At 35.2% G+C, this 57,671-nt stretch carries 49 protein-coding genes (2 of these 49 running past the window's edge); 19 read left to right on the plus strand and 30 right to left on the minus strand.

The window, feature by feature from the left end; translation table 11 throughout:
• The 3 genes from AOY20_RS13320 to AOY20_RS13330 form a co-directional block, all read left to right on the plus strand.
• Positions 1-730: the 3' portion of a bifunctional diguanylate cyclase/phosphodiesterase gene (locus AOY20_RS13320; protein WP_054582320.1), read on the plus strand. The gene continues 2,126 nt to the left of window position 1, outside the view; the window shows 730 of its 2,856 coding nt (coding positions 2,127-2,856); its start codon lies off the left edge, out of view; its stop codon occupies positions 728-730.
• A gap of 159 nt (positions 731-889) precedes the next feature.
• The gene (locus AOY20_RS13325; RefSeq protein ID WP_054582321.1) at positions 890-3,169 is read left to right on the plus strand and encodes an NADP-dependent malic enzyme; all 2,280 of its coding nucleotides are present in this window, start codon (positions 890-892) and stop codon (positions 3,167-3,169) included.
• An 80-nt stretch (positions 3,170-3,249) separates the two neighbouring features.
• A complete protein-coding gene (locus AOY20_RS13330; RefSeq protein ID WP_054582322.1) occupies positions 3,250-4,482 on the plus strand; it encodes a multifunctional CCA addition/repair protein in 1,233 nt (410 codons plus the stop codon).
• 96 nt (positions 4,483-4,578) lie between these two features.
• Here AOY20_RS13330 and AOY20_RS15095 read toward each other — a convergent pair whose 3' ends face one another.
• Positions 4,579-4,701, minus strand: a complete 123-nt coding sequence (locus AOY20_RS15095) for a hypothetical protein (RefSeq protein ID WP_257720060.1) — start codon at positions 4,699-4,701, stop codon at positions 4,579-4,581.
• A 198-nt stretch (positions 4,702-4,899) separates the two neighbouring features.
• A complete protein-coding gene (locus tag AOY20_RS13335; protein ID WP_054582323.1) occupies positions 4,900-7,626 on the minus strand; it encodes a heavy metal translocating P-type ATPase in 2,727 nt (908 codons plus the stop codon).
• A gap of 81 nt (positions 7,627-7,707) precedes the next feature.
• On the opposite strand from AOY20_RS13335, the gene AOY20_RS13340 reads away from it, so the two are divergent.
• Positions 7,708-8,085 carry a MerR family transcriptional regulator gene (locus AOY20_RS13340; RefSeq protein WP_054582324.1) on the plus strand — a complete coding sequence of 126 codons (378 nt, stop codon included), beginning with the start codon at positions 7,708-7,710 and terminating at the stop codon, positions 8,083-8,085.
• Between the two features lie 108 nt (positions 8,086-8,193).
• Here the strand turns inward: AOY20_RS13340 and AOY20_RS13345 are convergent, their stop codons facing one another.
• From AOY20_RS13345 to uvrB, 4 genes are all read right to left on the minus strand, one after another.
• Positions 8,194-9,651: a glyceraldehyde-3-phosphate dehydrogenase gene (locus AOY20_RS13345; RefSeq protein ID WP_054582325.1), complete on the minus strand. Its 1,458-nt coding sequence runs from the start codon at positions 9,649-9,651 to the stop codon at positions 8,194-8,196.
• A 430-nt stretch (positions 9,652-10,081) separates the two neighbouring features.
• The gene (gene rarD / locus AOY20_RS13350; RefSeq protein ID WP_054582326.1) at positions 10,082-11,017 is read right to left on the minus strand and encodes an EamA family transporter RarD; all 936 of its coding nucleotides are present in this window, start codon (positions 11,015-11,017) and stop codon (positions 10,082-10,084) included.
• 118 nt (positions 11,018-11,135) lie between these two features.
• Positions 11,136-11,723, minus strand: a complete 588-nt coding sequence (locus tag AOY20_RS13355) for a lipocalin family protein (protein WP_054582327.1) — start codon at positions 11,721-11,723, stop codon at positions 11,136-11,138.
• Between the two features lie 119 nt (positions 11,724-11,842).
• A complete protein-coding gene (gene uvrB, locus AOY20_RS13360) occupies positions 11,843-13,864 on the minus strand; it encodes an excinuclease ABC subunit UvrB (protein ID WP_054582328.1) in 2,022 nt (673 codons plus the stop codon).
• Between the two features lie 171 nt (positions 13,865-14,035).
• Between uvrB and AOY20_RS13365 the strand changes: the two genes are divergently transcribed.
• Entirely contained in the window at positions 14,036-14,818 is a 783-nt protein-coding gene (locus tag AOY20_RS13365) for an A1S_2505 family phage non-structural protein (RefSeq protein ID WP_054582620.1), read from the plus strand.
• A gap of 23 nt (positions 14,819-14,841) precedes the next feature.
• On the opposite strand, the gene AOY20_RS13370 is transcribed toward AOY20_RS13365, so the two are convergent.
• The gene (locus AOY20_RS13370) at positions 14,842-15,024 is read right to left on the minus strand and encodes a hypothetical protein (RefSeq protein ID WP_054582329.1); all 183 of its coding nucleotides are present in this window, start codon (positions 15,022-15,024) and stop codon (positions 14,842-14,844) included.
• A gap of 211 nt (positions 15,025-15,235) precedes the next feature.
• On the opposite strand from AOY20_RS13370, the gene AOY20_RS13375 reads away from it, so the two are divergent.
• The gene (locus AOY20_RS13375; RefSeq protein WP_054582330.1) at positions 15,236-16,462 is read left to right on the plus strand and encodes a pyridoxal phosphate-dependent aminotransferase; all 1,227 of its coding nucleotides are present in this window, start codon (positions 15,236-15,238) and stop codon (positions 16,460-16,462) included.
• 51 nt (positions 16,463-16,513) lie between these two features.
• Here the strand turns inward: AOY20_RS13375 and AOY20_RS13380 are convergent, their stop codons facing one another.
• Positions 16,514-16,924 (minus strand): GFA family protein, encoded by a 411-nt coding sequence (locus AOY20_RS13380; RefSeq protein ID WP_054582331.1) that lies wholly within the window; start codon positions 16,922-16,924, stop codon positions 16,514-16,516.
• 332 nt (positions 16,925-17,256) lie between these two features.
• Between AOY20_RS13380 and AOY20_RS13385 the strand changes: the two genes are divergently transcribed.
• Complete coding sequence (locus AOY20_RS13385; RefSeq protein ID WP_054582332.1) at positions 17,257-17,832, plus strand: hypothetical protein; 576 nt, start codon at positions 17,257-17,259, stop codon at positions 17,830-17,832.
• A gap of 38 nt (positions 17,833-17,870) precedes the next feature.
• Here the strand turns inward: AOY20_RS13385 and AOY20_RS13390 are convergent, their stop codons facing one another.
• The 4 genes from AOY20_RS13390 to AOY20_RS13405 all read right to left on the minus strand — a co-directional run bounded on the left by AOY20_RS13390 (position 17,871) and on the right by AOY20_RS13405 (position 21,331).
• Positions 17,871-18,407, minus strand: coding sequence for a serine O-acetyltransferase (locus AOY20_RS13390; RefSeq protein WP_054582333.1), 537 nt, complete (start codon positions 18,405-18,407; stop codon positions 17,871-17,873).
• 410 nt (positions 18,408-18,817) lie between these two features.
• Positions 18,818-19,057 (minus strand): hypothetical protein, encoded by a 240-nt coding sequence (locus tag AOY20_RS13395; protein WP_054582334.1) that lies wholly within the window; start codon positions 19,055-19,057, stop codon positions 18,818-18,820.
• A 191-nt stretch (positions 19,058-19,248) separates the two neighbouring features.
• Complete coding sequence (locus AOY20_RS13400; RefSeq protein WP_054582335.1) at positions 19,249-19,839, minus strand: DUF1269 domain-containing protein; 591 nt, start codon at positions 19,837-19,839, stop codon at positions 19,249-19,251.
• A gap of 199 nt (positions 19,840-20,038) precedes the next feature.
• Positions 20,039-21,331: an MFS transporter gene (locus tag AOY20_RS13405; RefSeq protein ID WP_054582336.1), complete on the minus strand. Its 1,293-nt coding sequence runs from the start codon at positions 21,329-21,331 to the stop codon at positions 20,039-20,041.
• A 670-nt stretch (positions 21,332-22,001) separates the two neighbouring features.
• On the opposite strand from AOY20_RS13405, the gene AOY20_RS13410 reads away from it, so the two are divergent.
• A complete protein-coding gene (locus AOY20_RS13410; protein ID WP_054582337.1) occupies positions 22,002-22,436 on the plus strand; it encodes a PaaI family thioesterase in 435 nt (144 codons plus the stop codon).
• A 42-nt stretch (positions 22,437-22,478) separates the two neighbouring features.
• Here the strand turns inward: AOY20_RS13410 and AOY20_RS13415 are convergent, their stop codons facing one another.
• On the minus strand, positions 22,479-23,789 hold the full coding sequence (locus AOY20_RS13415) for an MFS transporter (protein WP_054582338.1): 1,311 nt from the start codon (positions 23,787-23,789) through the stop codon (positions 22,479-22,481).
• Positions 23,790-24,090: 301 nt separating this feature from the next.
• On the minus strand, positions 24,091-25,023 hold the full coding sequence (locus AOY20_RS13420; protein WP_054582339.1) for a LysR family transcriptional regulator: 933 nt from the start codon (positions 25,021-25,023) through the stop codon (positions 24,091-24,093).
• Between the two features lie 113 nt (positions 25,024-25,136).
• On the opposite strand from AOY20_RS13420, the gene AOY20_RS13425 reads away from it, so the two are divergent.
• From AOY20_RS13425 to AOY20_RS13440, 4 genes are read left to right on the plus strand one after another with little or no spacing between them, the layout of a single operon-like run.
• Positions 25,137-26,297 carry an acyl-CoA dehydrogenase family protein gene (locus AOY20_RS13425; protein WP_054582340.1) on the plus strand — a complete coding sequence of 387 codons (1,161 nt, stop codon included), beginning with the start codon at positions 25,137-25,139 and terminating at the stop codon, positions 26,295-26,297.
• Between the two features lie 15 nt (positions 26,298-26,312).
• Positions 26,313-27,122, plus strand: coding sequence for an HpcH/HpaI aldolase/citrate lyase family protein (locus tag AOY20_RS13430; protein ID WP_054582341.1), 810 nt, complete (start codon positions 26,313-26,315; stop codon positions 27,120-27,122).
• Positions 27,123-27,176: 54 nt separating this feature from the next.
• The gene (locus AOY20_RS13435; RefSeq protein ID WP_054582342.1) at positions 27,177-28,022 is read left to right on the plus strand and encodes an HTD2 family dehydratase; all 846 of its coding nucleotides are present in this window, start codon (positions 27,177-27,179) and stop codon (positions 28,020-28,022) included.
• A 2-nt stretch (positions 28,023-28,024) separates the two neighbouring features.
• On the plus strand, positions 28,025-29,215 hold the full coding sequence (locus AOY20_RS13440) for a CaiB/BaiF CoA transferase family protein (RefSeq protein WP_054582343.1): 1,191 nt from the start codon (positions 28,025-28,027) through the stop codon (positions 29,213-29,215).
• A gap of 173 nt (positions 29,216-29,388) precedes the next feature.
• Here AOY20_RS13440 and AOY20_RS13445 read toward each other — a convergent pair whose 3' ends face one another.
• The 5 genes from AOY20_RS13445 to AOY20_RS13465 form a co-directional block, all read right to left on the minus strand.
• The gene (locus tag AOY20_RS13445; protein WP_144424786.1) at positions 29,389-30,228 is read right to left on the minus strand and encodes an IclR family transcriptional regulator; all 840 of its coding nucleotides are present in this window, start codon (positions 30,226-30,228) and stop codon (positions 29,389-29,391) included.
• A 131-nt stretch (positions 30,229-30,359) separates the two neighbouring features.
• Complete coding sequence (locus AOY20_RS13450) at positions 30,360-31,577, minus strand: CaiB/BaiF CoA transferase family protein (protein WP_054582345.1); 1,218 nt, start codon at positions 31,575-31,577, stop codon at positions 30,360-30,362.
• A gap of 24 nt (positions 31,578-31,601) precedes the next feature.
• On the minus strand, positions 31,602-32,804 hold the full coding sequence (locus tag AOY20_RS13455) for a 3-oxoadipyl-CoA thiolase (protein ID WP_054582346.1): 1,203 nt from the start codon (positions 32,802-32,804) through the stop codon (positions 31,602-31,604).
• A gap of 12 nt (positions 32,805-32,816) precedes the next feature.
• Positions 32,817-34,334: a 3-hydroxyacyl-CoA dehydrogenase gene (locus AOY20_RS13460; RefSeq protein WP_054582347.1), complete on the minus strand. Its 1,518-nt coding sequence runs from the start codon at positions 34,332-34,334 to the stop codon at positions 32,817-32,819.
• Between the two features lie 3 nt (positions 34,335-34,337).
• Positions 34,338-35,117 (minus strand): enoyl-CoA hydratase, encoded by a 780-nt coding sequence (locus AOY20_RS13465; protein ID WP_054582348.1) that lies wholly within the window; start codon positions 35,115-35,117, stop codon positions 34,338-34,340.
• A gap of 310 nt (positions 35,118-35,427) precedes the next feature.
• Between AOY20_RS13465 and AOY20_RS13470 the strand changes: the two genes are divergently transcribed.
• The 4 genes from AOY20_RS13470 to AOY20_RS13485 all read left to right on the plus strand — a co-directional run bounded on the left by AOY20_RS13470 (position 35,428) and on the right by AOY20_RS13485 (position 40,315).
• On the plus strand, positions 35,428-36,582 hold the full coding sequence (locus AOY20_RS13470) for an acyl-CoA dehydrogenase family protein (protein WP_054582349.1): 1,155 nt from the start codon (positions 35,428-35,430) through the stop codon (positions 36,580-36,582).
• Between the two features lie 68 nt (positions 36,583-36,650).
• Positions 36,651-37,889: an MFS transporter gene (locus AOY20_RS13475; RefSeq protein ID WP_054582350.1), complete on the plus strand. Its 1,239-nt coding sequence runs from the start codon at positions 36,651-36,653 to the stop codon at positions 37,887-37,889.
• Positions 37,890-38,003: 114 nt separating this feature from the next.
• Entirely contained in the window at positions 38,004-39,716 is a 1,713-nt protein-coding gene (locus tag AOY20_RS13480; RefSeq protein ID WP_054582351.1) for an electron transfer flavoprotein-ubiquinone oxidoreductase, read from the plus strand.
• 206 nt (positions 39,717-39,922) lie between these two features.
• Positions 39,923-40,315, plus strand: coding sequence for a GFA family protein (locus tag AOY20_RS13485; protein ID WP_054582352.1), 393 nt, complete (start codon positions 39,923-39,925; stop codon positions 40,313-40,315).
• A 57-nt stretch (positions 40,316-40,372) separates the two neighbouring features.
• Here AOY20_RS13485 and tusA read toward each other — a convergent pair whose 3' ends face one another.
• A complete protein-coding gene (gene tusA, locus AOY20_RS13490) occupies positions 40,373-40,630 on the minus strand; it encodes a sulfurtransferase TusA (RefSeq protein WP_054582353.1) in 258 nt (85 codons plus the stop codon).
• 197 nt (positions 40,631-40,827) lie between these two features.
• Here tusA and AOY20_RS13495 point away from each other — a divergent pair, with 197 nt between their 5' ends.
• On the plus strand, positions 40,828-41,667 hold the full coding sequence (locus AOY20_RS13495; RefSeq protein WP_054582354.1) for an HlyC/CorC family transporter: 840 nt from the start codon (positions 40,828-40,830) through the stop codon (positions 41,665-41,667).
• Entirely contained in the window at positions 41,664-43,223 is a 1,560-nt protein-coding gene (gene lnt / locus AOY20_RS13500; protein ID WP_054582355.1) for an apolipoprotein N-acyltransferase, read from the plus strand. The genes AOY20_RS13495 and lnt overlap by 4 nt, the downstream gene beginning before the upstream one ends.
• Before the next feature lie 98 nt (positions 43,224-43,321).
• Here the strand turns inward: lnt and AOY20_RS13505 are convergent, their stop codons facing one another.
• The 10 genes from AOY20_RS13505 to AOY20_RS13550 all read right to left on the minus strand — a co-directional run bounded on the left by AOY20_RS13505 (position 43,322) and on the right by AOY20_RS13550 (position 55,316).
• Positions 43,322-43,657 carry a hypothetical protein gene (locus tag AOY20_RS13505; protein WP_054582356.1) on the minus strand — a complete coding sequence of 112 codons (336 nt, stop codon included), beginning with the start codon at positions 43,655-43,657 and terminating at the stop codon, positions 43,322-43,324.
• A 408-nt stretch (positions 43,658-44,065) separates the two neighbouring features.
• Complete coding sequence (locus tag AOY20_RS13510) at positions 44,066-44,581, minus strand: hypothetical protein (protein ID WP_054582357.1); 516 nt, start codon at positions 44,579-44,581, stop codon at positions 44,066-44,068.
• 258 nt (positions 44,582-44,839) lie between these two features.
• The gene (locus AOY20_RS13515; RefSeq protein ID WP_054582358.1) at positions 44,840-47,071 is read right to left on the minus strand and encodes an NADP-dependent isocitrate dehydrogenase; all 2,232 of its coding nucleotides are present in this window, start codon (positions 47,069-47,071) and stop codon (positions 44,840-44,842) included.
• A gap of 730 nt (positions 47,072-47,801) precedes the next feature.
• Positions 47,802-48,584, minus strand: a complete 783-nt coding sequence (locus AOY20_RS13520; protein ID WP_054582359.1) for a M48 family metallopeptidase — start codon at positions 48,582-48,584, stop codon at positions 47,802-47,804.
• A 117-nt stretch (positions 48,585-48,701) separates the two neighbouring features.
• Positions 48,702-49,007 carry a hypothetical protein gene (locus AOY20_RS13525; RefSeq protein WP_054582621.1) on the minus strand — a complete coding sequence of 102 codons (306 nt, stop codon included), beginning with the start codon at positions 49,005-49,007 and terminating at the stop codon, positions 48,702-48,704.
• Between the two features lie 142 nt (positions 49,008-49,149).
• The gene (locus AOY20_RS13530; protein WP_054582360.1) at positions 49,150-49,941 is read right to left on the minus strand and encodes a M48 family metallopeptidase; all 792 of its coding nucleotides are present in this window, start codon (positions 49,939-49,941) and stop codon (positions 49,150-49,152) included.
• 184 nt (positions 49,942-50,125) lie between these two features.
• Complete coding sequence (locus AOY20_RS13535) at positions 50,126-51,445, minus strand: adenylosuccinate synthase (protein ID WP_054582361.1); 1,320 nt, start codon at positions 51,443-51,445, stop codon at positions 50,126-50,128.
• A gap of 71 nt (positions 51,446-51,516) precedes the next feature.
• On the minus strand, positions 51,517-52,683 hold the full coding sequence (locus AOY20_RS13540) for an ATP phosphoribosyltransferase regulatory subunit (RefSeq protein WP_054582362.1): 1,167 nt from the start codon (positions 52,681-52,683) through the stop codon (positions 51,517-51,519).
• Between the two features lie 303 nt (positions 52,684-52,986).
• On the minus strand, positions 52,987-54,024 hold the full coding sequence (locus tag AOY20_RS13545; protein WP_054582363.1) for a type I glyceraldehyde-3-phosphate dehydrogenase: 1,038 nt from the start codon (positions 54,022-54,024) through the stop codon (positions 52,987-52,989).
• A 167-nt stretch (positions 54,025-54,191) separates the two neighbouring features.
• A complete protein-coding gene (locus tag AOY20_RS13550) occupies positions 54,192-55,316 on the minus strand; it encodes an RICIN domain-containing protein (protein WP_054582364.1) in 1,125 nt (374 codons plus the stop codon).
• 326 nt (positions 55,317-55,642) lie between these two features.
• Here AOY20_RS13550 and alaS point away from each other — a divergent pair, with 326 nt between their 5' ends.
• A protein-coding gene (gene alaS / locus AOY20_RS13555) for an alanine--tRNA ligase (protein WP_171250419.1) crosses the window boundary here: on the plus strand, positions 55,643-57,671 show its 5' portion. It continues 668 nt past the right edge of the window; 2,029 of the gene's 2,697 nt are visible here — the first part of the coding sequence; it begins with the start codon at positions 55,643-55,645; its stop codon lies beyond the right edge, outside the window.

The raw sequence follows: 57,671 nt of genomic DNA on the forward strand, positions 1-57,671 counted from the left end.
TCATGAATTAGTTGTCCATTATCAACCTAAAGTTTATTTTGATAATTCTCAAATCCAAGGTTTTGAAGCTCTTATTCGTTGGAATCACCCAACTAAAGGTCTCATTCCTCCAAATATGTTTTTGCCTATTGCCGAACAAACAAGCCTAATTTCGGAGATTGGAACTTTTGTTATTTTAGAAACAGCGAAGCAAATCCAAAAATGGAAACTCATGGGATATGAAAACATCATTGTTTCTTTAAATGTTGTCGCACAACAATTGCATCGAGGTAATCTTCTTGAAACTATTGATCATGCATTACAAAAGTACAATATTTCAGGTGAAAACTTAGAGCTAGAAATTACTGAATCTTCACTTGTTGATCAAACTGATTTGGTTAAAAAAATACTAGAACAAATCAAAATGCGTCGTATTCATATTGCACTTGATGATTTTGGTACAGGTTACTCATCACTTTCTTATTTGACCCACTTCCCGATTGATACTTTAAAAATTGATCGTAGCTTTGTATTAAAAATTGGGCACCCTAAACAAGAACCTCTTGTAAGTGCAATTATTGCCATGGGTAAAGCAATGGGAATGACACTTGTTGCAGAAGGTGTTGAAACGGAAGAACAAAAGCAATATCTATCAAATCTGCAATGTGATATTGCACAAGGATTCTTATTTTCAAAACCTTTAACAGAAAATGATGCAACGACTTATTTAGTTCAACATTATCAAAAATAATTTATAGTAAAAACATATTACTTAAGAGTATTCAGTGCTCATTAGTGTTAAAAAATGCACAACTTGGGCTGTGCTAATTTTGTAACTAATGATATATTCAAATTCATTTCGCTAATCCATTCACGGTTTAGCATTACTTGTAAGACGAAAGAGATTCAGATGGACGAGCAATCATTAAAACAGCAAGCACTGTATTATCATGAGTTCCCAACACCAGGAAAAATCAGTGTTACACCAAGTAAACAACTGAGCAACCAACGTGACTTAGCTCTTGCATATTCTCCTGGTGTTGCTGCACCATGTTTAGAAATTGAAAAAGATCCATCAAAAGCTGCTCTTTATACAGCACGTGGCAATCTTGTAGCGGTTGTAAGTAACGGTACAGCAGTTTTAGGTCTGGGTAATATTGGACCATTAGCATCCAAACCTGTAATGGAAGGTAAAGGTGTTTTATTTAAAAAATTTGCTGGCGTAGATGTTTTTGACATTGAAATTGCTGAAAATGATCCAGATAAAATTGTCGATATTGTTGCTGCGTTAGAACCAACATTTGGCGGTATTAACTTAGAAGATATTAAAGCTCCTGAATGTTTCTATATTGAAAAGAAACTTCGTGAGCGCATGAATATTCCTGTATTCCACGATGATCAACACGGTACATCTATCATTGTAGGTTCTGCATTATTAAATGCATTACAACTCAATGGTAAAAAAATTGAAGATATTAAAATCATCGCTTCAGGTGCTGGCGCAGCTGCACTTTCTTGCTTAGATTTATTATGTGCACTAGGCGCTAAAAAAGAAAATATCACTGTTGCTGACTCACGTGGTTTAATCACAACTAAACGTGAAGGCTTAGATGATTCTAAAAAACGCTACATGCAAGATATTGATGCAACACAATTAACTGATGTAATTGCTGGCGCTGATATGTTCTTAGGTCTATCTGCACCTGGTATTTTAACCAAAGACATGGTTAAACAAATGGCGAAAGATCCAATTGTTTTCGCACTTGCAAACCCAGATCCAGAAATTTTGCCAGAACATGCACATGAAGTTCGTGATGATGTCATCATGGCAACAGGTCGTTCAGATTATCCAAACCAAGTAAACAACGCACTTTGCTTCCCATACATCTTCCGTGGTGCACTTGATGTCGGTGCAACAACCATTAATGAAGAAATGAAAATTGCATGCGTACATGCAATTGCACGTATGGCACACATCGAAGCTGATGCGGCATCTTATGGTGAAAAATCTGCTTCATTTGGTCGCGATTACCTAATCCCACGTCCATTAGATCAACGCTTAATTCTTGAAATTGCACCTGCAATTGCTCAAGCTGCAATGGATTCTGGTGTAGCAACACGTCCAATCGAAGATTTTTCTGCGTATCGTCAACGTTTATCAGAGTTCGTTTATAACTCTGCTTTCATGATGAAACCAATTTTTGCTCAAGCAAAAACAGATCCTAAACGTATTGCATATGCTGAAGGTGAAGATTTACGTGTTCTACGTGCAGTTCAAATTGCAGTAGATGAAGGTTTAGCTAAACCAATTCTTGTTGGTCGTACAGCAGTTATCGAAGCAAATATCAAAAAATTAGGTTTACGTCTTGTTGATGGTGAAAATATCACAATCGTAGATCAAGAAAATAATCCTAATTACCAAAAATTTGCGGATGATTACTACAACATCATGCAACGTAAAGGCGTAACACCTGAGTACGCTCAACGTGAAGCACGTCGTCGTTCTACGCTCATTGCATCTATGTTGGTAAAACACGGTTTAGCTGATGGCATGCTGTGTGGAACATATTCAAGCTACGATATTCACTTAGACTTCGTAAGTAAAATTATTGGTAAGCAAGAAGGTCATAATACATTCTTTACTTTGAATGCATTAATGCTTGAAGACCGTAATTTATTTATTGCTGATACTTACGTAAATACAAATCCGACTGCAGAGCAACTTGCTGAAATGACAATTTTAGCAGCTGAAGAAGTACGTCGTTTTGGTATTACGCCACGTATTGCCTTACTTTCACATTCTAGCTATGGTTCAGATCAAAATGATCCTAGCGCTCAAAAAATGCGTAAAGTATTTGAAATTTTAAGTGAAACAGCTCCTGAATTGGAAGTTGATGGTGAGATGCATGGTGATGCAGCACTTGACGAAAATATTCGTCACTTCGCTTTCCCTAACTCACGCTTCAAAGGTTCTGCAAACTTACTTATTATGCCAAACCTTGATGCCGCAAACATTTCATTCAATCTATTAAAATCAACCTCTGGTAACAATGTTACGATTGGACCAATTTTATTAGGTGCAGCAAAACCAGTACACATTTTGACACCAACGGCAACTACACGTCGTTTAGTCAATATGACAGCACTTACAGTTGCAGAAATTCAAGAATATGAGAGAAATGCTCTATAACTGAGCACTTTCTCAACGTTTTGATACTTGAGAAAACCTCTATTCTGTAGCATGATGCTTACAAGAATAGAGGTTTTTTCATGCAAGTTTATTTAGTAGGCGGTGCTGTTCGAGATCATTTACTCGGTTATCCCTATCACGAAAAAGATTATGTTGTTGTCGGCGCGACGCCAGATCAACTTTTATCCCTAGGTTATCAACCTGTAGGGAAAGATTTTCCTGTTTTTCTACATCCTGAAACAAAAGATGAATACGCTTTAGCACGCACAGAGCGTAAATCAGGTCAGGGATATCACGGCTTTGAATTTTATACAGATCCTAGTGTTTCTCTTGAAGATGATTTAATTCGACGAGATCTCACTATTAATGCTATTGCAATGGATGAAGAAGGCAATATTTATGACCCCTATTTGGGTCAACAAGATCTTGAAAATAAAATTCTTCGTCACGTATCAGATGCATTCGTAGAAGATCCTTTACGTGTATTACGGATTGCGCGTTTTGCTGCACGTTATAAATCTTTAGGATTTACGGTTGCACCAGAAACATTAGAACTCATGCAACAATTAACACAATCTGGTGAATTAGATGCATTAACACCTGAACGTGTCTGGAAAGAAACATCTCGTGCACTAATGGAAAATCATGCTGATGAATATTTTCAAGTTCTACGAAATTGTGGTGCTTTAAAAGTTCTATTTCCAGAAATTGATGCATTATTTGGCATTCCACAGCGTCCTGAATATCATCCTGAAATAGATTGTGGTATTCATACCATGATGTCCGTACAACAAGCGTGCTTAGCAAATTATAGTCTTGATGTACGTTTTGCTGTACTTGTACATGATCTAGGTAAAGCATTAACACCTAAAGATCAATTGCCACGTCATATCATGCATGAAGAGCGAGGCATTCAGTTAGTTAACAATATTTGTGATCGCTTAAAAGTACCAACATCACTTAAACAACTGTCTTTAGCCGTATGCAAAGAACATTTAAAGTGTCATCAAGCTCTTCAATTAAAAGCTGGAACAATTTGGAGATTATTACAACGCTTAGATGTTCTTAGACGTCCAGAACGTGTCCAAGCCTTCGTTCAAGCATGTGAATGTGATTCAAGAGGTCGGTTAGGATTAGAAAATCGAGAATATCCTCAAGCACAATTTATTTTAGAAGCGATGAATATTGTTCGAAATATTAAAGCCCAAGATTTGCCTTCAGATATAAAAGGACCTGAAATTGGGGAGATGCTGATTAAAAAGCGAATTGAGGCACTAATGGAATTTAAGCAAAAATATCAGACTCATTCGTAAAAACTTTCATAAACATGTTAAAAAATAAAAGGTAAACATTAATTTTGTTTACCTTTTATTTGTCTTTTGATATCCATATACAGCATCATAAATTAACTATCCCATTAATTTATTATGCTGTGCATTTTCAAATTGACGCTGTTTTTCATATTGCACAGGATTATATGAACAAGCACTAACTAAAGTTGCAAGTAAAACGATTACAATAAATTTACTCATCACACAATTTCCTCTTTATTCAAATCACTAAACAGATGCAATATGCTCTGCTTTGTTTGTGTGATAAATATACTAAAGTCTTATGGATTTAAGAAACCGTTAAATTTAATTTAATTAATCTGATTTTTAGATTGTAGAGTTTAAAATGCACTCTAAAATCTAAATTTTAGAAGTGCATTTTATTTAATGATTTATCTGTTATTTAGATTTTTGCAACCTCAGAGCATTTAAAACAACAGACAACGAACTTAAAGACATTGCAACAGCAGCAATCATTGGCGTAAGCAACCAACCTGTGAGCGGATAAAAAATACCTGCTGCTAATGGAACACCTAATCCATTATAAACAAAAGAAAAAGCTAAGTTTTGTTTCATATTTCTAACACCTAAACGTGCCATATGAATTGCCTGATCGACACCACGAATATCGCCTTTAACTAATGTTACTTGTGCTGTTTGTTTTGCAATATCTGTCCCCGTACCCATTGCAATACCCACATTTGCCTGAGCCAATGCAGGTGCATCATTAATTCCATCTCCCGCCATAACTACAATTTTTGATTGCGATTGATATTTTTTCACTAATTCTAATTTATCTTGTGGCGTACAATTTCCATAAAAATGAGATATTCCTAGCTGTGCAGCAACAAATTTTGCATTCTGCTCATGATCACCTGTTGCCATAACAACATCAATTCCTGCATGTATTAATTGCTGAATCGCTTGTTGAGCATCTGCTTTAATTGCATCATAAATGGAAATATAAGCCAATACTTCAGTGGATGTTGCTAAAAAGCTAATTACCTCCCCACGCTGGCGTAAAAGATCTAATTCATTATTCAAATTTTCATCAATCGCTATTCCTAATAATTCGATGAGTTTCTGACTACCCACAAAAATCTTAATATCATCAATATCACCACTTACACCAAAACCTGAGACATCTTCAAAATTTTCAACATGGACATAATTTTGACTTGATACTAACTGAGATAATGTTTGTGCAATTGGATGTGTTGAAAATTGTTCAATAGATGCAATCCATGTTTCCACTTGTTTTTGATCTAAGGCAGGCACGAGTAACCGAATCTCTTTTAAACTTGGTTTACCTTCTGTAAGCGTACCTGTTTTATCAATAATTAAAGTATCCACTTTACTGAGTGCTTCAATTGCTTCAGCATCTTTAAATAAGATTCCTTGTTGTGCCGCTCTTCCTGTAGTTGCCATTACAGACATTGGCGTTGCTAAACCTAAAGCACATGGACAAGCAATAATTAATACAGCAACTGCACACATTAATGCCAAATCAAATTGAGCTTGACCAAACATCATCCATATAACAAATGTAGCAATACTGATTAAAAGTACAATAACTACAAAATATTTAGCCACGACATCTGCTAATCTTTGTAATGGTGCTTTTGAACGTTGTGCTTCAGCAACTGTTTGAATCATTTTTGCAAGTGTTGTATTGGCACCGATAGCTGTCGCTTTTATACGTAAACTACCTTGTTGATTAATCGTTCCACCAATCACTTGATCTCCTATTTCCTTTTTCACAGGAATAGGTTCTCCTGTCATCATGGCTTCATCAATATAAGATTTACCATCAACAACAACACCATCTAAAGGAACTTGCTCACCCGATGCAATTTGTAAAATATCACCCTGCTTAACCATTGAGATATCAACTTCTAGTAGCTGATCATCTTGCACAAGTGTTGCTGTATTGGCTTGCAATCGGAGTAAAGACTTTAATGAATCTGCTGTTTTAGCTCGAGCTTTTAACTCCATAATTTGCCCAAGCAAACTCAAAGACACAATCATACATGCAGCTTCAAAATATACAGCTACACCGTGACCTGTTTTTGCCTCTATTGGGATTAAAGAAGGGAAAATTGTTGCAACTAAACTATAAAAAAATGCAGCAATGACCCCAACACCAATAAGACTCCACATATTTAAATTACGTGTTTTATATGAACTCAAACAGCGTTCTAGAATCGGCTTTCCTGCCCATAAGACAACAGGAAGCGATAATATTAACTCAATCCATGGTTGTATATGCTGCGGAATAAAAGCATGTAAATGCGAACCCATTGCCAATACAAAAACCAATAATGAAAATGGTAATGTTTTCCAAAATCTATGACTGAAATCGACCAATTCAGGGTTTGGACCATCATCTAATGTCGGTTGCATCGGCTCTAAGGCCATACCACAAATTGGGCATGTACCAGGTCCTTTCTGTACAATTTCAGGATCCATTGGACAGGTATAATCCATATCTGCTGCACCTTCAGGAACAGTCCGCTCATCAAATGGAATTAAATAGGTTTCAGGGTCTACTTTAAACTTATCTAAACAAGAAGGATTACAAAAATAATAAGTCTTTTCCTGATAATCTGTTTTCAAGTCAGTTGTAACCGCAACAGACATCCCACAAACAGGATCAATTTCTGTTGCGTCATTAGAATGTACATTTGATTTATGCCCACCACAGCATCCTGATTTTTTCTCAGAACTTTCTATTATTTTTTCTTCTTTATTTTGTGAACAACAACTCGATGTTTTGTTTTCTTTTTCAATATCCTGTTTGTTTGAATTTCCACAGCAAGATGATTGCTCAGTTACAATCTGAACATCAATATTCTGTTCGTCTTTCTTTTTTGAAGCACATCCACAACTACTTTTTACTGGCTTTGTAACAGTCTCTTCTCTTTTCTGATCTATCGTATATTGCTCAGGATTTTGAGCAAACTTTTCCTTACATCCTGTACAACAGAATAAAAAACGTTTGTCATTAAAATCAAAATAATGTTTTGACTCTTCAGAAACAGTCATACCACAAATAAGATCAATTCTAACGAATTCTAATGGAGCAGACTTACCTGAACAACACGAAGATTTTTTATCTGACATCATAAGATGCACTCTCATTTTTTTGCTTATACTAAGAGTAAAGTCTGTATCTAGGTACAGAGTCAAGTCTTTTAGGCGGACATTATGTTTACAATTGGAAAACTCGCAAAACTTACCAACTCAAATGTTGAAACTATTCGCTATTATCAAAGAATAGGATTAATCAAAATTCCTCAACCCACTGGCAGCTACCGTTATTACACACAAGAAGATATAGAAACTATTCACTTTATTCAAAAAGCAAAAGATGCGGGATTACAACTCAGTGAAATTCAAGAATTACTCGCTTTAGATATCAATGATCGTGAAAAAGTTAGACAAGTGATCGAGCATCGCTTAGAACAAATTAATCTTAGACTGAAAGAACTTAGCTCATTTAAGCAGCAACTCACATCTTGGTTAGATGAATGTAAAACATCTCCTCATAGCTGTTGCCCAATTCTTGAATCACTCAAAAAATGAAATATCATCTAAACTAAATATTACAGACAATAAAAAAGAGCTTCATATGAAGCTCTTTTTTCGAATAAAGAAATTATTTTAAATTTCCCATTCAACTTTTTAAATCAATTATGCATTTATTTCAGCAGGAACTTTTGCATAACGTACGCCACCCATTTGTTCAGCAATACGTAAAACTTGGCAGCTATAACCTACTTCGTTGTCATACCAAACATATGCAGTTAAACGGTTACCAGAAGTGATTGTTGCTTGCGCATCAAATACCCCTGCAGTGCGTGAACCGATGAAATCAGAAGATACAACTTCAGTAGAGTTTGTATAACCAATTTGACCTTGAAGATTTGAATTAATCGAAATCTGACGAATGTATTCATTTACTTCATCACGATCAACTTCTTTATCTAAAGTAAGGTTCAAAATTGCAAGAGAAACGTTTGGTGTAGGAACACGTACAGAGTTACCAGTCAACTTACCTTTAAGTGCAGGAAGTGCTTTAGCAACAGCTTTAGCAGCACCAGTTTCAGTAATAACCATGTTCAATGTTGCAGCACGGCCACGACGGTCAGCTTTATGATAGTTATCAATTAAGTTTTGGTCATTTGTAAATGAGTGAACAGTTTCAACGTGACCATTGATTACTTTGTACTTATCATCAATTACTTTAAGTGTTGGTGTAATTGCGTTTGTTGTACAGCTTGCTGCAGAAATAATAGTGTCTTCATCAAGAATGTCTGCTTGGTTCACACCAAATACAACGTTCTTCATGTCACCTTTACCTGGAGCAGTTAAGATTACACGCGCAGCACCTGGGCATTTAAGGTGTTGTGCAAGACCTTCTGCATCACGCCATTTACCAGTGTTATCAATTACAAGTGCATTGTTGATACCATAATCTGTGTAATCAACTTCAGATGGATTAGAAGCATAGATCACTTTAATGAATTGACCATTTGCAATAATTGCTTCGTTTTCTTCATCTACAGAAATTGTACCTGAGAATGAACCATGAATAGAGTCACGACGTAATAATGACGCACGTTTTTCTAAATCGCCATCAGCTGTTTTACGTACAACAATTGCTTTTAAGCTTAAGCCACGACCTAAACCAGATTGACCAATCATTAAACGAGCAAGGATACGACCAATACGACCAAAACCATAAAGAACAACATCTGTATTCTCTACTTCTTTAGCATTGCCTTTTAAAACTTCAACAGCATTTGCAACAAATGCGTCAACATCACCGCCTTTTTCTTTAAACTCAACAGCGAGTTTACCTAAATCAACTTCACCAGTACCGATGTTATCAATTTTTGCTAAAGCTTCTAAAATTGGGTATGTATTTACGACAGAAAGCTCAACATCCATCATACGTGTACGGCGGTGTGCTTTAAGAATTTGAATTACAGAGCGGTTAATTAAAGAACGACCGTAAACTGCAGTCACAATGTTTTTTTCACGGTATAGTTTACCAATCAAAGCGATCATTTTTTCCGCAATTTCTTCACGGTTTTCCCAACGACCTTGGTGTTCCGCGTGTAGGGCGATAATAGTCTCTTTGCTCACAGATACGTCCTCTAATTAATAAATATCTAGGCATAAATTTTAAACCTGACAATTGTAATGGAATTGTCAGAAATAATGAATCAAAAGCTCAATATCGATGCATCTATTTTGCTATATATTCACTATAAAATCAGAAAATAGTTGTAATTTTTTATTTTATCTTAACTTATCAAGTAATTATTTTAGAAAAATATCATAATTTATTTTTAAACTCATCAATAAATTTTAATATTTTTCAAATAAAATCATGTGAATAGAAAAAAAATATGAGATTTTCATTAATTTTTAAATTATTTCATTAGTTATTTGAAACAATTGGTCAAAGAACATCTTATTTATTTGATCTGTAAAAAGTTTAGGTGAATAAATTAAAACATTAAATGAAATATCGATAAAATAGTATAAAAAGTGAATACATCCTATAAAGCATTTATTTTCCTGTTAAGTCTTCATTTAATTTTTCTATATTTTTCTCCAAATATTTCTTCTTTCTCATTTCTTTTATAAGATGCAAAATACCTTCTACCACAAGCAATAAAACAGCACACCAAATTGGAATATAAGTTAACCACTCATCTACACTCACTCTTTCCCCCATTACAATAGAAGCAAATGCAAGTAAAACAGGCTCAAGATAACTTAATAGACCAAAAATAACGAATGGCAATAAACGGCTCGCAAGAATATAACTTCCTAAACCTAATGCACTTAAAAATCCCAAACCAATAATAGATAGAATTAAATAAGGAAAGGAAATAATCAGTTGAACACTATCGCTATATGTAAATGCTAAATAAAATGCAACTGGAAGTATTAAACACAAATCCCACCAAAAACCGCCTAAATGATCAGTTTTATAAACACGGCGTAAAAAGAAATAAATTGGATATGCAACAGCAACATATACTGTTTCCCAAGCAATACTTCCTATACGCCAAATTTCATGCCCTACCCCCACTACGGCAAGCATAACTGCAAAAAATTGCCAGACTGAAAGCTTTTCTTTATAAAGAATACACCCCACCAGCACCATAACTAGTGGAAGTAAAAAATATCCTAGAGAAACTGCCAAACCTCGCCCATTCACAGGTCCCCATAAAAACAACCATAATTGCGTTGTACATAAAAATGAACTTATAAATAACCAAATTAAAATACTAGGTTGCTTTTGAATTCTTTGAAAAATTTGTTGAATATGTTTTAGATCACCTGACCACCACATAAATAATGTAAGTAGTGGTAAAGTCGATAACATACGCCAAGCAAAAATTTCTTCACTATCTAAAGGCTTTAAAAATTGGGTAAAAAAATACAGAACGCCAAAAATGATAGATGCCAAAACAGACAATGCAACGCCCTTGTACATCCCTTACCTCGAAACCAGCAAAAAATAAAATTGTTTGATTTAAATCATCAAAAAATATAAAAATCAATCATTCAATCAAAATAAAAGCCATACAATTGTATGGCTTTTTGAGTATATCTTATTTTTCTGTTTGTTTCGTATGAATTATATCTCCTAAATCGTATCCTACAGATTTTGCATAATCTAAATATTCATTTACAACAGCTGGATCTGGTTTCGGGTTACGAGAAAGTATCCACATATATTTACGATCAGGCTCACCAACTAATACTGTTTGATAATTTTCATCAATTTTCAAAATCCAATAATCACCACGTCCAACAGGTAACCATCTTACAATTTCAGGTAAGAAACTAACTTTTAATTTAGTATTAAGAGGTGCATTTTGTACATATGCTTCGCCAACAGATTGATAAAGTTGCCCTTCTTTACCATAGCAGCGATTATCGACTTGAATATTGCCATTTTCATTCAACGTATATTGAGCAGAAACATCACGATCACATTTATTTTGAAAAGATAAGGGTTTACGTGCGACTTCGTACCAAACACCTAAATAACGATCTAATTCAATTTTTTCAACCGTTTGCAAAGGCTTAGTTTGCGCATATGCCATTGTAACAGCACCAAGACCTATCAAAATTGCACCACCCAATGCAATTTTAGCAAGAGTCATTCCTGCTTTTGGAATATTATTTGCTGCCATACTAGTACCTATATAAAAAACAAGTCAAAACTAATGATTACTATTGAATAAAAATACTTGAGTTTTATTCATAAAACCATTTGAATTCTGTAATGAATTATCAATAATTTATTCACATTTTAATGCAACATCTTTTCCTTTAAATGAAGAATTTCATCACGTAATCGAGCAGCCTGCTCAAACTGCAGTTCTTTAGATGCTTTTAACATTTCTTTTTCTAACTTAGTAATGTGTTTTACTAACAATTTCGGATCTGATAAGAGATATTGTTCATCGGCTGTAAGTGTACGTGTTTGATCTTTAATTTTTTGATCTATTTCATCGTCATTTAACGCTTCGCCAGTATCTAAATCCTTATTAATCTGTCGAATAGTACTTCTCGGCGTAATATTATGCTCAAGATTAAATTCAATTTGTTTATTACGACGACGATCTGTTTCATCAATTGCTTTTTGCATAGAATCTGTAATTCTATCCGCATATAAAATTGCTTTACCATTCACATTACGCGCTGCGCGACCAATCGTTTGAATCAACGATCTTTCAGAACGTAAGAACCCTTCTTTATCAGCATCTAAAATAGCAACTAAAGAGACCTCTGGCATATCTAAACCTTCGCGTAGCAAATTAATACCTACTAAAGCATCATAAATACCTGACCGAAGATCATGAATGATTTTTGTACGCTCCACCGTATCAATATCTGAATGTAAATACGCAACTTTTATTCCATATTCTTTTAAATATGAAGTTAAATCTTCCGCCATACGTTTCGTGAGTGTGGTAATTAACACTCTCTCATCTGAATCTTTACGAATATTGATTTCAGAAAGTACATCATCCACTTGCGTCAATACTGGACGTATTTCAATTTCAGGATCAATCAAACCGGTTGGACGAACAACTTGCTCGACTATTTGTTCCGATTTCTCTAATTCATATTTAGCAGGTGTTGCACTAACATAAATGGTCGATGGAACTATTCGCTCCCACTCATCAAACTTCATAGGACGGTTATCTAAGGCACTTGGTAACCGGAACCCATAATTTACGAGATTTTCTTTACGTGAACGGTCACCTTTATACATCGCTCCAATTTGTGGAACTGTCACATGTGATTCATCAATAATAAGTAAGGCATCATCAGGTAGATAATCAAATAATGTTGGTGGTGCTTCTCCACCTGGACGCCCTGATAAATGACGTGAATAGTTTTCAATACCGTTGGTATAACCCAACTGTTGCATCATTTCTAAATCGTAACGTGTTCGTTGCTCAATACGCTGTGCTTCTAATAATTTGTCATGCTCTCTAAAAAACTGTAAGCGCTCTTTTAATTCTTCTCGAATCGTACCAATCGCACGTTCTAAATTATCCTTTGGCGTCACATAATGACTTTTTGGATAAATCGTTACACGAGGTGTTTTACGTACTAATTTACCTGTTAGTGGATCAAACCAACGAATCGAGTCAACCTCCTCATCAAACAATTCAATACGAATGGCATATTGATCAGATTCTGCTGGAAAAATATCAATAATTTCACCACGAATTCGGTATGTACCACGTAAAAACTCAAGCTCATTACGCGTATATTGCATTTCAACTAAACGACGAATAATCTCATCACGATTAATTCGATCTCCCTGCACAATATGCAACAGCATACTCATATAAGCATTAGGATCACCCAAACCATAAATTGCTGACACGGATGCCACAATAATGGCATCACGTCTTTCTAATAATGCACGTGTAGCAGATAAACGCATTTGATCAATATGATCATTAATTGACGAGTCTTTTTCTATAAATGTATCTGAAGATGGAACATACGCTTCTGGCTGATAATAATCATAATAACTTACAAAATACTCAACAGCATTATTTGGGAAAAATGATTTAAATTCACCATAAAGCTGTGCAGCTAAGGTTTTATTATGCGCCATAATAATGGTCGGACGTTGTACATGAGCAATCACATTGGCCATGGTATAAGTCTTACCAGAACCTGTTACCCCAAGTAATAATTGATCGTGATATCCCTGTTCTAGCCCCTTTACTAATTTAGCAATTGCTTGAGGTTGGTCCCCAGCAGGTTCGTAATTTGTAACGAGTTCGAAAGGCTGATAATCACTCACGATAAATTTTCTCTTCGATTCAATAGAACATCATATCTTATCAGAATGTCATGCTTAACGTTGATGAAAACCAAAGGATGATCAAAAATTACCTACCACTAAAATATTTTTACTTGACCCTTTCAGCTTTCATCGGCAACATGCTTAAAACAATGATTTTTTGTGATTGCTATGACCTACCATTATCATGATGAAAGTATTATAAAATCTTTACCTGAAGATATGATTTTTGTCTTTGGTAGTAATTTAGCAGGTCAACATACCGAAGGTGCTGCTAAAACTGCTGTTGAACATTTTGGTGCATTACAAAAAATAGGTCGTGGATGGTCTGGCCAATCTTTTGCTATTCCAACAATGAATGAGCATTTACAACAAATGCCACTATCACAAATTCAACATTATATTAATGATTTTAAAATTTATACGAAAAACCATCCTAAACTTAAATATTTCATTACCTCTTTAGGTTGTGGTACAGCAGGTTATAAGGTTGAAGAAATTGCCCCAATGTTCAAAGGCATTAGCCATAATGTCGTTTTTCCCATTTCCTTTCGCCCATTTGTAGAAAAAGCCCTACCAAAACTCAATCAAAAGTTTTTACATACTATCTTTAATGATGCTGTCATTTTTAATACTTTAGATAATGAAGAAACGATTCAAAATTTAAATCTTACTGATACAGAGAAAAGTGTTGCTAAAATTATTTTAAATACACAAATGTATCCAACCGATAGCAATGGACGAGATCGTGTTTTTGAAATAGAAGATATTTTACATACCATGCAAGATAAAATTTTTAACTTTCAAAGTAACTCAGAAGGTCCAATGATTTTTGGTGGGGTTATTTTAGCCCTACTTGAACTTTATAATATTAATGAAAAAGATTTTGTTGATGTATGGCAAGGATCACGAGAACTTACTCCCCCAAAAGCTGCACACCGAGCAAAAAAATAGGTGCTTTCAAAGCACCCATTTTTTTAGCGTTTACCCATTGAACGACGTGTTCCACGAGGCGGCATCCATGTACGATCTGCGTACTGTTGCGGCTTTGGACGTAATTGCTCAATCTCTTCATCAGCATTTTTAGCATCATTTGCTTGCTTAATCGGAAAAGGTAAACTCACCACAGGCTTTTTCTTGGGTGTATTTTGCGTGCTCATCAAATTCACTCAACTATAACTTCGTATATTGTACGGAATTTTTAAATTCTGTGCACCCATAAAGCTTAAATACAAATATCCTATTTAAGCAACATCATATAAAGTTGCATTTATTTATAGTATGGTTATTTTTTAAGCATATTTTTACACTATTTTAGGATAAGATAGTGTGCTTTTTGATTTTTAAACCCCCATAAGAAGGAATACTGCCGTGGACGTACGTCTCTCTGATCGTGTAAATGCCATCAAACCGTCCCCAACTCTTGCTGTGACAAATAAAGCAGCAGAATTAAAAGCTGCGGGTAAAAATGTAATTGGTTTGGGTGCTGGTGAACCTGATTTCGATACCCCACAACACATCAAAGATGCAGCAATTGCAGCCATTAATAATGGTTTTACAAAATATACAGCTGTTGACGGTACGCCTGGTCTTAAGAAAGCAATTATTGCGAAATTAAAACGTGATAATAATCTTGAATATGCAGCGAACCAAATCTTGGTTTCTTGTGGTGGTAAACAATCATTCTTTAACTTAGCGCTTGCTTTGTTAAATAAAGGTGATGAAGTTATTATCCCTGCACCTTACTGGGTAAGCTATCCAGATATGGTGATCATCGCTGAAGGTACTCCTGTAATTGTAAAATGTGGTGAAGAACAACGCTTCAAAATCACACCTGCACAATTAGAAGCAGCAATTACTGATAAAACTCGTTTAGTAGTATTAAACAGCCCTTCTAACCCTACTGGTATGATCTACACTAAAGCTGAATTAGAAGCTTTAGCTGAAGTTCTTCGTAAATACCCTGAAGTTATGGTTGCTTCTGATGATATGTACGAACCAATTCGTTGGGATGATGAATTCTACAATATCGCTACTGTTGCACCAGACCTTTACGACCGCGTAATCGTTCTTAACGGTGTATCTAAAGCCTATGCAATGACTGGCTGGCGTATTGGTTATGCAGCAGGTCCTGCAAAACTTATTGGTGCAATGAAAAAAATCCAATCTCAATCAACTTCAAACCCAACTTCTATTTCACAAGTTGCTGCTGAAGCTGCATTAAACGGTCCTCAAGACGTTCTTGAACCAATGATTGAAGCATTCAAACGTCGTCATGACTTAGTTGTAAATGGCTTAAATGATATCAACGGTATTACTTGTCTTCCTGCTGATGGTGCATTCTATGCATATGCAAATATCCGTCCGTTAATTCGTGCCAAAGGTTTAAAATCTTGCACAGAATTTGCTGCATGGTTATTGGAAGAAACAGGTGTTGCTGTTGTTCCTGGTGATGCATTTGGTTTAGGCGGTTACATGCGCATTTCTTACGCCACTGCTGATGAAGTACTTGTTGATGCACTTGCTCGTATCAAAAAAGCTGCTGAATCAATTGAAGGCGTAGACGCTGCGATTGCTTCAATTACTGCTGAAAAATAATTTTATTGAAAATTAAAAAACCCGCGTTAACCGCGGGTTTTTTAATTAATATCATTCAGTTTTCATCAGAGCAACAATATCAGCTTCTGTTAATTGCTGTGTGAAATTACTAAACGCATAAAAAGCTGGTTTATGATCAATATAAATCTCAGTCACTAATTGAAAATCATGTCTTGGTGTATCTAAGGCAAATACATTTACATTCGCATATTCATTATTTTTCAAGCGCCAGAATAATGATGTACCACATGCCTTACAAAATCCACGCTCCCCCCATTCTGAAGAATCAAAAATACTTAAAAAAGAATCGTCATGAATTTTAAGTGATTCTGGCTTAATATCGATAGACATCAATATTCCGCTAGTTTGTCTACGACACATTGAACAATGGCAAGCATGAACTTCATGATTTAAAATTTCAACTTCGAATTTTATTTTACCGCATAGACACTGACCGTTCATGACAAGTAAACTCCTATCATATTAATCTTTTTAATAAATAAATTATTTTTATATAGCGCAACTATAGTATCAATATACTATATTTATTGATACTCTCAAATTACTTTATTTGTAAAATATTTAAAATTTCATTTAGAATCATTCAAACATATTAATTATAGCTCTTAAAAAATAAAATAATACTAGATATATTTATTAATTAATAACCTACTTAACATATATTTTAATTTTTCTATCAAATTATCTTGTAATCATTCACTTTTTAATATTTTATATAAGAGTAATAAAAACATAAATACAAATAAAAAAATAATAAAATAAATGAGGTTACTATGAATAAAAAAATACTAATATTTGTTGTCTTTTGCATTATTTCCTTTCAAACCAATGCAAAAGAAATTCTTCAAACAGAAAAAAAACAACCATTTTCATTTAAAATTGGTTATTCAAATATTCATATAGATCATAAAATATTAGGAAAAGAAAAAATAAAGAGCATTGAATATATTGCTTCATATGACTTTAATCATTGGGGAATATGGATTGAACATGAACATCAAGAAATAAAAAAACTAACTAGCAATCAATATGCTATAGGTGGTCAATATACTTTTTTAAAAAATAAAAAATATTACGCTCTTAGCTCTTTTGGAATAGGAGTCACAGATATTAACTACAGCAATAAAAATAATATAATAAAGGCTGATTATATTTATTACCCTCTCAGTTTAGAATTTGGATATATGCCACATCCAAATGTAGGAGCATATATTACATATGGATATAAATGGCTCAAAAATAAAAATGCGAGTATATTTTATAAAAATATAGAAATTTCAGATGAACAATCCGAAGATTTTAATTTAAATGGTCAAACTTATAGTATTGGTATTCGTATAGCCTTTTAAATATTAAAAGGCTATTATTAGTTCATACAATATCACATTTAAATTGGCCAGCGCCTATTTACAGACTGGCCAGCATTATTATAGTGAATTACTTTCGCATAGTTTCCAACTGCTGTTGCATTCGCAGGTATATCTTTAGTCACCACACTACCAGCACCAATCGTTGCATTATGACCAATATGAACATGATTCACTACACACACATTGGGTCCAATATAGACGTTATCTCCTATCTCAGCAGCTTGCTGACCACCATTTGCACCAATCGTTGTAAATTGTGAAAGATTAACGTTATTGCCAATAATTGTCGTTGGATTGACAATTAAAGGGCCCCCATGACCAATATAAAGCCCATATCCAATTCTAGTCTTACTATGAATATCTATTCCATACTTTTTTTTCTTATAATAAAAAATTGGATATACAAGTTTAGACCAAACTGTATTTGTACTTGCGAGTCTTAACCAAAAGCTAAAATTAAAACCTCGATTAAATAGATAGCTCTTTATAAAAGACTTAAATCTTGTATCACCACAATATCGATATAAATCACTTAAGATATATTTAAAAACCATTTGAGTACCAAGAAGATTTTGCTGCTGTAGTTTTAAACCTAAAACTTATTATATTTTATACATTTGATTATTATGTGCTTAATTTATCACTTTTTCAATATATATTGACTAAACATAGCATAGACTTAAAATTAAAAATCAATAGTTTATTTTTTATACAAAAGTTTAGATATGTATCATCCACTTGCATGATCAAAAAGTTTAGGATACTTTGGGCAGTACAGTAGATCTAAATATAGATGCTACGATGCAGTTGGACGGATCATTGACAGCTCATTGAGTTTAAAATTAATTAAACAAGAAATCAGCACTAGCCTTCCAACATAGAGCTCGCATTTATGCGAGCTTTTTACGTTATTATTTTAAAAAAAGTCATTAAAATTATTCAAATATTCAAAATTTCATTCAACTTAACTCAAATAGTTCTGATCAAAGCTATCAAAACTATGAAGGATTTTTAATGAAATTTCCTCTCCAGTTGCCCATGTTGCTTTACTTTGCTGATGATCAACCTCAATGATATCAAGGTTTAAACATAATGTTTGAGCACTTTCAATAATGATAAATTGAGGGGAATGTAATTTAAGACATTTTGCGATATATGAAGTGATATTCTCATTTTGGTATACATCAATAATTTTATAACGCATATCACACTCTTAGATGCTAATCATATTATTTTTATTGTAGGTGAAGCGTAGATGAATGGAAATCGAAATTATGTATTAAAAATATATAAATGATAGTTTTAAATTATTTTATCTTTTAACTTAAATTTTCCTGTTATTGAAAACTAAAGTCATCCTTTCAGATCACTTTAGTTTGGAGCTAGATTAAAGTTTTATTTATGAAAATGTGCCTTAAAAGCATCCCATTTTTCTTTTCGATGCAATCTGTGCTCTGATTTTTTCTTCTCTTTTAACGTAATATTTGCAATGCGTTGACTTTCTTGCCATGCTTCAAGACTAGCTTCAATTTCAGATTGAACCTCATCGTAATCCCAGCGATAAATAGTAGCGCCTGTTTTTTGAAAAAAGGCATCTAAAAAATCTTCTGTTTCTTCATAAATATCAATCAACAAACCTGTTGCGCCCACCGGCAATGCTTGGCTGATTCGACCTAAAACAGCTAAATCCTCTTTTTCATGATCAATATCAAAAGACTCACCAATTAAAGCACCCGCTGTAAAGCCTAAAATTACGCCAAATGGTCCACCTAAAATGCCAACTAAAGCACCAATTAAGCTACCGCTCCAAATACCATTATCTTGGTCTGGATTAATTTGGTCTTCTATTTTAAATTTTCCATCTTTTTGACGCTGAAGTATGCTGACTTCATGTATTTTATTAATTGGAGAATCTTTTAATTGTGTAAAACTTTCAAAGGCTTTTGCAGATTCATTCCAAGTAACTAAAATAAGATTATGAGACACGTTATTTTCCTTTATAAGTTATGTAATACTTAAAGTTATACACCTTTATTCTCTTATCAACAGCATCTATTTTGTTTCTATATATTTTTTTATTAATTTTTATAATCACTTAGTCATAAAAACAACATTAACAATACTCCTAAATTACGCATGGCGTATAGTATTTGCTATTTTCAGGATTCTTTAAAAATAATAAGAATTATTTTTTAGTAGTTTTTTCAGGAAGTTGAGGATCAAAAATCCTATCTTTAATATATAACGCAGCAATCACACCACAAAGTAAATATGCAATTGCCATCATTAAAAAGCCTTTCCCTATAGATCCATCTTGTGCTGTGTAACCCACAATTAAAGGAGCCGTTGCAGCAAATAATCGGCCAATATTATAAGATCCACCGATCGCTGTTCCTCGAATATTCGTTGCAAAACTTTCTGTCATATAGGTTGCATTAATGCCATATGGAATTCCGTATAAGAAACCGAAAACCAATAAAAGCCATTGAATATTTTCTGGAGTGTTATAAAAAACAATAATAGGAATAAAAATAGCTGTGCCCACTGTACCAAATACAAAAACAATACGACGCCCGATACAATCTGCAATTATTCCTGAAATAATTTTAGAACAAATCATAATCAAAAAAGTACCTATCATATAAATTGACATATTTTGAAAAGGGATTCCCAATTCAATTTCAATATATGTAGGCAACCAAGTACTCATACCGTAGTAGCCGAATTGTAAAAAGATTGAAGCAAAAAACCACAAAATAAACATACGACGACTAATCGGATTTTCAAAAATATTTTTAAAAGAGTTTTTTAAAGATGGTGTAGGTATTGTTAATTGTTTTTTATCCTCATAAATTTTTTTGGTTTCAAGCCATGCTTTAGGTTCAGGCACAAAAAAGTGCATAATAATAGCAATAACTATAGGAATAATGGTAATTGAATATAAGACCCGCCAACCATGCTCAGGTAAAATCCACCCTGCAAAACACGTTGCAACAACAGTCCCTAATGTCCAACCAGACATTAATGTTGCCAATACAGTCGTTCTATGACGCGTTGGAACATATTCTGCCATTAAAATATTACATGCAAGATATAATGCACCTAATCCAATAGCGGAAAGAAATCTGAGCCATTTAAATTGCTCAAAGCTATGAGTAAACCCAAGCCACGAAGTTAGTAAAGAAAACCAAACTATTGATAAAACAATTATTCTTACTCGACCAAATTGATCACATGCCCAGCCACCTAAAAAACCACCTATCGCCATTCCCGCTAGGGTCCAACTTCCCAGTGAACCTGCTTGTGTATCCGTAATATTAAATTCTTGTTTTAAGCTCGTTAAACTATAGGAAAGTAACGCAATATCTGCGCCATTAACCAATAATGCTAAAAAAGATAAAATAAATGCTAATACCCATACTTTTTTTTCAGATTTATCTTTAGTGACTAATAAACTCTTTTTTGTATTTATCGTCATTATCTTACCTTCTTTCTAAGAGCACAACAGTGCGTCAAATGCAACTATTTTTTAGGTGCAATTAACTGTTCATGACATTTGAATAAAGGTCTGTTTTAGACTGTTAATATCAAATTTGTGTCACCTTAAATATGTTATATATCACCTTAATTTTCAATAGAATCATAATTAATATTTAAAAAAAATTAACTATTGACAAACTTCTAGTTATTAATAATTGTTTAAAATTAAAAATCAGCTAAAGCTTACTAATAACATTTTATAGTGAATTCAATGATGCTATACCTATGTACACTCATCCATAAATTAAGGTACGAAAATCAAGAGCTTCTTTATAAATATTCACTGTCTCCCCTTATAGTTAACCAAATGCCTACTACACCAAACTTATTACTTTTTCGCCCATCATACTTCTAGCTAAGTGAAAATATCTAAAGTTTTATCTCAATTCTTTCATTGATTTATTCACCACTAATGGTCAACCAAGCTATATCTTCCCACTGTACTTCCCATCGTATATTGATACGCAGCACACATCATACATCTCAGCAACTCACTATTTTTCTTCAAAGAATAAAGTACAGAAAGTAGTTTTAGAATACACAAAAACTATATTAATATTTAAGTTAATTATAGGATTTTATTTATCTTTTTAAAAAGGAAACATTTTATGTCTAAGGATGAATACACAGGTATTGAATACCTTAATGCAATTAAAAATAATGAACTTCCACATGCACCTATGGCATCAACTATACCAATGCGATTAATTGAAGTTTATGAAGGTTCTGTTGTATATGAGGTCAGCCCTAATGATCATCATTTAAACTTGCAAGGCGGTATCCATGGTGGATTTTGTGCCACAATTTTAGACAGTATCACGGGTGGTGCTGCGCATACTATTATGGATAAAGGTGTTCAATTTGCGACAACTGACTTAAATATAAAAATGATACGCCCCATGCAATCTGGAAAAAAGTATCGTGGAATCGGGCAACTCATAAATGCTGGTCGTACCTTAGTAGTAACTGAAGGTAAAATTGTTGATGAAAATCATAAAATTTATGCATATGGCACAGCAACACTCATGATTATTCGTCATTAATTTCCTATAAAAAAGCCTGATCAAAATCAGGCTTTTAAAATATTAATCTTCCAAAATTTTGCTTGTTTTCTTCTGATCTTTCATTCGAAGGAAATAAATCAAGCAAATTCCCACCATCACTGTGACATAAATAAAGTAATAATTTTCATGACCAATACTCTTAAACTGTAATGCCATTAATTCAGATGTTCCACCAAAAATAGTGTTAGCAATTGCATAAGGCAGTGCAACACCTAACGCACGGATATGTGCAGGAAACATTTCAGATTTAATTACAGCACCAGTAGCCGTATAACCTGATAAGAAAATCATACCAAAGACAATTAAACCAAATGCAATATATGGATTAGTTGTTTGCGCAATTAATGTGAAAATTGCATATGTAAATAATACACCACCTAAACCAAAGAAAATCATCACTGGTTTACGACCAATTTTGTCTGAAATTAAACCCACGATAGGCTGTAATAACATTAAAATAAATATCGATGCAGCGGAAATCATAGTTGCTGTTTCTTTGGTAAACCCAGAGGTATTCACCAAGAATTTTTGCATATATGTGGTATATGCATAGAAAGACAATGTACCACCAGCCGTTAAAAATACGACAGCTAACGCAGCTTTAGGATGATATTTGAATAATGATAATGCACTAGACTTCGGTACATTTGTTCTATCAACATTATTAAATGATTGGGTTTCAACCATGCCACGTCGAATTACAAATATAAGAAGTGCTAAAGCTGAACCAATAAAGAACGGAATACGCCATCCCCATTCATAAAGTTGTTGTTCTGTTAAAATATTTTGTAAAACAATAAGTGTAAAGAGCGCTAATAACTGTCCTGCTAGAATCGTCATATATTGGAAACTAGAAAATAGACCACGTCTATTTTTACCAGCCATCTCACTTAAATATGTTGCACTTGCACCATATTCACCACCAACACTTAGACCTTGCAGTAGACGTGCAATAATTAAAATAATAGGTGCTAAAAGACCCACTTTATCGTAAGTTGGCGCACATGCAATTAATAGTGAACCTATGCACATTAATGTTACAGAAAGAGTTAGTCCTGCCTTACGACCTTTACGATCAGCAAAAATACCCATGACCCAAGCACCAATTGGTCTCATTAAAAAACCGACAGCAAAAACTGCTGCTGCTTGTAACAACTCTACCGTTTGATTTCCTGCTGGAAAAAATGAACGTGCAAAATATAAAGTAAACATACTATAAGCAAACCAATCATACCATTCGACCAAGTTACCTGCCGAACCACCAATAATTGATTTAATACGCGTTTTCTTATCTGGTCTGCCCGTTTGATGTCCTATAGTATTTTCATTCATTAGGCTTCTCCTTAGCCAGAGTATTAGAATAAAATTTCTTTAATACTCAATATTATTTAATCGATACTAATTTGAGATATATCTATCAGATTTTTTATTAAAAACAATTAAACCAGATATACACAAAGCCTAAAAACACATCAAACAAAAAATAAAACTCTTATATTTCAAAATACTAAATAAATATGTTAAATTATTTTTTTCAATCACTTTTAATGATGGAATCAATAATATATTCACATCAAAAGCCAATTATTTTAAAATTTTGTTAATTTATACACAAAATTATACTAGATTATTCCTATTTCCCAATCCATTCACTACCTGACCAAGCTTTAACCTCTACAGCAACCCTTGAGCAATGTAAAATTTCAAGAGCAATTGTATGTACAAGCTTAGAAATATGCCGTGTATTTGGTAAAGCTAATGCAATATCTCGATAGAACGAATCATTATTAATTGGCGCCATTTTAAATTTTTTTTGCTGTAAATCATTTTTCATTGAGACCAAAGGTAAAATGGTATAACCAAATCCTTCCTTTACGAGTTGTTTTTGCACTTGAATATCATTAATTTCAGCACATATATTTAAGTCACAGTTTTCACTATTAAAACCTTGTTCAATAATCGATCTTAATCGGTGCGGTGCATACGGTAAAATTAAAGGAAATTCTGAAATCTCTTTAATACTCAAAGGACAATTGTAATTAAGATCAGAATTATAAGGCCCAATAATCCATAATCGTTCACGTACAATCGGTTGTATATCAATAAATTTTGATGAGTCCGTCCCATAAATGAGTGCAAGATCAATATCGCCCTTTTCCAACCATTCAGTTAAATGTCCTGAATAACCAACAGAAACTTTTAAATTAACATCTGGATATTTCTTTTTAATCACCCTCATCAGTGAAACAGAAAGAAGTTCGCTTAAACTCGCCAAAATACCAACATTAATTGTGCCCTGTAAAGTTCCATTAGATGTTGTTAATTCAACTTTTGCAGCCTCAATTTCTTTTAATGCACGTCTTGCATATACTTCTAAAATTTTGCCTTCATCTGTTAAATGCATTCCATGACGACCACGCTCAAAAAGTACTACGCCAAGTTCATCTTCTAGTAAATGAATCTGACGTGAAACTGCTGGCTGTACAATGTTAAGTAATGCAGCTGCTTTTGTAATATTTTTAGTTTCGGAAATTGTAATAAAAGATCTTAATTGTTTAATGTCCATTTCAATCTACTTTTAGCATACTTTAGATCATTTTATTCTATTTTATTCTTTAATCAATAACATTATATGATGAATTAATTTTAAAAATTACAGCCTGATAAGGAAATCATCACATGAAATCTACAATTAATAACTATCCTGAAATACGTGAAGCTGTACGTGCATTATGTGCAGAGTTTTCAAATGAATACCATCGTAAAATTGATGAAGAACGTGGCTATCCAGAAGAATTTGTTAATGCTTTAACTGAAGCGGGTTGGTTAGCTGCAATGATTCCAGAAGAATATGGTGGCTCAGGTTTAGGCCTAACTGAAGCTTCTATTATTATGGAAGAAATTAACCGTAGCGGTGGTAATGCTGGTGCATGCCACGGTCAAATGTACAATATGGGTACTTTGCTTCGTCACGGTTCAAAAGCACAAAAAGAATTATATTTGCCGAAAATTGCAACAGGTGAATGGCGCTTACAATCTATGGGCGTTACTGAACCAACAACTGGAACAGATACTACAAAAATTAAGACTACAGCCGTTAAAAAAGGCGATCGTTATGTTGTTAATGGACAAAAAGTTTGGATTTCTCGCGTACAACATAGTGACTGGATGATTCTACTTGCACGTACAACACCACTTGCTGAAGTCACAAAGAAATCTGAAGGTATGTCTATTTTTATGGTCGACCTTCGTGAAGCTGAAAAAAATGGCATGATCGTACGCCCAATTCCAAATATGGTGAACCATGAAACCAATGAACTTTTCTTTGATAATTTAGAAATTCCTGAAGAAAACTTAATTGGTGAAGAAGGTAAAGGCTTTAAATACATTTTAGATGGCTTAAATGCTGAGCGTACGCTCATTGCTGCTGAATGTATTGGTGATGGCTATTGGTTTATGGATCGTGCGACTGAGTATGTTAAAGATCGTGTTGTTTTCGGACGACCAATTGGACAAAACCAAGGCGTACAATTTCCTCTAGCTGAGAACTTTATTGAAATTGAAGCTGCAAACCTGATGCGTTTCCGTGCATGTGAAATGTTTGATCGTGGTGAAAAATGTGGTGCTGAAGCCAATATGGCGAAATATTTAGCAGCTAAATCAAGCTGGGAAGCAGCTAACAACTGTCTACAATTCCATGGCGGTTTTGGTTTTGCCAATGAATATGATATTGAACGTAAATTCCGTGAAACACGCTTATATCAAGTAGCCCCTATTTCAACAAACTTAATTTATAGCTTTGTTGCTGAACACTTACTTGGTTTACCTCGTTCATTCTAATTCAAAGGTTGAAGTATGGATCATTTAAATAAGCCTCACCACTCTTATCTATTTGTCCCTGCAAACCGTATTGAGCGCTTTGAAAAAGCACTCAATACGGCAGCCAATGCAGTCATTATAGATTTAGAAGATGCTGTTCCTGTTCATTTAAAAGTACAAGCACGTGAAGAATTAAAGCAATGGTTGATTAATCATCCTGAACATCAAGTGATGATTCGCATTAATTCAAAACAAACTGAATGGTTTAATGACGATATTGCATTGGCTCAGATTGAAAATGTGTCAGCAATTGTATTGCCTAAAACTGAAACTGCAGATGACATTTCAACATTACAACAAGTACGCAATATAGCGGTTTATCCCCTTGTGGAAACGCCACTTGGATTTGCCAATATTAGAGAAATTGCTCGTGCAAAAAACGTTCAAGCACTGATGTTTGGTTCAATTGATTTTCAACTTGAAATGGAAATGCAAGGTGGTTATTACGAGTTATTAAGTTTCCGTAATGAGTTTGTACTTGCCTCTAAACTAGCCAACATTCAGCCACCTGTTGATGGTGTTACTGTTGATTTTAAAGATGAAGCATTAGTTACGCTCGAAACACAACAAGCAAAAAATTTAGGCTTCGCAGGAAAATTATGTATTCACCCTGCTCAGGTCGATATTGTCAATCAAGTCTTTCAACCGAGTCAGGCTGAAATTGAATGGGCTACACAAGTCTTAGCTGCTGTTGAACAAGCGCAAGGACAAGCCGTTAGCTTAAATGGAAAAATGATTGATTTACCTGTTATTTCCCAAGCAAAAAAAATCTTAGCTTCTGCTTAAAATTTTGACTTGTTATTTAACTACAGTGAAGTAATTAAAAGATAAGGAATGAAAATGAATAACTTTGATAGCTGGATTGGAAAAAAAGAAATCCAAAATGATGTAAGTGACTTACGTCCTTTAAGTTTAATGCAAGCATTATTAAATCAAGAAAATAAATTATTAGACCACGTTCCTCATTTATATCATTGGTTATACTTTGTACCTGTTGTTGATACAGATCAACTTGCTATAGATGGTCATCCACATAAAGGAAGTTTTCTTCCCCCTATTCCATTTCCAAAACGTATGTGGGCTGGCGGACGTTTAGAATTTATTGCTCCTATTGCTGTTAACCAGCCACTACGTCGTGAATCTGAAATACTCAATGTCAGTTTTAAGCAAGGTAAAGTAGGCGATCTTTATTTTGTTACGGTTAAACATAGCATTTATTCAAATGACGAACTTTGTATTATTGAAGAGCAAGATATTGTTTATAAAGCTGAACAAGCAAAAACAGTTGCAGATTCTGCAATATTAGAAAAGTCTGTAACTGAGCTTCGTCCAGCAACTTACCGTGTACCATTCAAAGCCAATACGCCATGCTTATTTAGATATTCAGCACTTACATTTAATAGTCATAAAATTCATTATGACCGTGAATATAGCATGACATATGAAAACTATCCTGGCTTAGTTGTTCATGGTCCTTTGCTTGCAACACTGCTAATTCATACATTTAAGCAAAATTATCCAAATAAAAAGATTCAAAAATTTAACTTCCGTGCGGTGAAACCTGTTTTTGATTTTAATGAAATCAATATTTGTGGTGATATTCAAAATTCACCAAGTGAATTGTGGATTGAACATAGCAATGGCGATGTTGCAATGAAAGCAACAATTGAATTTCAAGGAGAATAATCATGCGTCCTTTAGATGGAATTACAGTGATTACCTTAGAACATGCAATTGCTGCTCCTTTTTGTACACGTCAACTTGCAGATTTAGGTGCTCGTGTTATTAAAATTGAACGTCCAAATGTAGGTGACTTTGCACGTAAATATGATGAACGTGTTGATGGGATGTCATCTCACTTTGTTTGGACAAATCGTTCTAAAGAAAGTTTAACTTTAGATATTAAAGCTGAACCTGCCCAAGATATTCTTAAAAAACTAATTGAAAAAGCAGATGTATTGGTACAAAACTTAGCACCCGGTGCTGCTTCTCGTTTAGGTTTATCTTACGAAGAACTAAGTCAAATTAATCCCAAGATTATTGTTTGTGATATTTCAGGCTATGGTGATGATCCTGAAAATTTAGGGCCATATCGTGATAAAAAAGCATATGACTTACTCATTCAAAGTGAATCAGGCTTCTTATCTATTACAGGTACAGAACAAGAGCCTGTAAAAGCAGGATGTTCTATTGCTGATATTTCTGCGGGTATGTATGCCTATACCAATATCTTGGCTGCATTAATTGAGCGTTCAAAAACTGGGAAAGGAAAACGCATTGATATTTCAATGCTTGAATCTATGGTGGAATGGATGGGATATCCCCTTTATTACACAATTCATGGCGAAGCTCCTCCTCAACGTACAGGTTCTTCTCATGCTACGATTTATCCTTATGGACCATTTCCAACAGGTGATCAAAAGCAAGTCATGCTAGGTATTCAGAATGAACGTGAATGGCAATCTTTCTGTAGTATTGTTCTAGAACAACCAGAACTGGCACAACATGAAGAGTTTATTAATAATACTTTACGCTCTAAAAACCGTTCATCGTTATACAAAATCATTGTTCAACATTTTGACAAACTGACTCAAAGCGAAGTCATTGAAAGACTTGAAGCAGCAAAAATTGCCAATGCGAGTGTCAATGAAATGAAAGATGTTTGGGAACACCAGCAACTAAAAGCACGCCAACGTTGGACTGAAGTAGATACACCTATTGGCAAAGTTCCAACCTTAAAACCTGTGGGTTTAAAAGATGATGCTGACTTTTACATTGGCGCTGTTCCTGATCTAGGTCAACACTCTGCAAATATTTTGCAAGAATTAGGCTATCCTGACGCTCAAATTCAAGCACTTTTAGAGCAAAAAGTTATTTAACGCTTTTCTAGCCAATGAGGCCATTGGTTAGATTTTTTCTTTAGAAACTTAAACTATATCAATATATTTTAAGCCATAAAAAAAGAGTGATTTTAAAATCACTCTTTTTTATTCATACGTTCTTATTAATATTAAAAACATATTAAAAAACATGCTTTTTATATGCAATTCCATCATCCAACATCATTATGAATGTTGTGCACCATATGCAGTAAACGAGGTGCAATATCTTCTTCTAACTTTTGTGGGCTTAAAATAAAACTTGGACCGCCACAGTTAAATACCAGTAAGCCATGTTGTTCATGATAATAAGGAACAGCGACAGAATTGACATCTTTATGCCATTCGCCTAAAGAAAAACAATATCCCTTTTCTTGGTAATCATTAAATGCTTGATCTAGATTTTTCTTAATATCATCCCATTCATCGGCATGTTTATCTCGAATCGCTCTTAATAAAAATTCACGTTCATCTTCAGGCATTGCAGCTAAACAAGCTCTTCCCATAGAACTAAGATGAATTGGTAAATATGTTCCCACTTGACGACGCATCGTCACATTACCTTTACCTTGAACTACATCAAGATAAATCATATTCAAGCGATCACGCTTAGCCATCGCAACTGCTGCACCCGCATAATCTGCTAATTCTTTCATGTATGGATGAGCAACGGAACGAATCGAAACATTCGCAAGCATTGAATAACCGAAGGCTAAAACACCGACAGAAAGCTGATACTTACTCGAATTTGGAACTTGTTTTAAATATCCTAAACGAGACAAAGTATAAGTTAAACGTGTAATGGTCGGTTTTGGTAAACCGGTCATTTGAGATAATTCTTGATTACCCAAATGTTGATGTTTCGGGGTAAAACAGCGTAATAATTCTAAACCACGTGCTAAGGCTGTAATATATTGACGATCATTTTCATCCTGCATATCTGAAATAGGATGTAAAAGTTCATGTCGTAAAGGAGCAATTAATTCCTGCTCTTTTTCTGTGAAATCACTCATCGTCATTTATAGCCTAAAACTCTTAATTAATATTTCGCTCTGCGGAATTGTAATATATTTTATATCTAAATAGCAAAAAAGCCATTCGACCCGAATTGCTTTTTTGCCTTGCATCATACCTAAATGATTGCTTAACCAATGATTCCTTGCTGACGTAATGCTTCAATTTTTTCAGCATCAATGACATCTGCCAGAATTTCATTGGTATGTTCACCCAGCATTGGAGGTGCTTTTTTATACTCTACAGGTGTACGTGAGAGTTTAATCGGTGAACCAATGATTTTCAATTTTTCTTTCTGAGGATGTTCCATTTCTACAAGCATATTACGTGCTTGTACTTGTGGTTCAGAAAAAGCTTGTTCTAAATTATTAATTAAACCTACAGGTACTTTTACTGCATGAATAATATCGACCCAATGTCTTGCTGTATTCGTTAGGAAATGCGTTGAAAGTAAATCACAGATTTCTTGACGATGTTGAATACGCAAAGCATTTGTTGTAAATCGTGGATCAGCTAATAAATCTGCACGATCAATCGCATTACACATCGCAACAAACTGTTTATCATTACCACAGGTAATAATAAAATCTTGATCTTTCGCTCTAAACACTTGGTAAGGGACAATATTGGCATGGGCATTACCATAGCGTCCCGGTACTTTACCTGATGCTAAATAGTTCATGCCTTGGTTTGCCATAATTGCCACTTGAACATCAAGTAAAGCCATATCAATATATTGCCCCAAGCCTGTCATTGTTCTATTGAGCAGTGCAGCTTGAATTGCAATTGTTGAATAAAGCCCTGTGGTAATATCTGCAACAGCAACACCAACTTTTTGTGGTCCGCCACCCGGCAAATCATCCTTTTCACCTGTCACAGACATCAAACCACCCATGCCCTGTACAATAAAGTCATAACCAGGTTCAGATGCACGAGGTCCAGTCTGTCCAAAACCTGTAATTGAGCAATAGACCAATTTAGGATTTACGGCACTAAGTGTTTCATAATCTAAACCGTATTTCTTTAAAGAACCTGCTTTATAGTTCTCAATAATAACGTCTGATTTTGCCGCTAATGCTCGAACAAGCTCTTGACCTTCAGATGTTGAAATATCAATTGCAATTGACATCTTATTACGGTTTGCAGACTGGTAATAAGCAGCTTCTCGTGTGTCTTCACCCTTGTCATTTTTCATCCATGGTGGTCCCCACATACGAGTATCATCACCCGTTTTTGGACGTTCCACTTTGATGACTTCAGCGCCTAAATCTGCCAAGATTTGACCACACCAAGGTCCTGCTAGTACGCGACTTAAATCTAGTACGCGAATACCCTCTAATGCACCCATGTGTTTTTCCTTGTAACCCTTTACTTATACACGCTCAATAACCATTGCAAGACCTTGTCCCACACCAATACATAAGCTAATTACGGCATATTTTTTACCGCTGCGTTGTAACTCACGCGCAGTTGTTAATGCTAAACGAGCACCTGATGCACCTAATGGATGACCAACCGCAATTGCACCACCATTTGGATTCACACGAGGATCATCTAATGCAACATCTAAACCTTTTAAACAAGCCAATACTTGTGAAGAAAATGCTTCATTAATTTCAATGATATCCATGTCATCTAAACTTAAATTTGCACGCTTTAAGGCAAGCTTAATGGCTTCAATTGGACCTGCTCCCATAATGCGTGGCTCAACACCTGCCGCACCTGAAGATAAAATTTTAGCAATAGGCTTAATGCCTAAAGTTTGCTGAGCCTGTTCAGAACCAATTAATAATGCAGCAGCCCCATCATTTACTCCTGAAGCATTACCCGCAGTCACAACACCACCTTCAAATAATGGTTTCAGTTTTTGTAATGCTTCCATATTAGACGATGGGCGTGGATGCTCATCAAGTGTTACTAATTTAGGCGGTAATTTACGACCTTGAGCGACTTCTACCGCAATAATTTCATCTTCAAAGAAGCCAGCTTGTTTTGCAGCTTCATATTTTTCTTGTGATGCTGCTGCAAATTGATCTGCATCTTCACGGCTGATGCCATATTCAACAGCAACGTTGTCACCTGTTTTTGGCATGGTGTCATCACCAAAATTTTTCTCAATAACAGGGTTTGGAAAACGTGCACCAATTGTTGAATCAAAAACTTTGAAATCGCGACTAAATGCTTTTTCAGATTTAGCAAAAACAAATGGCGCACGTGACATTGATTCAACACCACCAGCAATAAAAATATCGCCTTCACCACAACTAATTGCACGTGCAGCATCAATTACCGCGGCTAAACCTGAAGCACATAAACGGTTTACTGTTTGTGCTGGTGTTTTTACATCTAAACCTGCAAGTAATACTGCATGACGTGCAATATTACGACTGTCTTCACCTGCTTGATTGGTATTACCCAAAATCACATCATCATAAATATTATTTGGTAGTTGATGCTTTTCAACTAAAGCTTTAATCACATGAGCAGCTAAGTTATCAGGACGAATAGTTGCTAACTCACCTGCATGACGACCAAATGGTGTACGTAATCCATCATAAATATATGCATTTAACATCGTAATAGTCCCTTAGATAACTGAAGTGTGAAGAAGTGGAATATTTAAACGTGCACGACGCGATAACCATAAACTCGGACGATAACGCTGATCGCCTGTATTGGCATAAATACGTTCTAAAATAAGTAAAATTCGGTCACTACCTAAAACATCGCCCCAAGAAATTGGACCATGTGGATAACCTAAACCTAATTTCACTGCTTTATCGATGTCAGATGCTGTCGCAATTTGTTGTTGTGCAATATCGCATGCAAGGTTAATCACCATTGCTAAAACACGTTGTGAAATAAAACCAACACTCTCAGCAATAACAGATACGCCATGTCCATTTTTCGCAAAGATTGCATGTGCTTGGTCAATATAAGATTTTTCTGTCGCAATGGATGGCATAAGCGTACGATGCTTAGCAAAATCTGTCAGCATATCAATGCTAACCGCACGTGTTGCTTCTACATTTAGACGTAATGCAGCGGTTGTCGTATCTTCACCATAAGTTGCTAATAAAATAAGGCTATCGCTTGCAGGTTCTACCGAACTATCAAGCGTAATACCATTATTTTCTAAATATTCACAAAGAATCGCTGCATCTTCATCACGATCTGCTTTTACCCAAACCGCTTTAAAATCTGTCACAACAGGTATAGGTTGGCGTGGTGCTTCATTGGTTTTAACACCATCCACATATTGATAAAAACCTTCACCAACTTTACGACCTACTTTTTTCCCCGCCAACATTTGACGAGTTAAAGGATGTGGACGATAACGATCTTCTTGATAGAACTGATTAAAAATAGATTCCATTACAGGATGTGATACATCTAATGCAGTTAAATCAAATAATTCTAACGGTCCCATGCGAAAGCCCGCACCTTCTCGTAAAATTCGATCAATTTCACTTACAGATGCAACACCTTCACCCAATGCTTTCAATGCTTCTGTACCATAAGCACGACCTGCATGATTCACAATAAATCCTGGTGTATCTTTAGTGCGAACACCAAAGTGTCCCATACGATTTGCAAGTTCTAATAAATCAGCAACAACTTGTTCATCTGTTGCTAAACCTGCAATAACTTCCACAATTTTCATGAGCGGAACAGGATTAAAGAAGTGGAAACCTGCAACACGATCTTGATGCTCTAAACTTGAAGCAATCGCAGTCACTGAAAGTGAAGATGTATTTGAAACTAAAATCGTATCGCTTGATACAATACCTTCAAGTTGCTTAAACAAACTTTGCTTGATATCTAGGTTTTCAATGATGGCTTCAACTACCATATCCACACCTGCAACATCTTCAATTTTTTCAAGTACAACAAAACGTGCAAGCGTATCTGCTAACTGTTGTTCAGTCATTTTGCCTTTGGCTTGCAACTTTTCTAATGTTGTTTTGAGTTTTGCTAAACCTTGTTCAGCAGCACCAGCTTTTGCATCAAATAATCGAACTTCCAAACCAGCTTGGGCTGCAATTTGGGCAATACCCATCCCCATTACACCAGTACCAATCAATGCCATTTTTTGAATAGTCATTTCTTATTTTCCTGTGTAATTTGGTGAACGTTTTTCAAAGAAAGCATTTACACCTTCTTTTTGATCTTTCGTATCAAATAATATTTGGAATGCTTTACGTTCTAAGGCTAAAGCACCTTGAAGCGAAAGATCTTGTCCTAAATTTGTCACTTCTTTAATTTGCTGTACTGCAATTGGAGAGAAACTTGCAATTGTTGCTGCAAGTTCAAGTGCATGAGAAATTGTATTTTCATCTTCCACAACTTCAGAAACTAAACCCATACGATTTGCTTCTTCCGCACCAATGAACTTACCCGATAAAACCAATAGCATTGTTTGAAACTTACCAATTGCACGGAGTAAACGTTGCGTTCCACCTGCTCCTGGCATTAACCCTAATTTCACTTCAGGTTGTCCAAATTTTGCAGATTTTCCTGCAACAATAATGTCTGCATGCATTGCAAGTTCACAGCCACCACCAAGTGCATAACCATTTACAGCTGCAATAATAGGTTTAGGACAATCAACAATACTTTGCCAATATTGCTCAGTATGTCGTAAATACATTTGTGATGTTGTTGCTGTTGTAAAATCTTTAATATCTGCACCAGCAGCAAAAACTTTGTCGCCACCTGTAATAACAATGCTACGCACAGCATCATTAGTTGATAATTCTTGGAATGTTTCTGAAAGTGCTTGGCGTAATTCTAAATTCAATGCATTTCTTGCTTCAGGGCGATGTATTTCAACAATTGCCACACCATTATTCTGAATATCTAGCTTCAATATTTGTGTATTTTCCATAACTCATATATTTCGCAATGCGGTATTAGATACACAATATACATACTTTTTCGATCTTGTAAATTGCTTAATTTAGTTACAAAAATATTTTTAATAAAAAAAAACTACAAACTTTTTATTTAAATACAATTATTTAGTTATAAATCAATCAATAAAAATACAGTTTCGCTGTGCAAAATATACTTTCGTATATATTGCTTCTTGTATCGCAGTTAATTAGTATCCATTCAAAATATTTGATGTATAGAACTTAAGCACTTGTGACATCACAACTTAAGGTTCTGATTATCCTAAAAAATGGAGTATTAACATGGTTCGTGATCAAGAAACCTTAGATCAATTAGTTGATATGATTCGTCAATTTGTTGAAGGTGTACTCATCCCTCACGAAGAAGTTGTTGCTGAAACAGATGAGATTCCTCAAGAAGTCGTTCAACAAATGCGTGAATTAGGTCTTTTTGGTTTAACGATTCCTGAAGATTACGATGGTTTAGGTTTAACCATGGAAGAAGAAGTTTATATTGCCTTTGAATTAGGTAGAACTTCTCCAGCATTCCGTTCTTTAATTGGTACAAATAACGGTATTGGTGCATCAGGTTTAATCATTGATGGTACGGAAGAACAAAAACAATATTTCTTACCAAAATTAGCAAGTGGTGAAATTATTGGTTCTTTCTGCTTAACAGAACCTGATTCTGGTTCTGATGCAGCATCATTAAAAACAACCGCTGTAAAAGATGGCGATGAATATATTTTAAATGGTACTAAACGCTTTATTACCAATGCTCCACATGCTGGCGTGTTTACTGTAATGGCACGTACAAATCCAGATATTAAAGGTTCAGGTGGTATTTCTGCATTTATCGTAGATAGCAAAACTCCTGGAATTTCACTCGGCAAACGTGACAAAAAAATGGGCCAAAAAGGTGCTCATACCTGTGACGTTATTTTTGAAAACTGCCGTATTCCTGCCTCTGCTCTTATTGGTGGCGTTGAAGGTGTAGGTTTCAAAACTGCGATGAAGGTTCTTGATAAAGGTCGTATTCATATTGCTGCACTTAGTGTTGGTGCTGCAACTCGCATGCTAGATGATTCATTGCAATATGCTGTTGAGCGCAAACAATTCGGTCAACCAATTGCAAATTTCCAACTTATTCAAGGCATGTTAGCAGACTCTAAAGCTGAAATTTATGCTGCTAAATGCATGGTTCTAGATGCTGCACGTAAACGTGATGCAGGACAAAATGTAAGTACTGAAGCATCTTGCGCAAAAATGTTTGCGACTGAAATGTGCGGTCGAGTTGCTGATCGCGGTGTGCAAATTCATGGCGGTGCTGGCTATATCAGTGAATATGCGATTGAACGTTTCTACCGCGATGTCCGTTTATTCCGTTTATATGAAGGCACAACACAAATTCAACAAGTCATTATTGCCCGCAACATGATTCGCGAAGCAACTCAATAACAGTCTGTTTTGGATTGAGCCATTTTATCTCCTTCCGGCTCAACCATTTTTTATTATGGTAATGGATTATGGCTATAACAAACACAATTTCAAAAATTGGACCACATACTTGGAAGCTAGCATTTCTTTTTGCCTTCCTTGCACTACTTGTAGATGGCGCAGATTTAATGCTCCTCTCTTACAGTTTAAATAGTATTAAAGCAGAATTTGGTCTTACACCTGTTGAAGCAGGTATGTTGGGAAGTTTTACTCTTGCTGGTATGGCAATTGGTGGTATCTGTGGTGGATGGGCGTGTGATAAATTTGGTCGTGTACGTATTGTTGTAATCTCAATTCTTACCTTTTCAGTTTTAACGTGTGGTTTAGGCTTCACAAATACCTTCTGGGAATTTGGTATTTTACGTTTCTTTGCTTCATTAGGTTTAGGTTCATTATATATTGCATGTAATACCTTAATGGCAGAATATGTACCAACGAAATACCGTACAACAACATTGGGTACACTCCAAGCAGGTTGGACTGTTGGCTATATTGTTGCAACATTACTTGCAGGTTGGTTAATTCCAGATCATGGTTGGCGCGTACTATTTTATGTTGCTGCTATTCCTATTGTTCTTGCAGTTCTTATGCATTACTTAGTTCCAGAACCTGCAGCATGGCAAGAAAATCGCTTTAAAAAAGTGGATGTAAAAGAAAAATCAGAATCAACATGGAAGCTTATTTTCCAAGATAAGAAAAACCGTAATATGTTTATATTATGGGCACTTACAGCAGGTTTCTTACAGTTCGGTTACTATGGCGTAAACAACTGGATGCCGTCATACCTAGAAAGCGAATTAGGTATGAAGTTTAAAGAAATGACTGCCTACATGGTAGGTACATATACCGCTATGATTTTAGGTAAAGTACTTGCTGGTTTCATGGCAGATAAATTAGGTCGTCGTTTTACTTATGCATTTGGTGCAATCGGTACCGCAATCTTCCTACCAATTATTGTGTTCTATAACTCACCAGATAACATCTTATACTTATTAGTCATTTTCGGATTCTTATATGGTATTCCATATGGCGTGAATGCAACGTATATGACTGAAAGTTTTGCAACAAATATCCGTGGTACAGCAATTGGTGGTGCATATAACGTAGGTCGTCTAGGTGCTGCAATTGCTCCTGCAACAATTGGCTATCTTGCAAGTGGCGGTTCAATTGGATTAGGCTTCTTAGTTATGGGTGGTGCTTACTTTATTTGTGGTGTTATTCCTGCACTATTTATCAAAGAAAAATTATATGATCCGCAAAAATCATAAATCTTGCTGATTCATTAATAAAAGCCTCTTCGGAGGCTTTTTTTACAATTTAAAGGCTTTTTAAGCTTTAACTTTAGTGATAAAATATCGCTAGGCGAAATAGGATTTTACATAATGGAAGAAATTATAAGAGAAGCAATGGAGTTTGACGTTGTAATCGTAGGCGCAGGACCTGCAGGTCTTTCTGCTGCGATTAAAATTCGTCAATTAGCGATTGAAAATAATTTAAATGATCTTTCCGTGTGTGTCGTGGAAAAAGGCTCCGAAGTAGGTGCGCATATCTTATCTGGTGCTGTACTTGAACCTCGTGCGATCAACGAACTCTTCCCGAATTGGAAAGAAGAAGGTGCACCGTTAAACGTCCCTGTTATTGAAGATAAAACTTATTTCTTAATGTCTGATACTTCACATAAAGAAGCACCACATTGGATGGTTCCTAAAACCATGCACAATGATGGAAATTATGTGATTTCTTTAGGAAACGTCGTTCGCTGGTTAGGCACAAAAGCTGAAGAGTTAGAAGTTTCTATTTTCCCAGGTTTTGCTGCTGCTGAAATTCTTTATCATGAAGATGGTACTGTAAAAGGTATTCAAACTGGTGATATGGGTATTGGTAAAGATGGCGAATCTACGCATAACTTTGCCCCAGGCTATGAACTTCATGCCAAATATACGATTTTTGCTGAAGGTTGCCGTGGTCACTTAGGTAAGCGTTTAATCAACCAATTTAATTTAGATAAAGATGCTGATCCTCAACATTATGGTATTGGCATTAAAGAACTTTGGGAAATTAACCCCGCTAAACATAAACCAGGCTTAGTGATGCATGGTGCAGGTTGGCCTTTAAGTGAAACAGGTTCTTCTGGTGGTTGGTGGTTATATCACGCTGAAAATAACCAAGTCACTTTAGGTATGATTGTAGATCTTTCATATCAAAATCCACATATGTATCCATTTATGGAAATGCAGCGTTGGAAAACTCATCCTTTAATTAAGCAATATTTAGAAGGTGCTAAGCGCATTTCTTATGGTGCTCGTGCTGTTGTGAAAGGTGGTTTTAACTCTCTTCCTAAATTCACTTTCCCAGGTGGTACCTTAGTTGGTGATGATGCAGGTTTCTTAAACTTTGCTAAAATCAAAGGCTCTCATACTGCAATGAAGTCAGGTATGCTTTGTGGTGAAGCGGTATTTGAAGCAATTCAAGCAGGTGTTGAAAAAGGTGGTGATTTAGCCATTGCACGTGTCACTGAAGGTGAAGATTTCTTTGCGAAAGAACTCACATCTTATACTGAAAAATTCAATAATAGCTGGTTAAAAGAAGAGCTTTATAACGCTCGTAACTTTGGTCCTGCAATGCATAAGTTTGGTCAATGGGTTGGTGGTGCATTTAACTTTATTGATCAAAATGTCTTTAAAGTTCCATTTACACTACATGATTTACAGCAGGACTTTAGTGCTTTACAAACTGTAGATACGGCTAACTTTAAACCAAACTATCCAAAACCAGATGGTAAGTTAACTTTTGACCGTTTATCTTCTGTATTTGTATCAAATACGGTACATGAAGAAAATCAGCCAGCACATTTAAAGCTAACTAATCCTGATATTCCAGTGAATGTAAACTTACCAAAATGGGATGAGCCTGCACAGCGTTACTGCCCTGCGGGTGTATATGAAATTATGGAAAATGATGATGGTTCAAAGCGTTTCCAAATTAATGCTGCGAACTGTGTACATTGTAAGACATGTGACATCAAAGATCCTTCACAAAACATCACATGGGTAACACCGGAAGGTGGTGGTGGACCTAACTATCCAAATATGTAATTTAGATTGTTATCGTCTTTTATCCAATTATGTCGTGCTGAATTAAGTACTTCATTTATATTTTTTAGGTAATCCTAGCTCCTAAGGGAGCTAGGATTAAAATAGTAAACAAATTTATGCGTCTTTTTTATCATTTTTAACCTAAAGTAAGTTCTTTTTCATATACTCTTTTATCCACTTTTTATGACTATAAAAGAGAAATTAAAATGCTAAAAGGAAGTTGCTGTTGCGGTGCTATACAATTTCAATTAAATAATCTTCCAACAATGATGGGAACATGCCATTGTTCACGTTGTCGTAAGCTCGGTTCAAGTACACTTATTTTTGTCCAAAAAAATGATTTTATACTACTGCAAGGACAAGAATTTATTGAGAAATTCCAACCTGAACCGCCCTTTCACTACACACGTTCATTTTGTAAAAAATGCGGTACAGCACTTGGCGAAATTGGGTCGACCAATGATTCTTTTCCAATTCCAGCAAACTGCCTAGATGATCACCTTCCATTAAATATCCAATTTCATGTACATGTTGCTTCTAAACCTCATTGGTATGAAATTTGCGATTCAGCTCCTCAGTTTTTAGAAAATCCAAATTAATTTTAGATATAAAAAAGCGCTCCATATCGTGAGCGCTTTTAATAATGCAAAACAGCATTAACCTTTTTTCACTAAATAATGAAATTCTTTATTACCTTCAGCATCTTGAGCTTCTTCTTGTAATAATAATTCATGCCCTAAATGCATACAAAACTTAGGAATATCCCAAGACGTAGAGTTATCTGTTGCAAACACTTCTACAATATCACCCGATTTAGACTTACGAATGGCTTGATGCAACATCATGACAGGCTCTGGGCAACGTAATCCTCTTGTATTAAGCTGAATTGTAGGAGCAGACATAGATTCTGACATTTTCAAACTCTATTAAAAAATCAGATCAATTTTAACATAAAGTTTTCAAATTAGACGCTTAACGTAGTCTGAAAGTGAGTTATCAATAAAAAAAGATAAATGAACTCTCGCTTTCATCTTATTAACAATAGACAAGCGTATTTTCTAAGGTATGATTAAACTAATTTTTTTAACATAAAGAGTCTTTAGGAAAGATCATGCACGAGGAGTCACACCCATCGTGGGGTATGCGTGGTTTACGCAAATGGTTAAGCACTGCTCCAGAAACTCGCGATGAGCTATTAAAATTAGTACAAGATTCACGTCGTTTTTTAGAACCAGATACTGTCACTATGCTTGAAGGTGTCTTAGACCTTCCTGCAACAAAAATTCGTGAAGTCATGACCCCTCGAACTTCAATGGTCAGCTTACAAGAGGATGATGAATTATTTGAAATTCTTCATGTTCTTATTGAGTCTGCACATTCACGTTTTCCTGTTTTTTCTTCAGATCAACCAGACAATGTCGTGGGTATTTTACTTGCCAAAGATTTATTGCCTTTTTTAACTGAGCAAAATCCGAAAGTAGATATTCGCATGCTTATGCGTCGTCCACTTTTTATTCCAGAAAGTGCACGTTCCGATCAAGTTTTACGTATGCTTAAAAATACGCAAACACATATTGCAATTGTGATTGATGAATACGGCTCGACATCTGGCTTAGTCACTTTAGAAGATATTCTTGAAGAGATTGTTGGCGAAATTGAAGATGAGCACGACAAAGCAGATCCTGAAGCTGAATTTATTGTGCCTGATCATGAAAGCAACGAAACGAATGCTTGGTTAGTTCAAGCACGTACACCAATTGAACACTTTAATGATCTTCTTAATACCGATTTTCCAGAAGATGAAGTTGAGACTATGGGCGGATTATTATTACAAGAAATTGGGCTAGTAAGTGATTTACAAGGTCAAATGGTTGAACTTGAAAATTGGCAGTTTACTATTCTAAAAGCAGATGCTCGTACGATTCATCTCATTCGAGCTGTACGTAAATGAGAACATTCTTTGAAAGACTCATGAATCCTTCTCAACCAAAAAAACCATTAGCTTTTATTTATCCACTATTAATTTCATTAGTTGCTGGAGCAATTTTTAGTTTTGCTCTAGCCCCTTATCATTATTGGTGGATTGCGATTTTATCACCTGCTTTACTTTATGCTTCACTCATGAAGCGTAATGCAAAACAAGCTTTTTTAATTGGTTGGGCTTATGGTTTTGGTCTATGGTTTGTTGGTGCATTTTGGTTATTCACCTCCATTCATACCTATGGCGATACCAATCTCTATTTAAGCTTACTCATGATTGTCATCATGGCAATCATTATGGGGCTTTTTACAGCCTTTCAAACTTGGATTTATAAACGCTTTTTCCCAGAAACACCACTGACTTTCGCTCCTCTTTGGGCATTATTTGAGTGGGCAAAAACTTGGGTATTTACAGGCTTTCCTTGGTTATTTGCAGGTTATGCATTTACAGAACGCTTCTTAGATCATTACGCCCCATTATTTGGAATATTTGGCGTTTCTTTTGTTGTTATTCTCATTGCAGCAGCCATCGTTGAAATCCTCAATAAAAAGTTCTTTTGGGTGATTCCAATTGCAATTGTATTAATTACAGCTTGGGGTGCATCTTATCTTCAGTTTGTAGAAGTGAAAAAAGAAAAGCCTCTTTCTGTTTCGCTTATTCAAGGCAATATTCCTCAAGATTTAAAATGGTTGACTGAATACCAAATTAAAACTTTAGAAATTTACGTTGGACTAACTCGTACCGAATGGGGACGTGATTTAATTGTCTGGCCTGAATCTTCTATTCCTTTATTCCAAACAGATATTCCTGAATTTCTATCTGCTATGAATGAAGAAGCTATTCAATCTAATTCTGCATGGGTGACTGGTATTCCTTTTTGGGATGTAAAAGCATCTCAAACTGAAAATAAGCTTAAATACTACAATAGCATTATGGCTTCTGGCAGTGAATCTGATGGCTTATATAAGAAACAGCGTCTTGTACCATTTGGCGAATATATTCCTCTATCAGGGCTATTAAGTTGGGTTTTACCTGCATTGCAAAATGATCCTGCTGCTGGTGGCTTTAGCCGTGGTGCTTCAGATCAAAAGCCTCTAAATATTAAAGGTCATCAACTTGGTGCCGCTATTTGTTATGAAGTTGCCTACCCAAATCTCACAAGACGTAATGCCGCTCAAAGTGACTTTTTAGTTACTGTTTCAAATGATGCTTGGTTTACTGGAACAGCAGGACCACAGCAACATCTACAAATGGTTCAGATGCGCGCTAAAGAAAATGGACGATGGTTTGTACGTGCGACAAATACAGGGGTTACTGCGTTTATTAATGAACAGGGTCAAATTGTAAAACGTGCACCTATGGATGAACGAACCGTATTACGTGGTGAGTTACCAGCAATGCAAGGTCAAACTTTATATAACCGCCTTAGTGATTGGCCTATTCTTATTTTCTCTAGTTTATTACTTATTCTAGGATGGTGTTTTAGACCCAAACACGTTGATGTCTCATTTAAATCAAGACGATAATACTCTCTAATAAAAACAAAGCCGAAGATTAATCTTCGGCTTTTTATTTATCTATAGCAATCATATTCAAAAATCCATATTGTAAAATAATCTATTCCTTACAAAGAAGCTGCAATATATGAAATCATTCCAGCTAAAAAAAACATTGGGATATAACGATAGATTTTTACAATATTTTGCTCAAATGCACTCATTGAACTATTTTTTAAATTGAGCACAGTTGCTTTTAAAGCAGACCAAAAGCTTAAAATAAATAATGAGCTCACTAAACTTAATGCAAAAAAACCCACCATAATTTGACTACTACCCTCAGTAGTTTGCCATAAATGAAGAATCCCCTGACTCAGTGGTAATATACTTAAAATCAAAAGAACAGACTTAAGCATAGACCAATGAAACTGATTAATTTCATCTGACAATATTAATGCTTTCATTCTCCCCTCCAAAATAAGTTTTTTCACTTTCCGCTATTATGCAACCTTTTAAATAAATTAAAAGTCTATATTTCTCCTTATTTTACGATAATTGTTATCAGTAAATATGGTAATAATTCTTATTATAACTCTCAAATAAATATATTTTATTTTATCTTTTTATTTCAACAACTTACTACTATTTTGAATAATAGTAATTATTATCATTTCAGCTTAAATTGATTTAACCAATAATTTAAAAAGAAATATTCTATAAATCTATTATTAAGAATTAATCTCAACTTTATTCTTATATTAAAAAAATATAATATAAATAATTTATTTACTAGTACTTTATTTTAAATATTATCATTAACGTAATTTTAAACAAAAAAAAGCAGATATAAATATCTGCTTTTTTAACAAGATTTATTTAGCTACTGTTTTTGACTGAATTTTTTGCATATCTTGCAATAATGATTGCTGTAAATCCATCGCATTTTTTTGTAATTCAGCAATCTTATCCATATTTGGTGGAACATTCATGCCTGTAACGGCAAGCTCTACACCGATATTATTTACTTCTTTAATTTTATTACGAAGATTATCACCTTCTGTACTTTTTAAATGTAAACCATCTAGGTCTTTATTAAAACCATCGACATATTTTTTCATCTGGTCGACAACTTTAGTAACTTCATCTCTTTTGCCTTTTTGTACAGCTTCAGCTATTGAAGTTTGAAATTGTAGAGCTTCTTGTGCCTTTGCATTTGATAAGGTTTGGATTTGATCCAAATCACTACGCATATCAACAACAACTTCGCTACTATAAACAACTGCAGATGATGCTTCAGCATGGTTAGTAGAAGATGTCGTTTCATTTTTACCACATGCAGTTAACGCAAGCATAGATACACATAGTGTTGATAATAATAATTTTTTCATCATTTTTTCCTATTTAAAATAAATATCAAAATACGCATATACTTATTTAAGCCAAACAAAATTGTTTTTATGCTTACCCAAAAAAAATGCGTTAAACAATACAGTAAATTACGTTTTGATTTAATATGAAACAATAATACTACAAATATGTGAAATATATAACAGTTTATTTAATTTTTGTTAATTTTTTATATAAAAAAGCCGATGCTTACGCATCGACTTCTTATCGCTTAATTAATCAATTTAATAGATAAATACTTAAACTGATTCAAGCACAGCATTTAAAGTTGAACTTGGACGCATTACAGTATTTACTTTAGCTGTATCAATCGCATAGTAACCACCGATGTCTACAGATTTACCTTGAACTTCAGCAAGCTCAGCAACAATTTTATCTTCATTTGCAGCTAAAGTTTCTGCAAGTGGAGCAAACTGTGCTTTAAGCTCAGCATCTTGATCTTGATTAGCAAGTTCTTCAGCCCAGAATTTAGCTAGGTAGAAGTGGCTGCCACGGTTGTCAAGTTCACCAGTACGACGTGATGGAGATTTGCCGTTATCTAACAATTTGCCAGTTGCAGCATCTAAAGTTTGTGCAAGAAGTTTTGCTTTCGCGTTATCTTCTTTAATGCCAAGCTCTTCTAAAGATACAGCAAGTGCAAGGAACTCACCTAAAGAATCCCAACGTAAGTGGTTTTCTTCTACAAGTTGTTGTACGTGTTTAGGCGCAGAACCACCAGCACCAGTTTCGTACATACCGCCACCCGCCATTAACGGCACGATAGAAAGCATTTTAGCAGAAGTACCTAATTCCATGATTGGGAACAAATCCGTTAGGTAATCACGTAAAATGTTACCTGTTACAGAAATTGTGTCTAAGCCACGAGCAACGCGTTCAAGTGTGTAACGCATTGCACGTACTTGAGACATGATTTGGATATCTAAACCGTCAGTGTCATGATCTTTCAAGTATTTTTCAACTTTCTTGATCACTTCGTTTTCGTGTGGACGGTACGGGTCTAACCAGAAGATTGCTGGCATACCAGAGTTACGTGCACGTGTTACAGCAAGTTTAACCCAGTCTTGAATTGGTGCATCTTTCACCTGACACATACGCCAGATATCGCCCTCTTCAACGTTTTGAGACATCAACACTTCACCAGTTTCGATATCAGTGATGTTCGCAACACCCGCTTCAGAAATTTCGAAAGTCTTGTCGTGTGAACCGTATTCTTCAGCTTTTTGAGCCATTAGACCAACGTTAGGTACAGTCCCCATTGTACGTGGGTCGAAGTTACCATTCCACTTACAGAAGTTGATCATTTCTTGGTAAATACGCGCAAATGTAGATTCAGGCATTACTGCTTTACAGTCGTAAGGTTTGCCATCAGCACCCCACATTTTACCACCACCACGGATCATTGCAGGCATAGAAGCATCTACAATTACGTCATTTGGTGAATGGAAGTTTGTGATACCTTTTGCAGAATCAACCATTGCTAAAGCAGGGCGGTGTTCTTGACATGCGTGTAGATCTTCGATGATTTCTTCACGTAAAGAAGTCGGTAAAGTTTCGATCTTTTCGTAAAGACCAGCCATACCGTTGTTTACGTTAATACCAAGTTCATCAAACAATTTAGCATGTTTTTCAAATGCTTCTTTGTAATAAATTTTCACACAGTGACCAAATACGATCGGGTGTGAAACTTTCATCATTGTTGCTTTAACGTGTAAAGAGAACAAAATGCCTGCTTCTTTACAATCAGCCAATTCTTTTTCATAGAAATCGCAAAGCGCTTTCTTGCTCATGAACATAGAATCGATGATTTCACCATCTTGTAACGCAACTTTTGGCTTAAGAACAATCGTCTCACCAGACTTTGTAATTAATTCCATTTTCACGTTACGTGCACGGTCAAGAGTCATTGATTTCTCACCATGATAGAAGTCACCTTCTGTCATATGAGATACATGTGTTTGTGACCATTGTTTCCACTCATTCATTGAATGAGGGTGCTTTTTAGCATAATTTTTAACCGCAGTTGGTGCACGACGGTCAGAGTTACCTTCACGTAAAACTGGGTTTACAGCAGAACCTAAACATTTGCTATAACGCGCTTTAATCGCTTTTTCTTCTTCAGTTGTTGGATTTTCAGGATAATCTGGAATTGCATATCCTTTAGACTGAAGTTCTTTAATACAAGCAGTTAACTGACCAACTGAAGCACTAATATTAGGAAGTTTGATAATATTTGTACTTGGATCTTGTGTAAGACGACCTAATTCAGCAAGGTTATCAGATACCTTTTGCTCATCACTTAAGTAGTCTGCGAATTCTGCAAGCACACGCGCTGCAACTGAGATATCGCTCTTTACGATCTCAATGCCAGCAGGCTTAGTAAAGGTCTCAATGATCGGTAGTAACGAATATGTCGCCAATAATGGCGCTTCATCTGTCAGTGTGTAAATGATTTTTGACTTTCCACCAGTCATATATAGCCCCTTGCTTTAGATGGAGTTTTTAGAACCGAACTTGTGGTTCAGTTCCTTCGAACCAATTTGCTTAAATTAAACATTGAAAGTATCGGTCTTCAATGTAATTCAGTCAATGAAATATCTTTTCATATCATCATTTCGTATAGAAATAATATAAAAAGATATTTCATCAGCTTTCTTATTCTACGCGAAAATTGAGCTTTATTCGATCTTAAAATTAAGCTCTGACTCAAAATAGAATAAAGTATTTCTAAATTCCGACACACATTTTTACAGATACTTGCCATACCCTTAATTGAGATGAATACCTACAATATCAAGGGCATTACATACAATATTCATTATTTCTATAAGAACTTATAAAAATTAACGCTTGCATTTAACAGAAATCTGTCGAAACCATTATTTCAGTACAAAATAGGCAATGACAAAATTTAGCTCTGACACTTTCTAAAATCTACTATTTATTTTACGATAATAGCTGAAGATTAAAGTACTTTTAATATATTTTTTCTATCAATTGTTATTATTGATAAAACCTATTTTAGTACTTCTATTTTTACCTTAACTCATATGTTATTTATGGCATAACTCAATATTTATGATGAAGAATCATTTATTAAAAAACACCAACTTCTCCCACTATTACATACATATTTAAATTCAATCACTTATACCAAAATAAAAAAGGTCAATTTTAATTGACCTTTTAAAGTTTCTCACTGAATTAACTGCGTTTTATACTTTTATTATAGAGTGCTTGTGCAGCAGGTAAATTCTGTTTCATCGCATCAATACGTTGAGTATTCGATGGATGTGTTGAAAGGAATGATGCACCACCTGAACCATCCAATTTATTCATCTTTTCCCATAATGTAATTGCAGATTGAGGATTATACCCCGCTCTTGCCATTAACATGATACCGCCTTGATCAGCACGACTTTCCAAGCTACGTGAATAAGGTAAACCCACCCCAATTTGTGAACCTAATTGAGCTGCAGCAGCGCCAGTATCACCCACACCAGCAGCACTTAACCCCACACCCAATGCAATATTAGTTAATGCCTGAGCACCAATTTTTTGTTTTGAGTGTTCCTCTAGAGCATGCACCATTTCATGTCCCATAATCGCAGCAATTTCAGCATCAGTCAGATTTAATTTATTTACAATTCCAGTATAAAAAACAACTTTCCCACCTGGTGCAACATACGCATTGACTTGATCTGATTTTAAAACTGCCAATTGCCAATCAAATTTTATGCCAGTTTGATTAAGTTGATCTGCATACGGTTTCAAGTTCAGAAATACTGTATTAATACGTTTATATGTTGCAGATGATGTATCTAATGTTTTATTTGAACGTGCTTCGTCAATTGTTTGATTAAAGCCCTGTGTTGCAGTGGCATTTAATGTCGCACTATCTGCCCCAACCATATCAGCGAATGTAGTACATCCCGAAATTGTAACTGCCCCAGAAGCAAGAAAAGCTATTACCAACTTTTTATTCATTTCGCTGTTTCTCCAAACATCCATCATTGCAAAATTTATGATGAAATTATAACTTAGACCTTAATATGATTATGAATTTTTCTGATGAAATCATTGTATTTCTGTAAATAGATTCACTTAAATAAATTTATACAGTATCCAAAACATAAGTGCGAAGATATCTAACGCTAAATAGATATGGCACAAATTGTCTAATTTTTTATCTAATTCTTCATTTTTCCTTTTAAAAAATAAATATGTATTTTGCAATAATATTATTGGAATTAAAGCGCATGCGATCATGACCGTTAAACCAATAAAGGTTTGATAAATATATTCAATATTAACGTTTTGCAGTTTTATTATAATCATTGCAGCAGTAGGAGCCCCCCCCATTGCGAATAATAGTGAATAAAAAATTGTTCCTGCAATATTCTTTTGCATTGAATCTCCCATTTAAAATTCCTAATATCATATTTTGGTTATAATCTTTTTATATATTAAAAGCCACTCAACTTTTGTCTTGCAATAAAAAGCCCTGCATATGCAAGGCTTAATCGTCATTCATAAATTTCAACACATATTTTTATTTTTTAGTACTTGCAGCATAAAGTGCTTTTGCCTCTGCCATGCTCTTTTGTAAATCTGCAATACGGTCATTATTTGACGGATGTGTTGAGGCAAATTTAATTAATGCAGAATTATTACTTGAATCAATTTGGTTCATTTTTTTCCATACAGATACAGCAGCTTCTGGGTTATACCCTGCTTTTGCCATCAACATTAAACCACCACGGTCTGCTTTTGATTCAAGATTACGTGAGTACGGTAGACCAATCCCATAACGGCTACCCAAATCAATAGCATCAGCACCTTGTTCACCAAGCTTACTGCCTGCATATGACTTACCGATATTCACTGCAATATTCGTTAATGCTGTAGCACCCGCTTTATTTTTAGAATGTTCCTCTAAAGCATGGGTCATTTCATGCCCCATAATTGCAGCAATTTCAGCATCAGTTAATTTTAATTGTTCAACAATTCCTGAATAAAATACAACCTTACCACCAGGCATAACAAAAGCATTTAATTCATTTGATTTAAATACACTAAGTTTCCAGTCAAATGCATGACCGGTATTATTCATTTGATCTGCATAAGGTTTTAATTTTAAGAAAACAGCATTAACCCGCTTATATGTTGAAGAAGTCGTATCGAGTGCTTTTTGTGATTTTGCACTATCCACCATCGTTTGATAATCTTGTGCGGCATTCATATTTAAAGTTGCTGTATCGTTACCTGTTAAATCTGCAACTGTCGCACAACCACTTATACCAACAACCATAGCCAAAATTAAGGCACTATTTTTATTAATCATTTTATTTACCATTTCACGAAAACTTTACTGATTAAAAAATACAAAATTTATATTTCTTCACACTCTCAAAATTATAACAAATTAATCACAAAAATATCAATTATAAACAATAAATTCACATTTTATTCTTTTTTCAATAAAAAACCCCGCTTTTGCGAGGTTCTTTATCTCAATTTAATGCAAATTATGCATCAAATGGATGACGTAAAATAATTGTTTCATCACGGTCTGGACCAGTAGAAACGATATCAATTGGACATTCAATTAACTGCTCAATACGTTTGATATAGTTAATTGCCGCTTCTGGTAATTGATCTAAAGATTTAGCACCAAAAGTAGACTCAGACCAACCTGGCATAGTTTCATAAATTGGTTTTAAAGTTTCAAATGCAAGCGCATCAGAAGAACCTACACAACCTGAATCTGCTGCTTCATAACCTACACAGATTTTTACTTCTTCTAAACCATCAAGAACATCAAGTTTAGTTAAGCAAATACCTGAAAGTGAGTTTACTTCTACAGAACGGCGAAGGATTTCAGCATCAAACCAACCACAACGACGTTGACGACCTGTAGATGCACCAAACTCAGAACCTACAGTACCAAGGTGTTTACCAATTGCATCACCAACATCGTTAGCAGCATCATAAACAAGTTCTGTTGGGAATGGACCTGCACCTACACGCGTTGTATAAGCTTTAGTAATACCAAGTACATAGTCTAGGTGTAATGGACCAAGACCTGAACCCGAGCTTACGCCACCAGCAGTTGTATTTGAAGAAGTTACATATGGATATGTACCATGGTCAACATCAAGAAGTGAGCCTTGAGCACCTTCAAACATGATGTTTTCACCAGCTTTACGATATTTATGAAGCTCACCTGTTACATCCATAACTAATGGAGCAACAACTTCACGCCATTGATCGCAAAGTTCAAGTACCTCTTCTAACTTAACCGCTTCTACACCGTAGAATTGAGTTAATTGGAAGTTATGGTATTCAAGAAGCTCTTCTAATTGAGCTTTAAGATGATCACCACCACGCACCAAATCAGCAACACGCACTGCACGACGCGCCACTTTATCTTCATATGCTGGACCAATACCACGACCTGTAGTACCAATTTTTGCATTACCACGTTTTTTCTCACGCGCTTGGTCAAGCGCAATGTGGTTAGGAAGAATTAATGGGCAGTTTGGAGAAATACGTAAACGCTCTTTAACTGGTACGCCTTCTTTTTCAAGAACATCCATCTCTTTGATGAGTGCTTCAGGAGAAAGAACAACACCGTTACCAATTAAGCACAATACGTTTTCACGTAAAATACCAGATGGAATGAGGTGTAATACAGTTTTCTTACCACCAACCACGAGAGTGTGACCTGCGTTATGTCCGCCTTGATAGCGAACTACTGCAGTCGCTTGATCTGTGAGCAGGTCGACGATTTTACCTTTACCTTCGTCGCCCCATTGGGTACCGAGTACCACAACATTCTTGCCCATAATAGCCTCATTACATCATGCTGTTAAAATTGGAAAGTATTACTAAATGACATGAACATTTAGTAATACCATTAAATTTCTTCGACAATCCAATTGCCCGACTGATTAACCATTTTATGTGTTGCAAATGGTGTCGAACTTAAATCATCATTACCTAATAATTGAATAACACTTGCACCTTCTGCACGCAATTGAGCAATTGCATTTTGCAATGCGTCATCGGTTCCTTTTGGTGCAACAACAGTTTTCGCTGTTTTAAATTGACCAGCAGAAAGTGCATACAAGTCACAAGAAAAACCTGTCGCAGGACGTGCACGACCAAAGTGTTCACCAATACCATCATAACGTCCACCCTGCGCTAATGGTGCCGCACGATTTGGTGCATATACTGCATACATTAGACCAGTATGGTAATGATAAGAACGAAGCTCAACCACATCGATACCAATATGTAAATTTGGCCAACGGGCTTGAATTTCACTTTGGGTTGTTTTCAAAGCATCAAATGCTTGTTTAAATTCAACATCATTTAAAATTTCTGCACTTAAGTTTACTTGCAAAGTATCTAAATCACTTGCATAACGACCTAAATTATAAAAATCTTGACCGAACTTTAAATGAGAAGTGAATTCAGCAAGTTCAGGTAATGCTTTACGTTGATATAAATCTGAAAGTTGACGTTCAGTCAGTTTACTCAAACCTGCATGTTTTACTAAGCTACGGAATAACCCCACATGACCTAAATCAAGATGAATTCCATCTGCTAAACCTGCTGTTTGCAATAAGTTCAACATGACATCGACCATTTCTACGTCGGCATCAATACTGTCTGAACCAAATAATTCTGCACCTAATTGAAGTGGTGCACGTGTGGTATTAAACCCTTGCGGTTTGGTATGTAAAACCGTACCTGCATAGCAATAACGTGCAATACCATTGACTTGATGTACATGTGCATCGATACGTGCCACTTGTGGTGTCATATCGGCACGCACACCAAGCAAACGACCAGATAACTGATCGATAACTTTAAAAGTGGCTAAGTCTAAATCTTGATTCGATTCTGAAAGAGAAGATAGAGATTCGATATATTCGATAAATGGCGTGTACACCAACTGATAACCTCGAGATGCGAGGAAATCCAAAGCGTCACGGCGCAAAGTTTCAATTACTTGCGCTTGTTCTGGTAATACATCAGCTACACCATCAGGTAATAACCATGTCTCTGAAATGGGCATGTTGTAAACCTAAATCCTTGCCAGCGCGGAAGTAATCCGCATAAAAAAATCGGGAACACACCCGATTTCTCCTAGTCTAACACGATAGTTAATACTGTGCACCAGACTTTTTTATAAAAGCTTACAATATTCTAATAATGACTTATAAAACAGCGTTTAATTGATTAAAAGATCATACTTTTTAAATACTTTAACCAATTATATTATGCTTTATAAAAAATAATTTTCCATGATTAACCGAAAATCAATCATCCATTAAAAGCCAATAATTTAATTTAAAATTTATATGGTTTAGTCAAAAATTTAAATATTTAACCCTTCTTTAAATGACTCACATAAATCTAATAATCGATTAGCATATCCCCACTCGTTATCATACCAAGCAAAAACTTTTGCCTGATGCCCAACCACCATCGTTTGAGTTAAATCCACAATAAGTGAATAAGGTAAATGATTAAAATCTGAAGATACCAAAGGCTCATCAGTTACGTGCATAATTTCAGAATACTGTTGCTGTGCAGCGAAGGTTAAAACCTGATTAATTTCATCAACACTGAGCTGCGATTCTGAACTAAATGTTAAATCGATAGCTGCAACATTAATAGTAGGTACTCGAATAGAATAACCATCTATTCGATTTTCCATTTTTGGCAATACTCTCTTTAATGCACCTAATGCTGAAGAAGTTGTTGGAATAATATTTTGCCCAGATGCTCTAGCTCTTTGTAAATCACGATGTGCGTGATCCAACACAGATTGATCTGCCGTAACCGCATGAATTTCTGTCATTAAAGCAGTATCAATACCAAAAGCATCGTCAATTATTTTAACTAACGGCACCAATGCTTGAGTCGTACATGAGACACTTGAAATAATCTGATCTGTTTTCTTAACATCATGATGATTCACACCATAAACAATCGCAGCATCAACAGTATCAAAAGGCGCAGCACCAATAATTACGCGCTTTGCGCCTGCTGTTATATGTTGCGTAGCTGCTTCACGAGATCTAAATAGACCTGTACATTCCAAAATCACATCTATATTTAAATTTTTCCATGGCAAATCTAATGGATTTTTTTGATTTAACACTTCAACTTTTAATTGTTTTTCCGCATATTCAATCTGTAAATAATTTTTATTTTTTTCCTGTATAACTTCCACCTTTCCAACAAACCGACCATGAGTCGTATCATATTTAAACAAATGCGTTAAAGTTTCAATATCAGCAACATCATTAATAGCAATTATTTCAAAGTTAAATAGTTTAGGATTTTCAAACCAAGCTCTTAAAACATTTCGCCCAATCCTTCCAAATCCATTAATTGCTACACGTTGCATCAGTGTTCCTTCATTTTAACCCAAGAGTTGCTGATGCTTATGTTAATAGATTTTACTCTATAGCGGATATCTTTTCATTTATAAAGAATAATCAAAAATAAGAATAAATCTCTTATCTCTATTTTATACATTCTTTTTAATACCAATCTTCAGCATATCCCAAAAGCCTAAAATCTTTCCCTTATGATTTTCCATGATTGAGTCCTTTTTGCCACACATGGTTGAACTTTAATATTTGTACTAATTTTTCCACCATTTACTGCATCCATACATTGTCCTGTCGCTACATGTAAATATTGATGTTTAGAAGGAATTGATAACCAACGCTGATTTCCACTTTGATTACATGGTTCAGCCACCACACTTTTTTCTTTATCAACACCTAAACACATTGATTGCTCAACCAATTTTAATTGGTGAGTACCACTAATTTGCATTTTTTGATTATGATTAAATTGACAAACATATAACCCCATTTTATTTCCGCTTGCTAAACTATCAGCGCAAAAACCAAGAACACCATTTTTCAACATGAATGCTGGTTGTTTTATATATGATTTTGAATTAATTGTAGAAATACAATCTCCTTCCAAAGTACAAAATGACTCAGCAACACGAGAGCAAGCACCATATATTTCTGTCGAAGCACTTATTGCTTTAACCCCATTGGCACTGGGTTTAAAAAATATATTCGTTGTCGCTGGAACTTCACTACACTGGCGATATTCCTGCTCAGCTTGGGCATAATTTTCAACAAATTGAGTTAATTCAGGCTTTAAGCCACCCCATGACTTAGGAATTCGAATTTCACCTATTACTGTTGCTTTATCTGTACTTAAATCAATGACGCGAGATTGCCAAACTTGTTCTTTTTCATTTTGCCCCACCCTTGACCAAACAAATTGGTAACGCTGACCTTCTTTCCACGAATAATCAATCAGACAAGAAACACCCGAACCTTCATGAGAAAAGTATGAACATTCTGCACCTTTTATTTTATTCCAACCCTTTGCATTCCAAATTGAAAATATAGCTTTTTTTGTGCGTCCATCATTTTGTTGCAACCCCGTATATCCACCATCAACCTTTTCAAATTGAAATTGATTCGCCCAAAATGTAAGCCCATCATGACCTGGCTCATGCGTAATTTGAAAATCTGCTTTCATTTCATCATACCCCCCCTTTTTTATAGGAAAGTTATAATAATTTGCGACCATGCCACCTGGAGAAACAGCATAAATATTAGTCGAAAACAATAGTGCCAAAACAAATAGTTTTAATATATTCAGCATGATAAAACTCCCTTTTTTTATATTTATTCAAGCTTAGTTTGTTTGTTTTTACTTCTTAGAAAATTATCTCATATTATATGTATTAATAATGTATCGTTTTGATCATCTATTTATAAATTCACCTTAAATATTTAAATAAAATATTTAAATCAATTTATTATTTTAATTTTAAGTTTTTCGCAACGTTATGATTGGTGAATGTTGCTTTTTCCGTTATAATTTGGCGTTTTTAAAATTTTAAGCCAGCCTATCAAGTCACTTTTTCTCCTAATAACTTGGACTTGATACGCTATTAGCCAAATCGAAATTTATGGAGTGACTTGGTTGTGAGTACTCGTCTTATGACATCCGCTGAAATTCGCGAAGCTTTCCTAAGCTATTTTGAATCGCAAGGGCATACACGTGTCGCGTCGAGTTCACTTGTTCCGGCCAACGACCCAACATTATTATTTACAAATGCTGGTATGAACCAGTTTAAAGACTGTTTCCTTGGTCTTGAAAAACGTGACTATGTTCGTGCAACATCTTCACAAAAATGCGTACGTGCTGGTGGTAAACACAACGATTTAGATAATGTGGGTTACACAGCTCGTCACCATACATTCTTTGAAATGTTAGGTAATTTCTCTTTTGGTGATTACTTTAAACATGATGCAATCAAATTCGCTTGGGAATTCCTCACAGGTGATAAATGGTTAGCACTTCCTAAAGATAAACTTTACGTTACTGTTTATCATACAGATGACGAAGCATTTGATATTTGGAACAAAGAAGTTGGTTTGGATGCAAGCCGTATTATCCGTATTGGCGATAATAAAGGTGAAAAATACGCATCAGATAACTTCTGGGCAATGGGTGATACTGGCCCTTGTGGTCCATGTTCTGAAATTTTCTTTGACCATGGCGATCATATCTGGGGCGGCTTACCTGGCACACCTGAAGAAGATGGCGACCGTTTCATTGAAATTTGGAACAACGTATTCATGCAGTTCAATCGTACTGCTGATGGCGTGTTACACCCTCTTCCAGCTCCATCTGTTGATACAGGTATGGGCTTAGAACGTATTTCTGCTGTTCTACAACACGTAAACTCAAACTACGAAATCGATCTATTCCAAAATTTACTTAAGGCTGCGGCTGAAATCATTGGTTTAGATACTTCTGAACTTGAAGCAAAAGCTCAAGCAGAAGGTAAATCTGTTATTGAATATCCAGCATCTTTAAAAGTTGTTGCTGACCATGCACGTTCATGCTGTTTCTTAATTGCTGATGGCGTAAACCCTTCAAATGAAGGGCGTGGTTATGTACTTCGTCGTATCATCCGTCGTGCAGTACGTCACGGTAACAAATTGGGTGCGACAGGTTCATTCTTCCACAAAATGTTGAAGCCTTTAATCGAAGTGATGGGTGCTGCATATCCTGAACTTACGGCGAACCAAGCACGTATCGAAGCGCAACTTCTTAAAGAAGAAGAGCAATTTGCTAAAACTTTAGAGCAAGGTTTGAAATTGCTTGAAGGCGAATTAACTCAACTTAAAGGTTCTGTAATCCCTGGTGAAGTTGTATTTAAACTTTATGATACTTACGGCTTCCCAACGGATTTAACTGCTGATATTGCACGTGAACGTGATTTAACAATTGATGAAGCAGGCTTTGAAGTTGAAATGGCAGCTCAACGTCAACGCGCACGTGATGCTGGTAAATTTGCTGTAGATTACAACTCTATTGTAAAAGTTGAAGGCGAAACTCAATTTGATGGCTATGATGCAACTCAAGGGCAAGGTCAAATTGTTGCAATCTACAAAGATGGTGAACAAGTTGATGAAGTCGTAGAAGGCGATGAAGCCCTAATCGTACTTAACCAAACACCTTTCTATGCAGAAAGTGGTGGTCAAATTGGCGATACTGGTATCTTTAAAAACGATACGGGCATTTTCGAAGTTCAAGATACCAAAAAATCTGGTGGCGCATTTGTACACCAAGGTATCGTGACGATGGGTAGCTTAAAAGCAACTCAAGCTGTTGAAGCTATTGTAAAAGCAGATTTACGTGCCGCAACTGCTCGCAATCACTCTGCAACTCACCTTCTACATGCTGCATTACGTCAAATTTTAGGTACTCACGTACAACAAAAAGGTTCTCTTGTTGCATCTGATATCTTACGTTTTGACTTTGCTAACGACCAACCAGTTTCATTTGAACAATTACAAGAAATTGAACGTCTTGTAAATGCTGAAGTTATTGCAAATACACCTGTAAGCACTGAACTATTAGACATCGAATCTGCAAAAGCAAAAGGTGCGATGATGTTGTTCGGTGAAAAATATGGCGATGAAGTACGCGTACTTTCAATGG

Origin of the sequence: Acinetobacter equi, from assembly GCF_001307195.1 — a bacterium.
Lineage (GTDB): Bacteria > Pseudomonadota > Gammaproteobacteria > Pseudomonadales > Moraxellaceae > Acinetobacter > Acinetobacter equi.

Coding starts and splice junctions, on each gene's coding strand:
- AOY20_RS13325 (WP_054582321.1), top strand. CDS start 890: ATGGACGAGCAATCATTAAAACAGCAAGCACTGTATTATCATGAGTTC.
- AOY20_RS13330 (WP_054582322.1), top strand. CDS start 3,250: ATGCAAGTTTATTTAGTAGGCGGTGCTGTTCGAGATCATTTACTCGGT.
- AOY20_RS15095 (WP_257720060.1), bottom strand. CDS start 4,701: ATGAGTAAATTTATTGTAATCGTTTTACTTGCAACTTTAGTTAGTGCT.
- AOY20_RS13335 (WP_054582323.1), bottom strand. CDS start 7,626: ATGATGTCAGATAAAAAATCTTCGTGTTGTTCAGGTAAGTCTGCTCCA.
- AOY20_RS13340 (WP_054582324.1), top strand. CDS start 7,708: ATGTTTACAATTGGAAAACTCGCAAAACTTACCAACTCAAATGTTGAA.
- rarD (WP_054582326.1), bottom strand. CDS start 11,017: ATGTACAAGGGCGTTGCATTGTCTGTTTTGGCATCTATCATTTTTGGC.
- AOY20_RS13355 (WP_054582327.1), bottom strand. CDS start 11,723: ATGGCAGCAAATAATATTCCAAAAGCAGGAATGACTCTTGCTAAAATT.
- AOY20_RS13365 (WP_054582620.1), top strand. CDS start 14,036: ATGACCTACCATTATCATGATGAAAGTATTATAAAATCTTTACCTGAA.
- AOY20_RS13370 (WP_054582329.1), bottom strand. CDS start 15,024: ATGAGCACGCAAAATACACCCAAGAAAAAGCCTGTGGTGAGTTTACCT.
- AOY20_RS13380 (WP_054582331.1), bottom strand. CDS start 16,924: ATGAACGGTCAGTGTCTATGCGGTAAAATAAAATTCGAAGTTGAAATT.
- AOY20_RS13385 (WP_054582332.1), top strand. CDS start 17,257: ATGAATAAAAAAATACTAATATTTGTTGTCTTTTGCATTATTTCCTTT.
- AOY20_RS13390 (WP_054582333.1), bottom strand. CDS start 18,407: ATGGTTTTTAAATATATCTTAAGTGATTTATATCGATATTGTGGTGAT.
- AOY20_RS13395 (WP_054582334.1), bottom strand. CDS start 19,057: ATGCGTTATAAAATTATTGATGTATACCAAAATGAGAATATCACTTCA.
- AOY20_RS13405 (WP_054582336.1), bottom strand. CDS start 21,331: ATGACGATAAATACAAAAAAGAGTTTATTAGTCACTAAAGATAAATCT.
- AOY20_RS13410 (WP_054582337.1), top strand. CDS start 22,002: ATGTCTAAGGATGAATACACAGGTATTGAATACCTTAATGCAATTAAA.
- AOY20_RS13415 (WP_054582338.1), bottom strand. CDS start 23,789: ATGAATGAAAATACTATAGGACATCAAACGGGCAGACCAGATAAGAAA.
- AOY20_RS13420 (WP_054582339.1), bottom strand. CDS start 25,023: ATGGACATTAAACAATTAAGATCTTTTATTACAATTTCCGAAACTAAA.
- AOY20_RS13425 (WP_054582340.1), top strand. CDS start 25,137: ATGAAATCTACAATTAATAACTATCCTGAAATACGTGAAGCTGTACGT.
- AOY20_RS13430 (WP_054582341.1), top strand. CDS start 26,313: ATGGATCATTTAAATAAGCCTCACCACTCTTATCTATTTGTCCCTGCA.
- AOY20_RS13435 (WP_054582342.1), top strand. CDS start 27,177: ATGAATAACTTTGATAGCTGGATTGGAAAAAAAGAAATCCAAAATGAT.
- AOY20_RS13440 (WP_054582343.1), top strand. CDS start 28,025: ATGCGTCCTTTAGATGGAATTACAGTGATTACCTTAGAACATGCAATT.
- AOY20_RS13445 (WP_144424786.1), bottom strand. CDS start 30,228: ATGAGTGATTTCACAGAAAAAGAGCAGGAATTAATTGCTCCTTTACGA.
- AOY20_RS13450 (WP_054582345.1), bottom strand. CDS start 31,577: ATGGGTGCATTAGAGGGTATTCGCGTACTAGATTTAAGTCGCGTACTA.
- AOY20_RS13455 (WP_054582346.1), bottom strand. CDS start 32,804: ATGTTAAATGCATATATTTATGATGGATTACGTACACCATTTGGTCGT.
- AOY20_RS13460 (WP_054582347.1), bottom strand. CDS start 34,334: ATGACTATTCAAAAAATGGCATTGATTGGTACTGGTGTAATGGGGATG.
- AOY20_RS13465 (WP_054582348.1), bottom strand. CDS start 35,117: ATGGAAAATACACAAATATTGAAGCTAGATATTCAGAATAATGGTGTG.
- AOY20_RS13470 (WP_054582349.1), top strand. CDS start 35,428: ATGGTTCGTGATCAAGAAACCTTAGATCAATTAGTTGATATGATTCGT.
- AOY20_RS13475 (WP_054582350.1), top strand. CDS start 36,651: ATGGCTATAACAAACACAATTTCAAAAATTGGACCACATACTTGGAAG.
- AOY20_RS13480 (WP_054582351.1), top strand. CDS start 38,004: ATGGAAGAAATTATAAGAGAAGCAATGGAGTTTGACGTTGTAATCGTA.
- AOY20_RS13485 (WP_054582352.1), top strand. CDS start 39,923: ATGCTAAAAGGAAGTTGCTGTTGCGGTGCTATACAATTTCAATTAAAT.
- tusA (WP_054582353.1), bottom strand. CDS start 40,630: ATGTCAGAATCTATGTCTGCTCCTACAATTCAGCTTAATACAAGAGGA.
- AOY20_RS13495 (WP_054582354.1), top strand. CDS start 40,828: ATGCACGAGGAGTCACACCCATCGTGGGGTATGCGTGGTTTACGCAAA.
- lnt (WP_054582355.1), top strand. CDS start 41,664: ATGAGAACATTCTTTGAAAGACTCATGAATCCTTCTCAACCAAAAAAA.
- AOY20_RS13505 (WP_054582356.1), bottom strand. CDS start 43,657: ATGAAAGCATTAATATTGTCAGATGAAATTAATCAGTTTCATTGGTCT.
- AOY20_RS13510 (WP_054582357.1), bottom strand. CDS start 44,581: ATGAAAAAATTATTATTATCAACACTATGTGTATCTATGCTTGCGTTA.
- AOY20_RS13515 (WP_054582358.1), bottom strand. CDS start 47,071: ATGACTGGTGGAAAGTCAAAAATCATTTACACACTGACAGATGAAGCG.
- AOY20_RS13520 (WP_054582359.1), bottom strand. CDS start 48,584: ATGAATAAAAAGTTGGTAATAGCTTTTCTTGCTTCTGGGGCAGTTACA.
- AOY20_RS13525 (WP_054582621.1), bottom strand. CDS start 49,007: ATGCAAAAGAATATTGCAGGAACAATTTTTTATTCACTATTATTCGCA.
- AOY20_RS13530 (WP_054582360.1), bottom strand. CDS start 49,941: ATGATTAATAAAAATAGTGCCTTAATTTTGGCTATGGTTGTTGGTATA.
- AOY20_RS13535 (WP_054582361.1), bottom strand. CDS start 51,445: ATGGGCAAGAATGTTGTGGTACTCGGTACCCAATGGGGCGACGAAGGT.
- AOY20_RS13540 (WP_054582362.1), bottom strand. CDS start 52,683: ATGCCCATTTCAGAGACATGGTTATTACCTGATGGTGTAGCTGATGTA.
- AOY20_RS13545 (WP_054582363.1), bottom strand. CDS start 54,024: ATGCAACGTGTAGCAATTAATGGATTTGGAAGGATTGGGCGAAATGTT.
- AOY20_RS13550 (WP_054582364.1), bottom strand. CDS start 55,316: ATGCTGAATATATTAAAACTATTTGTTTTGGCACTATTGTTTTCGACT.